We start from the raw sequence: 56,336 nt of genomic DNA on the forward strand, positions 1-56,336 counted from the left end.
GATCCCGCCCTCGGTGTTCTGGATCTGCTCCAGCATCTCCAGTACGGCCTGGTTGGCGCCACCGTGCAGAGGCCCCGAAAGGGCGTTGATGCCGGCCGCCACGCTCGCGAACACGGTCGCGCCGGAGGAACCGACCACCCGCACCGTCGAGGTGGAGCAGTTCAGCTCATGGTCGGCGTGCAGGGTCAGCAGCAGGTCCATCGCCTTGGCCAACAGCGGGTCCGGGCCCTTTTCGCCCTCGGTCTTGCCGAAGGTCATGTTCAGGAAGTTCTCCACGTAGGCCAGAGAACTGTCCGTCGCCACCGGCTCCAAGCCGGCAGAGGTGCGATGGATACGTGCCGCGATCGCCGGGAGCTGGGCGAGCAGGGCGATGGTGGCCCGCTCCACCTGGTCGTCGTCGGTGGGGTCGGCATTCTCCGTGTGGAACGCCGCCAGCGCGTTCACCGCGGCCGCCAGCGTGATCATCGGGTGCGTGCCGGAGGGGAAAGCGTCGATTACCCGCTCGAAGCCCTCGGGGAGCGCGGACTGTGCGGTCAGTTCGGCGGCGAACGCGTCGAGCTGACCGGGTTTGGGAAGCTCTCCCCGGAGAAGAAGGTGACAGACCTCGAGGAAGGTCGCCTGCTGCGCCAACTCCTCGATGGGATAGCCCCGGTAGCGCAGGATCCCCGCAGCACCGTCGATGTAGGTGATGTCGGAGCGGCACGCCGCGGTGTTGCCGAACCCCGGGTCGATGGTCACCAGCCCGGTTCCGGACAGCAGGGTCTTGATCTCGAAGGCGGTCTCACCCTCGGTTCCCGTTGCAGTGGGGAACGAGGCGTCCCGGTCGGCGAACCGGAGGGCGACGCTGTCGCCCTGGGGAGTGTGGGTCATGACGGTTACGGGTCCTTACATCGTCGGTCCTCGTGCTGTGTCTGTCCTACCCCACCGAACCCCTTCGGAGCCTGTGCACACCGCCCCCCGGAAAAGCGTCCGAAAAAACGCGGAAGTTTCTCCTTTTCACGGCTGATCGGGACCGTGGCGGCCCCGGATGCCGCCTCGGAACCGTGTCCGAAACGTGTCGTGGCGCCGACGGGAGAGGTGGGAAACGCGGATAAGCCCTGTCCGTCGCCCTCGCTGGGCGCAGAGCGCGCGCGTCACGCCCAGCGATCTCGCGACCACGTAAAACAAGGGAGATGCTGGTCACATCGCAACCTTGAGGACATCCGTAATTCACAGCACCGACATCAGCGGCCGGGGTCAGTTCGCGCGCACCTTCGGCGGCGACTTGACGCACGTGCCCGAGGCCGCGTGCTCCCGGGCACGGGTCCGGGCCTGATCCCTGCTCGACTCGGTCCCGGCGAACGGGCAGGCACTGCACAGCCACCTCCACTGCCTGATGCCCGAAGCGTCCCTGACCTCGGTGACCTTCAGGTGTCGGGGGAGACGCCGCATCCGGACGAGAACACGGCGCGTCGAGTCGATGAATGTCATCGGGGTTTCCTTCGATGCTTTCGGGGCCGACAGGGGTGCGGTGCCTGGAATCGGGTGGACCCACTCGGCGGACGACGGCACGGCGCTGTGGGGCCGGATCGACCCTCCCTGGGGACGCGGCGGCGCGGGACCGTCGGCGGCGGTAGAGCGCGCGGCCGCGGTGATGACGCCGATGCTACAGCGATCCCACCCCGGATGTACCGCTTTGCAGGCGCTACGGCCCGATCCGGCCGCGTCGCCCGGCTCCCGGGCACCGGAACCGGCCGCGCGGCTGCCCCACGCGAAAGGGGTGAGGGCTTTCAGGCGCGAGCGCCATGGTTCCACAGGCCCGAGCACCGTAGGATTCGGCAGCGCAGGACGACATCGGATCGCCCGGGAGCCTTCGTGGCAGGAGGGGACCTTATCCAATGGACGCCATCACCCGCCAGAGCGCCCGTGCGATCCTCCTGGACGGCGCCGACCTGATCCTGATCAAACGAACACGTCCGGGGAAGCCGCCCTACTGGGTGACGCCCGGAGGCGGTGTCGAGCCGGAGGACGCCGACATCGAGGCTGCGCTGCGCCGGGAGATCCACGAGGAACTCGCCGGCACACTGCGCGCGCCCCAGCAGGTGTTCGTGTCCTTAGCTCCCAACAGTCGGGGCGGGCTCACCCTGCACCGGTTCTTCCTGGCCACACTGGTCGCGATGGACCCTGAGCGCCGCACGGGACCGGAGTTCGGCTTCCCGGAGAACGGCACCTACGAGACGGTGCGCGTACCGTTCACCCGGGAAGGCATCACCGGTGTCGCCCTGCGCCCCCCGGTGCTCGTCGAGTTCCTCACCGCCAACATCACCGCGCTCACCGTCCTCGCGCACTCCGGTGGACGCTGACCCCGTGCGGGTCAGCCGGTGGGTTGGTCGTCGACCTTGATGTCGAAGTTCACGTCGTTGCCCTCGACGGACGTCGTGGTCACCGTCATCCCGTAGGTCTGCCCGCCCGCGGTGAGCTCGCAACGGATCTCGGCACCCACCTCGGCGGGAAGATCCTCGGGGCAGGCCACCTCGTCGGGCGCCTGCCCGACGGTCTCCGTCAACTGCTCGGCGGTCTTGGCCGCCACGGTCTCCTTGTCGACACTCATGCCGCCGACACCGAAGTCGAAACCGCAGGCGCTCGTCAACAGCAGAGCAGCCGCACCCAGTCCGACGGCACCCGCGCGTGCTGTGATGACTCCCATGGTCCGCGTCCTCTCCCATTCCCTGCCCGATCCCCCCACGCTGTCTGAGACGCGGAGGAGGGGGGAAGCGTTCCGGGGGAGTTCCGGGAAAGACGGGGAGAGCGGTTCGACCATCCAAGCGGTCAGTTGTCTGACCTCTTGTGTTGAGAGCCGGGGCGCCACCATCGCCGGTTGCGCAAGAGGCGGCGAGATCGATTCTGCAATACAAAATTTATGTAACATTAAAAACTAAGTCCGTATTGGCCGCTGTATCAGATATATGACTGAGAGGATTTCTCGCGTGGTGTGACGCCTGTGCGGCACGATGGCGGTCGTGGGTGCTGATCTGTCGCAGCGGCTGGTTCCTGATGGTCTGTGGGACCTGGTCGCCCCGTTGCTGCCCTGGTTCCCGTTCCGTCCGCGGGGCGGCGGGACAGCGCCGTTGGACGATCGGGCTGTGTTTACGGCGGTGGTGTACGTCCTGACCAGTGTGTGCCTGGCGGCATCTGCCGGAGACGTTCGGTGTCGCACCCGCTACCGCGCATCGCAGGTTCACCGCGTGGACGGGGCCGCGCCGGCGCCGGCCGGTCAAGCTCCGCGCGGACAAGGCGTATTTCTCCGCCGACTATCTCGTCCGGCCGCGTGAACGCGGAATCATCCCGCGCATCGCCCGCCCAGGCATCGAATCGAGCGAACGGCTCGGCCGGCACCGCTGGAAGATCGAGAGGACGATCGACTGGCTCTTCGGCTACCGCCGCCTCACTGTCCGATACGAGCGAAAGGGCTCGTACCTCCTCGCCTTCCTCGGCCTGGCCGCCGCTCTGACTTGCTGCAGGAAGCTCCCGAAACTCGCCACATCAGACAACCTCTGAGTGTCCGTGACGCGGATCTTCCGCGATGGACATGTAGAAACTCCCCAGGCTATGGCTCACATTGCGGTGGTTGGGGGCCGGCCAGGCCGAGAGCCGACAGGACTTGGTGAGCCAGTTCGAATGGCTGGTTGCGGGGGCCCTGGGGTACGGAGGCAGCGGATTCGAAGCTGCGCTGTGCGGCAAGAGCTCGGGGGCCCACAAGTCCGGTGAGCCGGTAATGCCGCCAGAGGGGAGTCAGCCGGCGGGCATCGACCACGATGAGGTCGGGTCGACGCCAGACAACCAGCGCCCAACCTCCCCCGCCGGACTCCGAGCCCGAGTCGGCCCAGGCCCCGACCAGGGGCGTATCCTCGGCGGCGCCCACTGCTTCGAGTGCCGCCAGCGCGGGGTTGCTGGAGCTGCCGGTGACATGGAGGAGGAGTCGTCCGTGGCGGTGTACGTCACGCCCCTTCTCGGCGAGGGACCATACGGCGTCGGCGAGGGGATCGCCCTGGACGACGTCCGACGCGACATCGAACACGGCGGTCTGGTCGACAGCCGGGCCGAAAGCTGTGTCGAGCAGCGTCGTGTACTCCGTGACGTACGCGGAATCCGCTGCGGGAAGTAGGTGGCCGACTGCCTGGGAGGCTTCGTTGAAGGCGAGTGTCTCAGGGGTGATTTTGTAGCGTGGGGCGTGGCTTCGGAGTACGGCGAGGGCGACTGCTGCGAGGCTGCCGACCTGGGGCTCGATCCGCTCGGGGAGGTCGTTTCGGTCCAGTGCACGGATGGCCTGGGAGAGCAGTGGCACCCAGTCGGTGTGAGCCGGCGGCCAAGCGCCCGCCGCGACGGTCCACAGGGTCAACCGGACGATGAGCATGCGCTCTGGTGGTCCCAGGTGGGGAGCGAGGGCGACGAGGCGCTCCACCCAGCGCCGGTATCTACGGCGGACTTCCTGGTCAGCCTCCCGGAGGTCGGGCAGGGTGGCGGTGCTACTCGCTTCCGCGCCGGCTGCCTCGGGGGCGTGCTCTGCTGCCACGGCCTCCGCGTCGTCATCGTCGAGGGCGGCTTCGATGTCATCGATGAACCGCTCGTCCCAGGAGACGGGCAGCAGGTCCTGAAAGGGCGTGCTGATGTCGGTGGGCAGGGGTAGCCCCAGCGCGAAGTGCGTGAGCGTATGTCCGACGCGTCCGGCGCATTCGTCCAGATAGCGCTCCCAGCCGTCCTCGTCGCCGTCCAGTGGGGCCGTCGTGGCCGCACCGCCATTGCTGCTGCTCGCGGATACGCCCGCTGGGGTGGGGGTCGGTCCCGTACGGAGGCTTCCCAGGTCGCCCAGGAATCGTTCGGCGAGCCGGGGATCCGTGAACAGGTCGGGTGGCCGTGTCGTGGGGGCCTGGGACTGGGTCGGGGTGATTCGGCGCAGGGCGCGGTCAGGGTCGACGACGAACACGATGTTGCCCAAGCTCGGGACGCCGTCGCTGTCGACTGCGACCAGGCGCACACGGCTGCCCGCATCAGCAGGAGCCGTCACCGTCCGCGTGACTTGTCCGGATGGGATTTCGGCGATGCGCTCCCATGACTCCGGTGGTGCTGCCGCCTGAGACAACTCCAGGCGAGCGGTGTCGGGCAGAGGCCGGGCCATGCTGATCTCCAGGCCGTCCGATACGCGTAGAGCACCGAGCAGCAGCGGCCCCCTGCCGGCGACAGGGCGGGGAAGAGGCAGGGCCCCGTGCAGCCGGGCGGCGGGCTCGTCGGTGCCGTCCGGGAGGAGGGTGGCGGTGATGGGGGTGATGACGCCGAGTTCGCAGTTGCCGCCATCGCTCTGGGAAAGCAGCAGGGCCGCGGTGGAGAGGTTCGGGCTGCCGGTCAGGGCCCAACGCTGCCCTGCGGAGACCCACTCGACCAGTTTCCCGTGGCGGTAACGCTGGCCGTTGTCGCTGATGACGCGCCCGTCGTACTTCTTTACCAGAGCGGCGACCGACGGACCGTCGAGATCGCTGAGCCCGGGCTGGTAGGCGAGGGTGAACCGACTCGGACGGAATCGTTCGAGCAGCCGCCGCAGTGCCATCGAGCGCCGGTCGTAGAAGGGCGCGAACACGGCCAGTTCGTCGACGGGCCCCTGCGGCAGCTGATCGATGATCGGCGAACGCAGACTGCTGACGACGCGGACCTGTGGCGCGGTGGGTGTCCTGTCGCGGTGGAGCCGGTCCAGCAGTGCTGCGACCCGACCCAGCGCCTGGGGCACTCCGGCGGAGAACCTCACCTTTTCCGGGAGGGCGCGCAGCCATGCCGACAGTTCCGGAACCGCGGTGGGACTCTGCTCGCCGTCCACCCGCAGAACCGTCCACAGTTCGGCGTTGGCCTGCCACCCGGCCAGCGTGGTGTTGCCGGAGCCGAGAGCGATGGTGGCGTGCTCCGGTCCGACGAGGACTATCAGCTTGGGATGGAACGCGGGACCGTGGGCGTACGCCAGACCTGCCAGGTAGCTGCGGCCAGCCCGCCGGACGGAGCGGGGGTCGTTCCGGGTCATGGAGACGTCCCCCGCCACGGTGACGCGTGCGCCGGTGGCCTGGGTGACGCCGAGGGCGACCTCCTCGAAGAATCCGAGATCGGCGGTGAAGCTGAGGAAGAGTGCTTCCTCCAGGCTCCGCCCGCCCGTGCGCTCCTCGTCGAGGATGAGGGTCAACGGGGAGGCGAAAGCGGTTGGTGGCTCCACCACTCCCGGCGCTGGTGCGGTCTCAGTCAACGAGAGCCCTCCCGCTACTGGTCACCGACCAGTGCTGGTCGTGGTAGTGCAGTACGCCGCAGGTGGCTAGAACGGTCCCGAGCTGGTCCAGCCGTAGCCCGACGTCCCCGCGCCCCTCTTGGCTCGTCCGGTACAGTAGCCCGCCCCGTTCGTGCAGCCGGGTCGGTAACCACAGTGTGCCGTCAGCGCGTCTGCGGGCCTTGGCCAGCGCGATCCGCTGCGACCGCGCCACCAGGTCGTAGGTGAGTCGGCGGGCGACATCGCGCAGTTTCATGGGCCGCGCCTCGTCAAGCCGCCGCTGGACCCATTCCGGGCCGAGCTCGACACCGCGCTGGCCCAGAAACGCGTCCCGGACCCGACCGGTGAGTTCGTCCACCCGACGGGCACTGGTGGCGAGCACCCGCAGTTCGACGAGGGGCAAGGAATCACCCGCCCATCGCAGGTCGTGCTCGGCGGGCAACGGCGCTCCGGTCGTGCTCTTCGTCGCGGGAAGGGAGGACAGGAACGCGTCCACCGTCATGTCGGGAAGCTCCGCGGCGAAGCGGTCGGCCACTTCCTCAATCGGCACCAGCCCGTCGACCTGCTCCACGAGCCAGGACCACAGGCGGCGCCACGCTCCGACGGAGTAGTTGCGCAGCACCACTCCGCGCCAGGCCCCGGCCGCTTCGATGTTGCTGGTCACAGGATCGGTGGTCAGGAAGTCACCGAAAGCGAGCACGTGGCCGATATCGCGGGTGAAATACCGGACGGGATGTGTGGCGACCACACGAGTCAGAAGCTGAATCGTCTGTCGTCGTGTTGCCGAGCGGAGGCCTGCTTCGGCCGGTGCAGCGGGCTCGCACAGAAGATTCGCCAGCCACGCCCCGTCAGGATGCTCACCGCCCACGCACACGCACAGCCGGTCCCCGAAAGGGGCGAGATCATCCACGTTCAGCGTGTCTTCTGCGGCCAGTTCGAGCAACCCGCCCAGTCCGGCTCGTAGTGCTGCGGTCTCAAGCCGCGGTCCGGGAACCGGCATGGGCCCTGCACCGAGGATGCCGAGCGCGACCTCGGATCTGGCGTACGGTGCCCAGAACCCCCACGAGTTGCCCACGTAACCGTTCTTGCCCGGGGCCTCTGCTTCGGACATGGTGACCGACCCGGAGTGCAGCCGCCGGGCAAGGGCATCGACCCCATGAGCACGCGGCAGCCACTCCAGAGCCTGCGGATGATGCGCGAACGACACGGCGGCCAACGCCACTTCCGCGCGGCGCAGCAGAGTCTGGGCGGCCGGGACCGTCAGGTCTTCCGCGTCGGCTTGCGCCGCGACCAGCCCGTGCAGAGCGTAGTAACGCGCATGCGGAGTCAACGTGGTCACCCCTGGCACCAGGTGATCGACCATGCGCCCCACATGCCGCTCCACCGAGAGCGGATAACGGCCCGCGGCGACGTCCAGTCCGGGGCGGCTCCAGCCGGGTCCCTCTACACGCCCCAAGGCGGTTCCGCGCAGTCCTGGGGTGCCTATCTGCTCAGCCATCGGACCGGAAAGAGCCAACCGGAAACCGGTTGGTGACTCTTACTGAGTACGCGAGTCGACTTCCCGGTTCGGGCGGTACCACCATTGTCGTGCGCCGTTCCTTCGCATCTGGCGCACCCGTACGCGTTTCTCCACAACCGGTATTCCCCGACTCGTCAACGTAAGCGAGCAACATGAGTAAATGTTCCCCTGCTGGAGCGGACAGCGCCACCCTAAATGTGTCTTGGTGCACACTTGGTGGCATCAAGGCCGGTCTGAGTGCGCGTGGCCCCCTATTCGGTCCCCCAATGCAAAACGCCGGTTCCAGTGGAACCGGCGTTTTGGCTGGTCGGGGTGGCGGGATTTGAACCCACGACCTCTTCGTCCCGAACGAAGCGCGCTACCAAGCTGCGCTACACCCCGAAGCAACGTTGCTAAGTCTAGCTGACTCCCGGTGCCGTTCGTACATGGATTTCGCGGCGCCGGTGAGAAGGCGGTGTGCCCGCTGTACTGCCCCGGGGCGAAGGGGCACACCACCCGAACCGAGGATCAGGGCGCGGCCACGAGGTCCAGGAGGGAGGCCTCCGGACGGCAGCAGAACCGCACGGGGGCGTAGGGGGAGGTGCCCAACCCTCCCGAGACGTGCAGCCACGAGGCGCCGTTACGGCTCAGCCCCCAGGCGCGGCGGCGGTCGATCCCGCAGTTCGTGACCAGGGTGCCGTAGAACGGCATACAGATCTGACCGCCGTGGGTGTGCCCGGCCAACAGCAGGTCGTAGCCGTCTGCGGTGAAGCGGTCGATGTTGGCGGGCTCCGGGGAGTGCATCACGCCCAGACGCAGGTCCGCGGTGCGGTCGGCCGGCCCGGCGACCTTCTCGTAGCGGTCCAGCTTGATGTGGGAGTCGTGGATCCCGGCGACCGCGATGTTCGCGGTGCCCGCCTTGACGTGCCCCTTGTGGTTGTTCAGGTCCAGCCAGCCCGCGTCCGACATCGCCGCGCCCAAATCCCGCCAGGGCAGGTCGGGGACGGTGCGCTTGTTGTAGTCGGTCTTGCTGCTCCGCCACAGGTAGCGCGCCGGGTTCTTCAACTGGGGCGAGAACAGGTCGTTGGAGCCGTAGACGAACAGTCCGGGCCGGTCCAGCAGGGGGCCGAGGGCATCGATGAACGGTGCGACGGAATCGGCGCTGGCCAACGAATCGCCGGTGTTCACCACGAGGTCGGGTTCGTAGGCGTCCAGGCCGCGGATCCAGTCCATCAGCATCCTGCGTCCCGGTGTCAGGTGTGCGTCCGACAGGTGCAGCACCCGTACCCGGTCGCTTCCCGGGGCGAGGATCGGTATTTCGTAGCGTCGCAACCGAAACCAGTTCCGTTCGATGACGGAAGCGTAGGCGAGCCCCGCCACCCCCACCGCACCGGTGACCGCCGCCGCGCGACCGATCGTCCGCAGCGTCTTTCCCGTCCTGCCCGAAGGCCGCGCACCTGTCATGCCACGATCGTGCCAGACCGGCGGAACCCCCGAGACGGTTGAGCTGAAACCGGTGGAAGAAACTGTCCGGAATTCACGGACGTGCTGTGGCGCAGCGGTTCGGAGGAAATAATCGCTCCGCGCCCACCACCGGGAAACCCTATGATCGCTTGCATGGCCGAATTCAAGTCCCGCCTGAAATCCGACCTCACCACCGCCATGAAGGCGCGTGACGACGTACGGACCCGGACCCTGCGCATGGTGCTCACCGCGATCTCCAACGAGGAGGTCGCCGGTACGTCCGCCCGTGAGCTCAGCGACGACGACGTCGTCAAGGTGATCGCCCGCGAGGCCAAGAAGCGCAAGGAGGCAGCAACGGCGTTCGACCAGGGCGACCGTCCCGAGAAGGCCGCTGCCGAGCGCGCCGAGGGCGAGGTGTTGGCCGGTTACCTTCCCGCGCAGTTGGGCGACGACGAACTGGCCGCGTTCGTGACCGAGGCCATCGCCGAGACGGGGGCCGCGGGCGCCGGTGACATGGGCAAGGTCATGAAGGTCGTCAACCCCAAGATCGCCGGCCGCGCCGAGGGCGGCCGGGTCGCGGCCGAGGTGCGCAGGCAACTGGCCTGAGCCGCCGGAGCATCGCGTCTCCCACGACGAACGCCCGGGGCGGGTCGACCATGTGGTCGACCCGCCCCGGGCGTCGTACAGGCTGTCCGTGTCCTAGAACATGGGCAGCATCACCGGAACGACGTCGGGTTCACGCCCGTGCGTCCACGGGGTACCCGCCCCCGGGAAGCCGGCCGCGGTGTCGCCTCCGCCGCCGTTGCTCAGGAAGACGTTGACGGCAGCGCCTTCCGGCAGCCGGGTGCCGGGGTTGGGGTTCACCGCCGCGACCGTGCCCTGGGCCTGGTCGGAGCGGATCGGGGTCTCGGACACGTTCACCCGGTACCCGGCCGCCTCCAGTGCCGCCACGGCCGAGTCGCGCTGTTGCCCGACCACGTTGGGCACGCCCCCCTGGTCGCTCGTGGGCTGCGCCGCCGCGGGCGAGGGCTCGGGGGCGGGCGGGGCCGGCTCGGAGGTGGAGCCGAACCGCGACGGCGATCGGGAGAAGTTGTCCGCGTCCAGCTTGTCGATGGACCCCTGCATGGTCTCGCGCCAGATCGGTCCCGGAATGGTCGCGCCGTAGACCGTGCCGAAGTAGCGTCCGCCCAGGGTGATGTTGCGCAGGGGGTGCTGGTTGGGGCCGCGGGGGTCGCCCACGAACACCGCGCCCGCGAGGTTGGGGGTGTAGCCGGCGAACCAGGCGCTGGCGGAGCCGTCGGTGGTGCCGGTCTTGCCCGCGACCGGACGGCCGATTCCGAGGCTGGAGGCCGTGCCGCCGTTGAAGGTCTGCTGGAGCAGGTAGTTCACTCCGTCGGCGGTCTCCTTGGAGATCCGACGCTCGCAGTCGCTGTCCAACTCGATGGTCTTGCCGGACTGGCGGTCGTCGATCTTGGTGATGGCCTGCGGCTTGCAGTAGACGCCCCGCGCAGCGAAGGTGGCGTAGGCGTTGGCCACGCTCATCGGCGAGACTTCCTCGCTGCCGAGGGTGAAGGAGTTGTTGCTCTGGGTGTTGTCGTTGTCATAGCTCTGGCCGTCGGCGCGGGTGACCCCGAGCTTCTCCGCCATCTTGATGACGTTGCACAGTCCCACGCGCTTCTGCAAATGGGCGAAGTAGGTGTTGGCCGACGCCTTGGTGCCCGAGACCATGTTGTGGGTCGTCGCCCCCTTGCTCTCGCTGGAGTTGCTGAGGCTCCACGATGCGAGCGGGGCGCCGTTGCAGTTCTTCTGGCCGGTGATGGTGGTGCTGCTGCCGGAGGTGAAGGACGTGCTGTAGGGCATCCCCTGGTCGAGGGCCGCGGCCAGCGTGATCGCCTTGAAGGTCGATCCGGCCTGGAAACCGCTGCTTCCACCGCGGTCGGCGTTGGTGGCGAAGTTGATCGAGGTCTCGCCGATCTTGCTTTCGTCGGGACCGTAGTTGCGGCTTTGGGCCATCACCCGGATCTGGCCGGTGCCGGGCTCCAGGAAGACCTCGGCGGCGACCTTGCGCGACTCGTTCTTGCGCGGCACCCACTTGTCCACGGCCTTCTGCCCGGCGGCCTGCATGTCGGGGTCGAGGGTCGTGTGGATCTGCAGGCCGGCCGTGCGCAGCCAGCGGGCGCGCTCGGTCTCGGTCTCGCCGAACTTGTCGCTCTTCTCGATCTCCTGGATCACGTAGTCGCAGAAGAACGGCTGCTTGCTGGGTACGCAGCCGTTGCTCTGCGTGCTGATGTCCAGTTTCAGCTCGGTGCCCTTGAACTCGTCGGCCTCCTCCTGCGTGATCGACTCGGTGTCGACCATGCGGTCCAGCACGACGTCGCGGCGCTCCGTGGCCTGCTCGGGGTTGAGCCTCGGGTTGTAGAGCTCGGGATAGCGCACGAGTCCGGCCAGTGTGGCGGCCTCACCGAGGTTGAGCTCGCTGGCGGGCTTGCTGAAGAAGTGCTGGGCTGCGGACTCGGCTCCGTAGGCGCCGTCGCCGAAGTAGGCGATGTTGAGGTAGCCCTCGAGGATCTCGTCCTTGGACATCTTCTCTTCGAGGGAGACCGCGTAGCGCAGCTCCCGGACCTTGCGCGACAGCGTGGTCTCGCGGGCCTCGGCCTGTGCGGCCTCGGAGGTGGTGCCCTCGATCAGTACGTTCTTGACGTACTGCTGGGTGAGTGAGGAACCGCCCTGGGTGCTGCCGCTCACCGTGCGCAGTGCGGCGCGGAACGTGCCGGAGATGTCGAGGCCGCCGTGCTCGTAGAACCGGCTGTCCTCGGTGGAGATGATGGCGTCGCGCATGACCGGCGCGACGTCGTCGACCTTGACCAGTTCGCGGTTGCGGTCGTAGATCTCGGCGATCACGCCGCCCTCGACGTCGTAGATGACCGAGCGCTGCGGGGGAGGCGGGGTTTCGAGCTCACTGGGCATGTTCAAGAAGCCTGTCGCGACATTGCGCGCAGTGATGCCCAACCCTCCCATCGCTGGTAGGGCGAGTGCGGCTACGAGTACGCCCGCAACAATGCCCACGCCGAGCAGCTGACCGATTTTCTGCAGCAATGTCCCCTGACCCACCCGTCCAGACTACGTGTCGACCGCAAGGAATCCAGTCCCGAACCGCCGGGGGAGAGCGTGCTTGCTCTCCTTTTCGGCTGTGTCATAAACCATCAACCTGAGGGTCATCTTTTCATGATCGCCGTCTCCTCAGGAGACGGCCTCGTACCGACGACTCGTCACCCTCAGTGGGGTCGGAGCGGTCTGTTGCCCCTAACGGGGATGGCCCAACCGGACTACGCCGGAAATGGGCCGAATGGGGCCTGTTGGCCGCAGGCGGCGGCCCGTAGTTTCTTCACCAGCAAAGACGTAAGGAGCAGTACCTCCGATGAGTGGACCACGCCCTGGTGGTCCACCTGCCGCGACCGTACCTTTCCAAACGGCCGTGGCGTCAGACCCGACGACGCAGTGCCATCGCGCGGTCGTCGGAGGCGCGTGATGATCGTGGGAGTGGGGCAGATGCGGATCACGGACTGGACCACCGAGGCCGTGTGCCGCAAGGCCGACCCCGACGCGCTCTTCGTGCGGGGGGCCGCACAAAAACGTGCCAGTCGCATCTGCCGGGGCTGCCCCGTGCGCACCGAGTGCCTGGCCGACGCGTTGGACAACCGCGTCGAGTTCGGTATCTGGGGAGGCACCACCGAACGCCAGCGGCGCGCGCTGCTGCGCCGTCGTCCTGAGGTTACCTCCTGGTGGAAGCTGCTGGACGGGGCCCGCCGCGAACACCGTGGAGACGAAGCCACCGGTATCGAGACGCTCCTGGCCGGCTGAACGGGTCTCCCCGCTCAAGCCCCCTGGTCGCAGCCGGGGGCCGCGGTGTCCGCCAGCGATTCGCCGATTTGGCGCAAACCGGCCAAATCGTGGATGTCCTCGGGGCGGGCCGGGACTTCGGTAAGCCCGATCGCGGGATGCGCCGCGCTGAAGCGTTGCCGCATCTGCGACTCCCGCGCCTGCAACCGGACGCGCTCGGTGTGCAGTCGCAGCGCAGCTGCCGCCAACGGGTTGTCCCCGGACCGTTCCAGCGATTGGGCCGCGGCCTCGCTTTGTTCCGCCGACAGCAGGGGCACCGACGAACGGTGGGTGCGGTTCAGCACCATTCCGGCGAGCGGCATTCGTTCGGCGGCCAGCCGCTCCACGAAGTAGGACGCCTCCCGCAGCGCGTCGCTCTCGGGGATCGCGACGACGATGAACGCTGTTCCCGGTGCCTGGAGCAGCCGGTAGGTCTGGTCGGCGCGCTCCTGGAACCCGCCGAAGACCGCGTCGAAGGCCGTCACGAAGGTCTGTACGTCCTTGAGCAGTTGCGCGCCGAGAACCTTGCCGATCACTCCGGTGACCATGCCGAGTCCCGCGCCCAGGAGCCGGAAAGCGCGGCCCCCGGTCTTGGCCGGCGCGCCCAGGAACTTGATGAGTCGGCCGTCCAGGAACCGTCCGAGCCTTTTCGGCGCGTCCAGAAAGTCCAACGCGGATCGGCTCGGTGGAGTGTCCACGATGATCAGGTCCCACTCGTCGCGCCTGCGCAACTGCCCGAGCTTCTCCATCGCCATGTACTCCTGCGTCCCCGAGAAACTCGACGACAGCGATTGGTAGAAGGGGTTGGCCAGGATCTGCGCGGCCCGCTCAGGGTCGGCGTGCGCTTCGACGATCTCGTCGAAGGTGCGCTTCATGTCCAGCATCATGGCGTGCAGCGATCCCTTGGCCGTGGCCTCCAGGGGAACCGGTCGAGGGGTGTTGTCCAATTCGGTCAACCCCAGCGACTGGGCGAGGCGGCGTGCAGGGTCCACCGTGATCACCACGGTGTGCCGGCCGCGCTCCGCGGCACGCAGTCCCAGTGCCGCGGCCGTCGTGGTCTTCCCCACGCCGCCGGAGCCGCAGCACACCACGATCCGGGTCGCAGGGTCGTCCAACAGCGCGTCCACGTCGAAGGGCGGTGTCCGGGCGTCCGCCATCACGCGGCCCCCTGCTCCCGCAACACCCCGGCCAGCCGGTGCAGCCCCGGGAGGTCGAGATCGCCGGTGATGAGCGGCAGTTCGTAGCACGGTCGGGCCGCCTCGTTCAGGCGCTCGCGCACCTCGGCTTCCATACGGACCCGGCGTGCGTGCTCGACGAGTTCCCCGGAGAGGGCACCGGCCAACTGTCCTGCGTCCTTCAGCCCGGCCGACTTGAGCCCTTGGGCAAGTGCCTCGGTGTCGACGTGTTGCTCGGCCGCGGCAGCCAGCGCCCCGGGAGGCAGCAGAGGATCGCGAACCATGTTGACCATGATCCCTCCGATCCCCAGTCCCACTTCGCTCACCTGCGCGATCCCGTCCAGACACTCCTGCACCGGCATCTCCTCCAGGATCGTGACGAAGTGCACCCGGGTCTCGGGGGAGCGGATGACCTCCATGACCCGGTCGGCGTGGTTGCGGATCGGCCCCACTCTGGCCAGCCCCGCCACTTCGGCGTTGACGTTCAAGAACTGCGCGATGCGGCCGGTGGGCGGGGCGTCGAGGACCACCGCGTCGTAGACGAACGGTGCCTTGGCGGTGTCGCGTCGTGCGCCGCGGTCCTTCCTTGTCCTGGCCCGGCGGCGTACGGCTTCGGTGGCCTTGCCGGTCAACAGGACGTCGCGCATGCCGGGCGCGATGGTGGTGGCGAAGTCCACCACCCCGAACCTGGTCAGCGCCTGCCCCGCGCGGCGCATCCCGTAGAACATCTCCAGGTAGTCCAGGAGGGCCGCCTCCGCGTCCACCGCCAAAGCGTGCACGTCGCCACCGCCCACGGCGGTGGCGACCCTGCGCTCCTCGTAGGGCAGCGCAGGGCAGCGGAACAGCTGTGCGATGCCTTGGCGTCCCTCCACCTCGACCAGCAGCACCTTCTTGCCGCCCGAGGCCAGCGCCAGGGCCAGTGACGCCGCCAGCGTCGTCTTGCCGGTGCCCCCCTTGCCCGTGACGACGTGGAGGCGTACCCCGTCCCAATCGCGATCACGTGCACTCACGCAACGGATTTTATGCGTGACGGCTGTAGGACCTTCGGCCACACCCTCCTCTTGGCGGGGCGTGCTCCGCAGCGGAGTGGTCGGTCGGTCGGGAAAGCGGCGGGGGCACTCGGTAAGGTTGCGCTCATGACGAAGTGGGAGTACGCGACCGTGCCGCTGTTGTCGCACGCGACCAAGCAGATTCTGGACAACTGGGGAGAGGATGGTTGGGAGCTCGTTTCGGTGATCCCCGGTCCCTCTGTGGACGGTGACCCGCGCAACCAGCAGTTGGTCGCCTACCTCAAGCGGGAGAAGTGACGATGGGGACTCCCGAGGAGCGTCTCGCGGGCCTCGGACACGCGATTCCGGAGGTCGCCAAGCCGGTCGCCGCCTACGTGCCCAGCGTGCGCAGCGGCGACTACGTCTACACCTCGGGGCAACTGCCGATGGTGTCCGGGACGCTCGCCGACACCGGCAAGGTCGGAGCCCAGGTGACGCCGGAGCGCGCCAAGGAGCTGGCCGCGCTGTGCGCGTTGAACGCCATCGCGGCGGTCAAAGCCGAGCTCGGTGAGCTGTCCCGGGTCAAGCGCGTCGTGAAGGTCGTCGGTTTCGTGGCCAGCGATCCGTCCTTCACCGGGCAGCCCCTGGTGATCAACGGCGCCAGCGAGCTCTTGGGCGAGGTCTTCGGGGAAGCCGGGGTGCACGCTCGAAGCGCGGTGGGTGTGGCGGTGCTTCCGCTGGACGCACCCGTCGAGGTCGAGCTCATCGTCGAGGTCGCATAGCCGTTCGGCGGGTGAACCGCTCCATAAGCGCATAAGACCCGGGAGGGCGTCCGTGCCAGCGAATCTTCCGCAAGGCCAGCGAGGGGCGCGCCCCCCGGGCACCGAAGCGCTCACCGTCGACCTCAGCGGGCCGCCCGGTGCGGCGGCCCGCCACCTCGGCGGCGGGGACGCGGTCTCCGCCCGGGTCCGTGATGTCATCGCCGGCCGGGTCGATCCGGTCCCCGCCCGCGACGCGGCCACCGTGATGTTGGTACGCGGGAACGACGAGAACCCACTTGAGGTGTATCTGCTGCGGCGGGCCCCCTCGATGCCTTTCGCCCCCGGTGCCTACGTCTTTCCCGGCGGCTCGGTCGACGAGCGCGACACCGACCACACGATCCGTTGGGCCGGCCCCCCGCCGGGGGAGTGGGCCCGCAGGCTCGACGTGGCCGAACCACTGGCCCGTGCGCTGGTCTGCGCCGCGGTGCGCGAGACCTTCGAGGAATCGGGGGTGTTGCTGGCCGGGCCGTCCGGCGGCGAAGTCGTGGCCGACACCCGCGGTGACGACTGGGAGGTCGATCGCCGCGCCCTCGTCGACCACTCGCTGGCGTTCTCCGAGTTCCTCGACCGCCGCGGTCTGGTCCTGCGCTCCGACCTGCTGCGCGAGTGGTCGCAGTGGATCACCCCCGAGGTCGAGCCGCGCCGTTTCGACACCCGGTTCTTCGCCGCACTGCTGCCGCAGGGCCAACAGACCCGTGACGTCGGCGGGGAGGCCGACCGGGTTGCCTGGATGCGCCCCGAAGAGGCAGTGCGCGCCTGGCGCGCCGGCGGGCTTGCCATGTTGCCGCCTACTGTCGCCGGCCTCAACGATCTCGCCGCCTGTGCCACACCGCAGTCGGTCCTGGCCGCCAAACGCCGGATCGTCCCGATCCTGCCCGAACTCCGTGAGGTGGACGGCCGGATCACGCTGATCGTTCCCGACGGTATCGACTACCCGCTCTGACCCCCAGCAGTTGTGACGTCGCCAAGTGAGGTGCGATGAGGATCGACGGTTCCGGAACCCTGCGCGCGAGCTGTGTCCTGTGTCCCAATCCGGGGCCGATGACACTCGAAGGCACCAATACCTGGGTCCTGCGCGAGCCCGGTGCCAGGGGCGTCATCGTGGTCGATCCGGGCCCGCACCACGAGCGGCACCTGGAGCGGGTGGCCCGCATGGTGCAGGAACAGGGGGCACAGGTGACCACCACGCTGCTCACCCACCAGCACCCCGATCATTCCGAGGGAGCACGCTACTTCTCCGAGCTCACCGGTTCCCCGGTACGCGCCGTCGATCCGGCGCAGCGCATCGGAGGAGCGGAGTTCACCGACGACGAGGTCATCGAGGTCGACGGTCTGGAACTGCGTGCCCTGCTGCTGCCCGGGCACACCCGTGACTCCGTCGGTTTCCACCTGCCGGCCGACGACGTAGTGCTCACCGGGGACACGGTGCTGGGCCGCGGGACGACGGTGATCGCAGACGACGGGGACCTCGGTGAGTACCTGGGCTCGCTGGCGCGGCTGCGCGACCTGGTGGCCGCGGCCGATGTGCGTGCCCTGCTGCCAGGACACGGTCCGATCTGCACGGAGCCGCTCACCAAGCTCAACGCCTACATCAGGCACCGCGAGGAGCGGCTGGGGCAGATCCTCGACGCTGTAGCGGCCGGAGACGGCTCCACAGCGGAGATCGTGGCCCGGGTGTACGCGGAGGTGGACGAGGCGGTCCTGGACGCTGCTGCGTCGTCCGTGCGCGCACAGCTGCGTTATCTGGTCAAGCGTGGCGACGTGCCGGCCGCGGTGTTGGCGCACTAGCACCTCCCGACGACGACGGGCCCGGCCAGAAGGCCGGGCCCGGTCAATCGTGTGCGGTGCTCAACGAGCCCGGCGACGCATCCGCTCGATGTCGAGCAGCACGACGGCCTTGGCCTCGATGCGCAGCCATCCGCGCAGTGCGAACTCGGCCAGGGCCTTGTTCACCGTCTCCCGGGAGGCGCCGACCAGCTGGGCGAGTTCTTCCTGGGTGAGGTCGTGATGGACGTGCAGGCCGTCCTCGCCCTCCTTGCCGAAGCGCTCGGCGAGATCCAGCAGCGCCTTGGCGACGCGGCCGGGAACGTCGGTGAAGACGAGGTCGGCCATCACGTCGTTGGTCCTGCGCAGTCGGGTCGCCAGCGACTTCAGAAGGTGAACGGCCACCTCCGGCTGCTGGGAGATGAAGGGGCGCAGATCGTCATGGCCCAGTCCGGCCAGGATTGCGTCGGTCACCGCCACAGCGCTGGCCGTACGCGGGCGTGGGTCGAACAGTGACAGCTCGCCGAACATCTCGCCCGGGCCGAGAACGCCGAGCAGATTCTCGCGGCCGTCGACCGCCGTCCGGGTGAGTTTCACCTTCCCAGCGAGGATCACGTACAGGCGGTCGCCCTCGTCGCCCTCGGAGAACAGGGTCTGCCCTCGACCCAGCCGCACCTCGCTGATCGTGGCGCGCAGTGCGGCGGAGCCGTCCTCGTCAAGCGCCTCGAACAGGGGTGCCTTGCTCAGCACCTCGTTGGTTTCGTCCACCAGTTCCTCCTTGCAGCCTGACCGTCAACAGTGTGACGCATATCGCACCACCTGTGAAACCGGCTCGTTATCTCGGTTTGCCGTCCGGTGGACGATCACGCCCGTCACAGCCGACGTCAGCCCTCATGATCCTAATTGTTCCAGGGTTCCTATGCCCGCTAGGCCCGCCGTTGGCGCCGGACAACCCAACGATGGGATGTGTCAGCGGGCAGGACCGGCCGCACGGGACCGATTTGCCGACGGGGTCCGTAGGCTGGGCAGCGTGCCCCGTGACGTACCCGAAGCCCCCGCCACGCCCGCTTCCGTGGAGCGCGCCACCCCAACGGGTGAGACGCGTCTCGCACTAGTGCGACGTTCCCGACGAATCAACCGGGAATTGGCCCTGCTCTATCCCGATGCGCACTGTGAGCTTGATTTCACCGACCCGCTGGAACTCCTGGTCGCCACCATTCTCTCTGCCCAATGCACCGACAAACGCGTCAACAAGGTCACTCCGACCTTGTTCGCGCGCTATCGCGACGCAGCCGACTACGCCGGCGCCGACCGCGCGGAGTTGGAGAAGATCATCCACTCCACCGGTTTCTACCGGGCCAAGGCCAACAGCATCATCGGACTGGGGCAGCGGTTGTGCGCCGAACACGACGGCGAGGTGCCCGGACGCCTCGACGACCTCGTGCGCCTGCCCGGGGTCGGACGCAAGACCGCCAACGTGGTGCTGGGCAATGCGTTCGGAGTCCCGGGCATCACTGTGGACACCCACTTCGGCCGGTTGGTCCGGCGGTTCAAGATGACCGACGCGACCGATCCGGTGAAGGTCGAACACGAGATCGCCGCGTTGTTTCCGGCCGGGGACTGGACGATGCTGTCGCACCGACTCGTCTGGCACGGGCGACGCGTCTGCCACGCCCGTCGGCCCGCCTGCGGGGCGTGCGGGGTGGCCAAGCTCTGCCCTTCCTACGGAGAGGGACCGGTGGAGCCCGAGACCGCTGAGGCCCTCGTGCGGCCGGGGCCGTTCTCATGATCCCGCCGGACTGGATCACCTCGTTGTACGAGGCCGCGCGCACGATGCCGGTGCCGAAGGTCCTGCGCCCCCCGGCCGTCGGGGGCCGGGACTCGGCCGTCCTGGTGCTGTTCGGTGAGGGCGAGGAGGGGCCTGACGTCCTGCTCATCCAGCGCAACACCGGGCTGCGGCGCCACTCCGGCCAGCCCGCGTTCCCGGGCGGCGCGATCGACCCGGCCGATTCCGGGGCGCTGGAGTGCGCGCTGCGCGAGGCCGAGGAGGAGACCGGCGCGGTCCGCGCAGGGGTGCACGTCCTCGGGAGCCTCCCCGAGCTCTACATCCACCGCACGGGTTTTCGGGTCACTCCCGTCATGGGCTGGTGGCACACCCCCTCCGAGGTGCGTCCGGTGGACGTGGGGGAAGTCGCCTCGGTGGCACGGGTTCCCATTGCCGAACTCGCCGATCCGGCCAACCGGTTGCGCACGCGCCACCCCGATGGCTCCACCGGTCCCGCGTTCCGGGTCCAAGGAATGCTGGTATGGGGCTTTACCGCAGGAATACTCAGTCAACTGCTTGTATTGGGCGGATGGGAACGGCCATGGCCGGCAGGCGGGGCCGACGAGTTGCTTGACGTGCTTACCCTGGTCGGAGCCGACGGCGACAGAACCACCCCCTGAAAGCATCAACGGGATTGGAGAGGGCGTGCTAGACGCGATCCTCGGCGTACTCGTTGTGGTCTTCGCCGTGTCTGGGTACCGGCAGGGCTTCATCGTCGGGGTGCTGAGCTTCGCCGGCTTCATCGGTGGCGGAGTGCTCGCCGCGCTCGGTGCTCCGGCCTTGATCCAGATGCTCGTGAACGACCCCACACAACAGGCACTACTGGCCATTTCGGTGGTCTTCCTGTCCGCTGCACTGGGCCAGTTCCTGGCCTCCTACCTGGGGGCGTTGATCCGCAACCGGGTCACGTGGGACTCCGCCCGGGTCGTGGACGCGATGGGCGGCGCAGTGGTGAGCGGCCTCTCGGTCCTGCTTGTCACCTGGCTGATCGGTAGCGCGGTCGCCAACTCCGCGATCCCCTTCGTCACCACCCAGGTGCAGAACTCCCGGGTGCTGCACGCGGTGGACTCCGTCATGCCCGACTCCACGCACATGTGGTTCGCCACTTTCCGCAAAATCGTGGACCAGAGTGCGTTCCCCCAGGTCTTCAGTGGTCTGGGGTCCAGCGAACCGGCGGAGGTCGCCGAGCCCGACCCGGCCGCGCTGACCACCAGCGAGCTGCGCTCCGCGAGCCAGAGCGTCGTCAAGGTGCTGGGCACCGCCCCGTCCTGCCAGCGCAGGGTGGAGGGGACCGGTTTCGTCTACGCCGAGGACCGGATCATGACCAACGCCCACGTCGTCGCGGGTGTCCAAGAGGACCTGCGGGTGGTGACCAGGGACGGACGACGTATCCCCGCCACGGTCGTGCTCTACGACCCCCAGCAGGACATCGCGGTTCTGGACGCCCCGGGCCTGGGACTGACCCCCCTGGAGTTCGAGTCCGCCGCCCAGAAGGGCGACGACGCGGTGGTGGCCGGCTTCCCGCGCAACAACGGGTTCACCGTCGTACCGGCCCGCATCCGCGCCCAGCAAACCGCGCAGGGGCCCGACTTCTACCACTCCCAGCAGGTCAGCCGGGAGATCTACCAGGTGCGTGCGGTGGTCCAGCCGGGCAACTCCGGTGGTCCGTTGCTCTCGCCCGAGGGCACCGTCTACGGCGTCGTCTTCGCCGCGGCAACCAACGACCAGGAGACCGGCTACGTCCTCACCGCTGACGAGGTCGCGGCGAACGCGGCGGCCGGCAGCAGCGCGACCGCGCCGGTGTCCACGCAGAAGTGCGACTGATCCTTCCCGTACTCCTGGGCAGGTCGGTCGTGCAGGTGAGCCCGTCCGGCCCGGCCCCGTTCGGGGCAGGGCCGGACACGACAACGGGCGCCTCCGGGGGGAAGCGCCCGCTTGTTGGGATGAAGACCCGTTCTAGACGATGCTGTTGCCGTCCTCGGGGTCGGGACCGCCCAGTGGCCAGCTCATACGGACCACTGTGCCGATGTCGCCCGGCTCGATGGCGACCTCGTCGGCGAGCCCCAGGATGACGGCCAGGCCGACATCCGGAGAGAGGCCGGAGACGCCACCCGCGGGGGTGTGCACACCGAGGTAGGCGTGCGAGTCGCCGGTCAAGCCGTCCAGGAGCGCGGTGTCCGTGGGCTCCTTGGCGGGAGCCCGGTCGGAGACCACTACCTCGAACCGGCCCGAACCGCTGCCGTTCACCCGGTCGGTGACCGAGCCCGGCCGTGACCCACCGGGGGGAGGGCCGGCACTGTCGATCAGTTCCAGCTGGATCGGCTGCTCGGGGCAGTGCGCGCGGTGGGCTTCCACCGCGCGTGAGCATGCTTCCCCGACCGCCAGACGAACCTCATCGAGGGTTGACTCAGCGATGCCCGCGCGCCGCGCGACGGCCGTGGCCATGAGTCGCGCGGTACGGACATGTGCGGGCAGCGCACTGATGGTGAGCTGGACGATTGCCATCGCTCGTGCTTACGTGACTACTTCGACTTACGGTTGTCGATGGCGTCCTGCACCGACTCGTAAATGCCGAAGACTTTGGTGAGACCGGTGATGCGGAAGATCTTGAGAATCCGCTCCTGGGTGCACACCAGGTCAAGGGTGCCGTCGTGCGCGCGGACCCGCTTGAGGCCGCCCACGAGCACACCGAGGCCCGTCGAGTCGAGGAACTCCACCTTCTCCATGTTCACCACGAGGTGGAAGTTGCCCTTGTTGACCAGGTCGATGAGCAGTTCACGCAGCCGCGGCGCGGTGTAGACATCGATTTCACCTTCGACGACAACGATCTCGGTGTCGTTCTCGGTGTAGTGATCAAGCTTCAAATCCACTAGTCCTCCAGCGCCGAACCGCGAAAAAACGCGAGTGATCTCTGCCGGGCGTTACCCCACAGGGCGGCATTCAACCACGCCTGGCCTTGCTGTCTGCGTGCTGTGCACAAGAAAATCACGCCACCGCGCTGGTCTTCCCCCAGGTGCGAGACTGAAACCGTTGTCCATCAGCCGCCGTTTCTGGGAGACGAGTGCGCGCACCGGGTGAAAGGGTGTTCGGGGTGAACCGCTGGGAACCACTCCTCCAACGGTTGTGGCGTGACCATACCCGCCCCTCGCGAGTGACACATGTGCAGCGTCTGCCGCGCCGCCCCGGGGTCAGCGAGGACTGGCCCGATTGGGCGGAGACCTCACTTGTGGAGCGAATGGTCGAGGCAGGGGTGACCGCTCCCTGGACACACCAGGTGGATGCGGCGAACCTCGCCCACGCGGGCGACAACGTGATCATAGCCACCGGCACCGCCTCCGGAAAGTCGGCGGCGTTCCTTCTGCCGTGCGCGACCGCGGTCGCCGATGGGCATACCGTGCTCTATCTCTCACCCACGAAAGCCCTTGCCGCAGACCAGCTCCGGGGTGTGGCAGACCTGGCGCTGCCAGGAATGCGCGCGGCCACGTACGACGGGGACACCGCAGGGGAGGCGCGGTCCTGGGTTCGGGCGCACGCCAACTACGTGCTCACCAATCCCGACATGCTGCACCGGGGCATCCTGGCCCGCCACGGTGCCTGGTCCGGCTTCCTGCGACGATTGCGCTACGTGGTGGTGGACGAGACACACCATTACCGGGGCGTGTTCGGCTCGCACGTGGCACAGATCCTGCGCCGGCTCAGGCGGGTCTGCGCCCGCTACCGCTCCGAGCCGGTATTCATTCTGGCGTCGGCGACCGCGGCGGCTCCCGCCGAAAGCGCCCGACGCCTCACCGGACTGCCGGTCACCGCGGTGACCAGTGATGCTTCACCCCGTCCCGCACTGAGCTTCGCCTTGGTCGAGCCGGAGTTGACCGGGGAAACGGGGGAGAAAGGCGCGCCGGTGCGCCGCACCGCCACCGCGGAGGCCGCCGACCTGCTCGCCTCATTCGCTCGTGAGGGGGTGCGCACGCTGGCGTTCGTGCGCTCCAGGCAGGGCGCGGAACTGGTGGCGATGTCGGCCCAGCGCGCACTGGTGGATGCCAAGGCCCACGACCTGGTCGATCGGGTCGCTGCCTACCGCGGTGGCTATCTCTCCACTGACCGGCGCGCGTTGGAGGCCGCTCTTCGCTCCGGGGAACTGCTGGGGCTGGCCAGCACCAACGCGCTGGAGCTCGGGGTCGACGTCACGGGACTCGACGCCGTGCTGCTGACCGGGTGGCCGGGGACACGGGCTTCCTTGTGGCAGCAGGCCGGACGGGCCGGACGCGGCGGCGCGGACGCCCTCGCGGTCTTCATCGCCCGTGACGATCCGCTGGACACCTATCTGGTGCACCATCCCGATGCCGTCTTCGGGCAGCCGGTCGAGGCGACCGTGCTGGATCCGGACAACCCCTACGTCCTCGGTCCCCACCTGTGCGCGGCGGCGTCCGAGCTTCCGCTCACGTCCGACGACCTGGAAATTTTCGGGCCCGCAACGGAGGGCGTCCTGGCCGACCTGGTCGACCGCGCACTGTTGCGGAGACGCCCCAGGGGATGGTTCTGGACGCGCCGTGACCGTGCGTCCGACCTCGCCGATATTCGGGGATCGGGCGGTCCGCCCGTCCAGATCGTGGAGACCGGGACAGGACAGCTGTTGGGCACCATCGACGAGGCCGCTTCCCACTCCAGTGTTCACGACGGCGCGGTCTACCTGCACCAGGGACTCACCTACGTGGTGGACGGGCTCGATCTGGAGGACGGGGTCGCGCTGGTGCGTGCCGAGAATCCCGAGTACAGCACCTGGGCCCGCGAGGTCACCGAGATCGAGATCCGCGCGACTCTGCGTACGGAGACCTGGGGTGCGGCCAACGTCAGTTTCGGAGAGGTACGGGTGGGTCGAGAAGTGGTGGCCTACCTCAAACGCGACATCCGGACCGGCTCCGTGTTGGGGGAGCAACCGCTGGAACTGCCCGAGCGCATCCTGCACACCCGGGCCGTGTGGTGGACGGTCGGCCGGGAGACGGAGGAGAAGCTCCTGGCCGAGGGGGTGGAATTGCGTGGTGCCGCCCACGCCGCCGAACACGCCGCGATCGGTCTGCTCCCGTTGTTCGCCACCTGTGACCGCTGGGATATCGGCGGTGTGTCCACCGCCCTGCACGCGGACACCGGCCTGCTCACGGTCTTCGTCTACGACGGCCATGAGGGCGGGGCCGGATTCGCGGAACGGGGGTATGCGGCGGCGCGCGCCTGGCTGGGCGCGACGCGCGCCGCCATTGCCGGCTGCGAGTGCTCCGAAGGCTGCCCGTCGTGCATCCAGTCGCCCAAATGCGGCAACGGTAACGAGCCGTTGAGTAAACCGGGTGCGTTGCGTCTGCTGGATGTGCTGCTCGAAGGACAGGGGAAGGCCGGCGGGTAGTTGTCCGGCGGTAGGGGCGGCGTGCGTCGATGTTCTGGCGGTCCTGGTGAAGCCGGCGGATGCTTTTCGTATGCTCGCAGGCGGTGTTGTCGGGCCCGGCTTCCCGGGCCGGCCGCCTGAACCGATCAGTCATCCCCGGGCCCTGCGCCGGCCCCGGTACCGGGGAGGGAAACGCGGTAGCCCGATGCTGAGCCGCAGGGCCAGGAAGAGACAGGCTGCCGCCAGCAGTGCCCATGAGGAGACGGTTCCCGCGATGGTGAGCGCGGTGGCGGCCGGCTCTGCCGGTGGAAGGTACCCGTAGCGCACCCCGGCCATGGATTCTTTAGGGGGTGCTGGAGCGTCTCTTGGAGCGGCTCCGTGGCCGATGCCCGGGGGGTGGGCGGAGGGGGTGCTGAGGGCGGGCGGAGGCGAGGGGGTGATGCGGGCTGCGGGAGAAGCGGAGGAACCGGTTCCGGAGGGGGACGCATCCGCCTGTTGGGAAGGGGGTGGGCCGGCCCGGGATGCGCCGGCCTCGTCGGTCGCACGGGACGGGGTCGTGTGGGGGACAGGAGCCGCGGACGCTGTGCGATGCGGGGGGTCGGCAGTAGCCGCTGTGCTCCGTGACGGAATCGGGGTGGGGCCTTCTACGTCCCGCACGATCGGTGGACGGGGACGTTCCGGTTGGGCGGAGGCGTCTTCGTGACGGGGGTCCCCGCCCCTGAGCGAGGAGCGGGACAGTTCCACCGAACGGCCGTCCTCGGTACTGACCGAGATCCTGTCCTTCCCGACGGTAATGCGGCCGCTTGGGTCGGAGACGGTGAAGGCGCAGCAGCAGAAGAGGACGGTGACTGTGGTGGCGGTTGCCGCCAGTCGGCGGGCGCGGATCGAGAGGGGCATGGTGACTCCGATCGGTGTCCGTGAGGGCGCAGGGCCGGACTGCGCCGGGGGAGCGGTTCGTTGAAGGAGCAGGCGAAGGCTTTAGCGGTGGGTAAACGTGATTGCCCAGCGGCTGTATCCACTGGGCCGGCGCGAGCTGTGGCCGATACCCGGTGGCGGGGCCATAGCCGGACCGCCACTGCCACCTCGACGGTCACCGTGAGCGAGGACAGGGTGCAGTCGGTCAGGCGTGCGTCGTTGGCTTCAGCGGTGCTTTGGGCCCGGGCGCAGGCCGAGGCCGCCCCTCGTGCGGCTGCTCCCGCGCCGGCGATCGCCGCGAGATCGGCCGCGGCGACCGCTCGATGGCGGTCGGTGCGCACACTCAGTAGCGCGACCGAGGACAGCGCGGAGAACCAGAGCAACGCGCACAGCGTCAGGACCCAGACGGTGCCGGAGCCGTTGTCGCACGAGACGCCGCTGAGCCTTCTCACCGTCTTTCCGAGGGACGAGCCGCCCGACGACGCAGCACCCCGATTCCGGTGGCCTGCCGCAGCATTCGGACAGGGTGGCGCAGGAACATCCTCAGGACGACCCGGTACGGGCGTATCCGTATCCGGATGCCTCGTCGCAGAACCTCGCACAACGGGCGCTGGTAGTGCGGATCGTCGAAAGGGGACAGCTGGTTGCGTCGCATTGGGGGATTCCTCAACGGTGCGGTGCGGACAGGGAGGACTGGACGGACAGGCCGGGCGGAACGAGCCGGTGCGTCGTTGCACACGCCGCTTCTCACCGCCCGGGCTCGGTTGGTACGACCGCTGTGCCAACCGCGCTGGCCGGAGCCGGTAGGCCGGGAATGATGTGCACCGGGGCGGTGACCGACACCTCGACGGTTTCTCCGTTCCGGGAGAGGGTGATCTGCGCGTGCTCGGGGGCCAGCGAGGCGACGAGCGTGTGAATCACGGGTTCGGCGTCGCCCCGTGCCAGCGCGCGGGCACCGATCCTGGCGGCGTCGACGCATGTGAGGTGCACGGCCGCGGCATGCACCGCGGCGATCGCGACTCCCAGGACGAAGACCAGGCAGGGCAGGGACACCGCGATCTCTGCGGTGACCGTTCCGCGTTCCCGTCCGGGGCGGTCTCCGGGCGGACGGTGCCCGGAGACCGCCGGTCCGTGTGGGCGGCGGTACACCTCAGCCCCCGACCTGTAGGGCGCCGGTGACCAGGGTGGTCAGGGTGTCACGGACCTCGGAGCTGGTGAGGATGAGGTACAGAACCGCGGCGAACGCACAGGCTGTGACCGTGGCCAGTGCATATTCGGCGGTTGCCATTCCGCGCTCGCGGGTGCGAACGGGGAGGAGTAGCCGGTGCAAAAGAACGGTGACGGCAGACAAGGAATGCCTCCAAGCGGGGGTGGCTGGTAGGGCCTTGACAACCAGGGTGCGCCGGATGCGCGGTGTCGGAGGAAGGAATTTGATTTCTGTGGATAACTCGGTTCAGGAGCAGCAGGGGCGTGTCGGTCGCCTCCGCGCTGCTGGCGGCATGCTCACGGGGGTTCCCCCGCTGTCCGGGCCGGGGTGATGGAGGGGTCACACGTGGCCGTGCAGCCGGGCCTCAGCCCGAGACGAGGTCAACGATCAGGCCGGCAGCCAGTGGCACGACACCGATCAGTACGAATGCCGGAAGAAAGCACAGGCCGAGTGGTCCGACCACGGAAACCCCCACCCGTTGGGACCGCGTCAGCACGTTGACCCGAACGGTGCGGCGGCAGTCGGCCGCGTGCAGTTCGAGGACGTCCGCCAAGGGGGCACCGGTTCGGCTCGCTCGCGCCACGGCGCGGCCAAGCGCAGTCAGTTCCGGCGGGCCGTGCAATTCGTTCCATGCGTCGGCGGGTTCCGCACCGAGCCGGAGCCGGTGCGCCACGCCGCCCAGTACCTCTCCCAGTGAACCGCCGACCGATTCCGCGACGGCTTCCAACGCCTGCGTGGAATCGGAACCGGCACGCAGTGCGGCGACCAGCAGATCCACCACGATGGGCAGACTCGCCGTCCGAGGAGCCGAGGGCGAGGGGGAGGGCGCTCGCCCCAGCTTCCACCACGTCAGCGCCCCCAGGAACAGTCCTGGAAGCAGGCCCGACCCCGCCCCGAGAAGCAGGCACAGCGTGGCGGTGGGAACTGCTGAGACGAGTATGCGTATCGCAGCCCCCGGAATGCGACGTCGCGTCGACCGGATCGGGGGCCCTCCCAGCATGGCAAGTCGGCGCTCGGCGGTTGAGCGGCCCCGATCCGCCAGCAAGAAACCGGCCAGACCGGCACATCCGATGATCACAGCGTCGAAGACGGTCATCAGGGCCCCCTCGTCCAGGCGGGCCGCGCCCCCTGGACGTTTTCTTCCGGCTGCGCGGTCACGGCTCCAGCGCGGACAGCACCCCGCGCACCATGCGCCGGGTCCACCACAGCCCGACGGCGTCCAGACAGAGGCCGCCGGCAAGGCAGGCCAATCCCGCAGGTGTGGTGAACAGGAAGGTCAGCGGTGCCGCGCCCAGGCCGCCGGCCATCAGCAGACCGAGTACCGGAAGGCCGGCCAACAGCGCGGCGGTGGCGCGTGGTCCCGCCAACTGGGCGGACAGTTCCTGGCGCAGCGCTTCCTCGCGGGTGAGGCTCTCGGCCAGCCGCTCCACCACCAGAGCCAGCCCGTTGCCCGAGGTGGCCGCTACCCGCCAGCACGCTGCCAAGTAGGCGAGCCCCCAGGCGCCCGGCTCGGCGGCGGCCCGAAGCAGCGCGTCGCAGGGGTCGTGGCCCTGCCGGGCCAGAGAGACCGCCTCGGTGAGGTCAACGGCCCGGTGGGGCGCGATTTCCGCCGTCCCGGCCTCCAGGGCATGTGCGGGGGAGCGTCCCGCGCGCAGTTCGGCGGTCATCACCCGGCACAGTTCCACCGAGGCCCGCAGCCGTGCAGCCCGCAACCGTTCGGGACTGCTCGCCAGCCGACGGGTCAGCATTGTCCGTAGATCGGGAAGCCGCCATCGGAACAGGCGAGTGTCGATCCGCTGGAGTCGCAGCTCCCCGGGCGAGGGAGACGACCACGCTGCCGCGCACCCGGCACAGCCGATCAGCAGAAGTACCGGACCGTACGGGGCCAGCAGCGCCGACAATGCCGGCCAGTCCACGGTCACCAAGGTGGGGCGGGATCGGGACACCAGGTGTCCAACCGGGCACGGAGTTCGTCGAATCCCTCGTCGTGGGCCTCGCGGCCCTGCGCTGGGTAGGTGACGGCCGGGACCGCGCGGACCAGGCCGTCCCCGCTGCGCCGCAGCACACACACCTGGGCCACCCTCCGTGTTCCGTCGCTCCGGTCGCGGGCAAGGTGCACGACAAGGGCACTGGTGGCGGCCAGTTGGCTGTGCAGGCCCTCGCGGCTAAGGCCGGCGGCGCACCCCAGCGCCTCGACCCGGGCGGGCACGTCGGCGGCGGTGTTGGCATGCAGCGTTCCGCAGCCGCCGTCGTGACCGGTGTTGAGGGCGGCCAGGAGATCGAGGACCTCCGAACCCCGGACCTCGCCCACCACCAGCCGGTCGGGGCGCATCCGCAGCGCCTGGCGTACCAGTTGGCGTAGGTCGACGCCTCCGCTGCCCTCGATGTTGGGCGGACGCGACTGCAGCCGCACCACATGCGGGTGTTCCGGCTGCAGTTCGGTGGAGTCCTCGACGAGTACCAGCCGCTCCCGGTGCCCCACCAGCGAAAGCAGCGCTGACAGCAGCGTGGTCTTGCCCGTTCCGGTACCGCCCGAGACCAGAAAGGCCGACCGGGACTCCACCAGAGCCTTGAGGAGGAGAGCTCCGGATCGGGGGAGCGCGCCCGCGGCGACCAGTTCGGCGAGGGAGAACACCCGGTGGCGGGGGAGCCGCAGCGACAATCGGGTTCCGTCGGGGGACACCGGGGCGAGCACTGCGTGCAGCCGTGCCCCGGACGGCAGCCGGGCGTCCGCCCATGGCGCCGCGGCGTCCAGCCGGCGCCCTGCCTGTGCCGCCAGACGCTGGGCGAGACGCCGTACGGCGTCGTCGTCGGTGAACCCTACCTCCGGCACCCGGCGCAGACCGCTTCCGTCGTCCACCCAGATGTCGTCGGGGCCGTTGACGAGGATGTCGGTGATCTCGGGGTCGGCCAGCAGTGGATCCAGCGGTCCGGCCCCGGCGAGGTCGGCGCGCAGCGTGCGCACGATCGCCAGGACCTCGGAGTCGCCGAGCATTCCGCCTTCGGCGCGGACGGCCGCCGCCACCTTGGCCGGGGTCGGGGACGCGGCTTCCCGGACGAGGCGGCCCCGGACCGCTTCCAGGAGACGGGGGTCGCCGTGGGGGGTGCTCATGTGGAGGGAGAAGGGCTGGAGGGCAACGTGCCGAGGAAGGAGTCGCTGAAGGACGCGAGAGGGGAACGGGGGTGCTGGGCGGGGGTGTCGCCGCGTTCCAGGGCGCGGGCAAGTCCTGGCTCGTGTTCCAGCACCCCTGCCAACGGCAGGCCCAGCGACTGCGAAACGGTGTCGGCGGGGATTGTGGCCGGGGAGGCTCCGCGCACGACCAGCCTGACGTCGGCCGCTTGCTCGCGCAGCCGGGGCACGATTCGGGCAGCGGCCAGCACCGAGTGGACGTCGGCGGTCAGGACCACCAGCGCCACGCGTGCCCTGCCCAGGATCTCGGCTGTACCGGGGTCGGGCGTCCGGGGGAGATCGGCGACCAGGAGCTCGGCACCGCGGACCGCTGAGGTGAGGATCGTGCGCATGGCGGGTGCAGGGACCGGGGCGGCCTCCTGGCGTGCCCAGGTCATCAGGACGATCCCGTGCACGGTCGGCAGGGCGTCGCGCAGTGCGGGCCAGATGATCCGTCCCTGGCGGCCGGTGAAAGAGTCCCAACGGGCACCGGGGGTGTGCTCCGCCCCGATCAGCAGGTCCAGGCCGGCGCCCAAGGGATCGGCGTCGATGAGCATGGTGCGCATCCCGGAGCGCTGTCCGGCAAGGGCCAACGCCACGGCGAGCAGGCTGGCCCCGGCACCGCCGCGGCCTCCGACCACGGCCACGACGGGGGCGTGGCCGGGGCCGCCTCCGGCGGCCTCGGCGAACAGGTCCACCAGGCGGCCCTCGTGGTCGGGCAGGTCGACGACCTCGCGGGCGCCGATGCGCAGTGCGCTGTCCCAGGCGGCGCGATCGTCGTCGATCCGCGATGTTCCACGCCCGGTGACGACCACGTTGGGGTTGTCACCGGGGGAGAGGGCGGCCAGTTGGGTGACGAGATCGCGGCCGACCACGACCAGGGGTGCCCGCGGCCATTCGCGTCCTGCGCGCGAGGCCGCATGGACGACGCTCACCTCGATATCGGCCGCGCTGGCCAGACGCAGCAGGTCGTCGAGGAGTTCGGAGTCGTCGGTGACGATCAAGGGGCGGGCCGGGATGTCTGGGTGCACGGGGACCTCCCTGTGGAAAAGCCGGACTCCTTCACTCTTGTCGACGTCGTGGAGGTGTGCGGAAGTCGATCCACAGCCTGTGGACAATCGGGTCGCGCGGGTATCCACGGGCTGTGGATACCCGTGATGGGGATCGGCGCACGCTGGAGCCCGACAGTGCAGGACGGGACTGGCGGAGGGAGGAACGCGGGGCGGCGCGGAAACAAGGAGACATGGGACGGCCCCCGCTGGGGGGATAGCGGGGGCCGTCCACGGTCCGGCTCCGGGGGGGTAGAGCCGGCTCCGTTATCCAGGTGAGGTCAGGGGCGGCGCTGTTGCGCGCCGGGCAGAACACTGGACGGTCGGAGCGGCTCGGGGAGCCACTGGTGGGGCGTCTCTGTCGGTCATCGGCACGGATCCGGTCGGTCGCATGCCGTTGCGTTGCCGACCGGGGTTGAGGATATAGGGAAATCCTTCGCGACACGCGCCCGATGAGCTCGCGTCCAAGTAACAAAGATAATACGCAACGTTACCACGAGGCTTTGCGGTCGTGGGCGAAAAGATCTCTTCGATGCCCTTTCCAACTGCGCAAATAGAGCGTACAAAGGAAGTAGTCGGCAGGTTTGCACCTGCCGGGCACGCCAGCCGGGTACCCACGCGTCACCAGGCCGCGGGAGGCCCGTCCAGGCCAGGTTTCCCCTGGTCGGACAACATATTTGCACGCTTGTTAGTCCGGTTCGACGTGTTTTCGCGGCGCTCCGCCACTAGCCCTTCGAGGGCGGCGGGGCGCCGTTTGTGTCCGTGATCAGCCCGAATGCGGACAGGGAGTCATCCCTTGTCCGGAAATTCACTGAAACGAGACGGGTGTCGACACCAGACCGTTCCCGTCGGTTTCCGATTTCCCGGCTCGTACCGAGCCGGGGCGATCGCGTGCCCGATATCGATCAATTGTCTTTTCGTATTCCGAGATGCCTGTTCAGGGGCCCGTCAGCCCCGTTTGAGCGCCTCGCACGCGGCCAAGGAGTCGCGTGCCCCGGATGCCACGGCTCGGGCGCAATAGGCCACCCAACCGCCTACGCCCTCGGCCGTGCCCGAGAGGTATCCGTGCAAGGCCGGACCGTACTCCGCTTCCAGTTCCTGATGGCCCAGTTCGGTGGGGACCAGGGATTTGGGGTCCAGCCCGCGCTCGATGAGCGTCATCCGCTCGGCGGAGCGCGCGATGATCCCGTCCCCCCAACCGAAGGGGCGCAACGCCATGAGCTCGCCGTGCACGATCGCGCCGACGACCAGGGCGGGGGTCTGCGAACGAGTCGACACGATCTGGCCCAGGGCGTCCAGCCTGGCCGATGCCTCCGCCGCAGAGGGAGGGGCGCCGATTCCCAACGGATCCTCGGCCGGCTCGCCGTCCATGCGCGGGCGACCGAGAGAGTCGGTGGGAACGGCATCGGCCGCGGCGAGCACATGGAGCCGTGCCAGTACCTGCCGGGGGGCCTTGGGCCAGGTTTCGACGAGGGAGCCCAGCTCCCCCGATACCCGAAGGGAGCCCCTGACCCGGGGGTCCTGCCCCTCGCCGGTGCGCACCTGCTCGATGGGGACGTCCGCACCGGCAAGCGTCGCGGAGGCGTGCGCCCCGCGCAGGGCAGCCTGCATCGAGATGTCGCTGCTGCGCCGACGCAGTACACGGTGGCCGAGAAGTCGGTCGACGATGGACCGCGTCTCTTGGACGGCCTCGTCGACTCCGGGAAGTTCTGCGATCCGCCGAAGCGGATCGGCTGAGACAGCACTCACGCTACGCAGCCTACGTCGACGCGGTGACAGGTCCCGCCCCAGGGCAGGGCGCGCAACCACTGCCCGGCCCGGGCGGCGACACGCCGGTCGGGGCCCGGTACCGCCTGAGTTCTCGCCGGGGTGATCTGTGCGAGGATGCCAAGGACGTTTGTCCGAATGAAGGGAGTCGCCCCGGTGTCCGAAACCAGATCGGGTGGCCAGGAGCCGGTCGACCTCGGCCCGGCCCAGAAGTCGGTGGGCGACCTCGCCTCTGAGGTGACCGGAAGCTTCAGCCAGGTGATGAGCCTGCAGATCGAGCTCGCTCGACTGGAGATCCAGGCAGACGCCCGCAGGGTGGCCAAGGGCACGGGGCTCCTCGTGGCAGCGGGGCTGATCGCCCACCTCATCGTCATCCTGGCGTCGGTCACCCTGGCGTTCGGTTTGGCCGCCCTGGGGCTCCCCGCATGGGGGGCGTTCCTCATCGTCACCTGCTTCTACCTGCTGGTCGCGGTCGTCCTCGGCCTCTTCGGGGTTCGTTCGTACAAGAAGATGGAGGGCATCCCGCGTTCCAGGGAGACCTTCGCCGCCACCAAGTCCGTCCTGCGCCGCGAATCCGACACCGCACGGTAAGCGCGTCCCGGGGACTGTCATGACCGACGAGTCGGCCGTCCTGATCGATGGCCCGTGGACACATCGCACGGTCAGTGCGGCCGGAACCAGATTCCACATCGCCGAGGCCGGCAGCGGGCCGCTGGTCCTTCTCCTGCACGGTTTCCCCCAGTTCTGGTGGGCGTGGAGCGCGCAGTTGACCGCCCTGTCGGCCGCGGGTTACCGGGCGGTCGCGGTGGACCTCCGCGGCTACGGTGCGAGCGACAAGACCCCGCGCGGCTACGATCTCGGCACTGCGGCAGCCGATGCCGCCGGACTGGTCCGCGCTCTGGGGGCTGCCGACGCCGTCGTCGTGGGCCACGGCATCGGCGGGATGGCCGCCTGGACGATGGCTGCCTACTACCCCAAGGCGGTCCGTCGTCTCGCCGTTCTCTCGATGCCGCATCCGACGCGGATGCGCGCCGGGATGTTCCGGCTGTGCCAAGGATGGGCGGGGCGCGATCTCCTGGGTTTCCAAGTACCGATGCTGCCCGAGCGCCGTCTGATCGCCGACGGCGCAGAACCGATAGCCCGGATGCTCCACCGCTGGGCGGGGCCCGGATGGCCGGACAAGGAAGCCGAACTGCGCTACCGCGAGGCATTTCGGATCCCCGGAGTGGCCCATTGCGCGCTGGAGTACTACCGCTGGCTGTTCCGTTCCCAGGTACGTCCTGACGGATTGCGCCATCTGAGGCGGATGCGCCGACCGATCACCGTGCCGACGCTGCAGGTCCACGGCGGCCTCGATCCTTTCGTGCTCCCAAGGACCGCGCGCGGCTCCGGACGCCATGTGGACGCCTCTTACCGGTGGCGGCTGATCGAGGGGACCGGGCATTTTCCCCACCAGGAGCAGCCGGAGCGGTTCAACGCCGTTCTCATCGGCTGGCTCGACGACACGGAGCCCGATACCTGATGAGCGACCACCGCGACCGCGGTCCCAACGGACGCGCGCAGAACCAGCGTCCCCGGGATCGCTACGGTCGTCCGCTGCCCCACGGCGAACCCGGTGTGCCCCGCATACCCGACGAGGCCGTGTTCTCTCCCGTGGAGGGCCTGGACGAGGCACAGCGCCTTCTCGACGAGGGGTACGCCTTCCATGCCCACGAGGTACTGGAAGCCGTGTGGAAGGCGGCTGATGGGGCCGAGAGGGAGTTGTGGCGCGGGCTGGCGCAGGTCGCGGTCGGGTTGACGCACGCCCAGCGCGGCAACACCACCGGCGCGGTCCGGTTGCTGCGCCGTGGGGCCGAGCGCGTGGCCGAGTATGGTCCCGGTGCACCGCACGGGGTGGACGCCATGGGGGTGGCCGAATACGGGAGGGCGGTCGCCCGGCGAATCGAGGCCGGGGACACCGAAGGAATCGATCCACCGCGAGTACGGCTCACGCGGAGCTGACGGCGAGGCGGATGCTGCCGACGGTGCGCGCGACCGAGGGGGTCGGGAGCACCGTCTTCCACTCAATGGGCTTTATGTTCGCTTTATCCTTGTTGTAGTGATTTATAACCCATAAGGATAAAAGTTAGTTAATAGGCTTTATGTAAATAATTGTCGCCATTTATCGGGTTGAAAAAGATCACCGGATGATCACATATTCCGTCCCGTCCCGGAAAACCGATCCCGGTGTCTCTCTTTTTCTGGTGCTGCTGCATAGAATCCCGGCACACCGTGACGCACGACACATTGATGCGGTGGACTGTTCAACGACAAGTGGTGCACCGGCAAGACCCCGCCAGATGTGCCTTCGGGCGAACCGTCCGGCTCCACCCGACGGCAGTGCGCGACCGCGCGGGGCCCTGCCCGTCTGGAGGAGGACGGATTGACCGGGCTCAACCTAGCCGCCGAGAGCGGTACGGGGCTCGTCCTGGAAGGCATGAACTTCACGCTGGTCATCGTGGTCCTGGCGGTGGCGCTCCTGGCGCTGGCCGTCGCAGGGGCACTGGTGCGTGAGGTTCTTGCCGCGGACCAGGGCACAGAGCGAATGCGCAACATCGCACTGGCGGTGCAGGAAGGCGCTGCCGCCTATCTCAAACGCCAGTTCCGCACCCTGATCATTTTCGCCGTCGCCATTCCCCTGTTGCTGCTGTTCCTACCGGCCGAATCCGACGCCGTGCGTTATGGGCGCTCGATCTTCTTTGCGGTGGGTGCCGGATTCTCCGCACTGACCGGCTTCGTCGGAATGTGGCTTGCGGTACGCGGAAACGTCCGGGTCGCCGCGGCCGCCCGGGCGGGGGCCGAGCACAAGGCCATGCGCATCGCCTTTCGTACCGGCGGCGTCGCCGGCATGTTCACGGTCGGTCTGGGACTGCTCGGAGCGGCGGTCGTCGTGCTCCTCTACCAGGGGGAGGCACCCCTGGTCCTGGAAGGCTTCGGCTTCGGTGCGGCCCTGCTGGCGATGTTCATGCGTGTGGGCGGCGGCATCTTCACCAAGGCAGCCGACGTCGGCGCCGACCTCGTCGGAAAGGTCGAGCAGGGCATCCCCGAGGACGATCCCCGCAATGCCGCCACCATCGCCGACAACGTGGGCGACAACGTCGGCGACTGCGCAGGGATGGCCGCTGACCTGTTCGAGTCCTACGCGGTCGTCCTGGTCGCCGCGTTGATCCTGGGCAGGGTCGCGTTCGGGGTGGAAGGGCTGGTCTTCCCCCTGCTGGTTCCGATGATCGGCGTGATCACCGCCATGATCGGCATCTTCGTGGTGGCGCCCCGGTCCCGTGACAAGAACGCCATGGCGGCGATCAACCGCGGCTTCTTCATCTCGGCGCTCATCTCCGCGATCCTGGTCACCGCGACCTCCTTCCTCTACCTTCCCGCGACCTTCGCCGATCTCAGCGGCGTCTCCGACACCATTGCCGCGCTGGACGGCGACCCCCGCGTCATCGCGATCGGTGCGGTACTGATCGGCCTCGTGCTGGCCGCTGCCATCCAACTGCTCACCGGTTACTTCACCGAGACCAATCGCCGTCCGGTGCGTGAGATCGGCGACAGCTCCGAGACCGGCGCGGCTACCGTCATCCTGTCCGGGATCTCGGTCGGTCTCGAGTCGGCCGTCTACTCGGCGCTGCTCATCGCAGGGGCGGTCTATGCGGCCTTCCTGTTGGGCGCCGGAAACATCACCATCAGCCTGTTCGCGGTTGCGCTGGCAGGTACCGGTCTGCTCACCACCGTCGGCGTAATCGTGGCCATGGACACCTTCGGTCCGGTCTCCGACAACGCCCAGGGCATCGCGGAGATGTCGGGTGACGTCGAGGGGCCCGGTGCCGAGGTACTGACCAGCCTCGACGCGGTCGGCAACACCACCAAGGCGATCACCAAGGGCATCGCGATCGCCACGGCCGTGCTGGCCGCCACCGCGCTGTTCGGGGCGTTTCGTACGGCGGTCGAGGGCCAACTCGGCCCCGAGGGCGGCTTCAGCCTCTCCATCGACCAGCCCAACGTCCTGGTGGGCGTCATCATCGGTGCGGCCGTGGTGTTCCTCTTCTCCGGTCTGGCGATCATGGCCGTGGGCCGGGCCGCGGGGCGCGTCGTCCAGGAGGTTCGGGAACAGTTCCGTACCCGTCCAGGGATCATGAACGGCACGGAACTGCCCGAGTACGGACGGGTGGTGGACATCTGTACCCGCGACTCGCTGCGCGAGCTCATCACCCCGGGCCTGCTCGCCGTGCTCACCCCGATCGCGGTCGGTTTCGCGCTGGGCTACGCCCCGCTGGGAGCCTTCCTCGGTGGCGCCATCGCCGCCGGCACGCTCATGGCGGTGTTCCTGTCCAACTCCGGAGGTGCCTGGGACAACGCCAAGAAACTGGTCGAGGACGGTCACCACGGCGGTAAGGGGTCGCTTGCCCACGAGGCCACCGTGATCGGCGACACCGTTGGAGACCCCTTCAAGGACACCGCCGGTCCGGCCATCAACCCGCTGCTCAAGGTGATGAACCTCGTCGCCCTGATCATCGCGCCCAGCGTGGTGCTCTACGCGGACAACATCGCTCTGCGGGTGGGTGTCACCGCGGTCGCCGTGATCGTCATCGTCGGTGCCATCGTATGGTCCAAGCGGCTGTCCGGCGGTACCGCCGCCCCGTCCCCGGTCGGCGCAGGCACGGGCGGAGCCGTCCAGGCCCCGCAGCCCGGTGCGGTTACGAGTCGGGCAGCGGAGCGCCCGAGCGAGAACGCGGCCACCAAGGAGTAGCGGCGTGTTGACGGGCAGGGGGAGCACGAAGCGACACTCTCCCTGCCCGTTGTCGTTCGTTGAGCTCCTGCCCGCCGACACTGTTCAACAGGACCATGGCAGACTTTCCCGCATGACCGGTTTCAAAGGACTCGCCGCCATCGTCGGCACCATGTTCGGGTTCATCGCCCTGCTGGCGATCGTGGCCACGGTGTTCTCGCCGTGAGCCGCCGCCTGATCATCATGCGCCATGCCCAGGCCGAGCAGAACGCGGTGACCACCGACTTCGATCGGGCCCTGACCGCCCAGGGCCGGGCCCAGGCCACTGCTGTGGGAGGTCGACTGGAATCCGCTGGACTCGCCCCTGACCACGTCCTCTGCTCTGCGGCCAACCGGACCAGACAGACCTGGGAGTTGGTGGCGCGCGGGTTGAGCACCGACCCGACCGTGGCCTACGAGACCGACCTCTACTCGGCGGCCCCCGACACCGCTTTTGAACTGGTCAACCAGGTGGACGCCGACGTGCGCACCCTGCTGCTGATCGGACACAACCCGACCATGGCGCAACTGGTGGCAGCCTTCAGCGGCGGTAGCGGCCACCCGCACTTCCCGCCGGCCTCGGTCGCGGTCGTCGACGTCGAGGCGGACTGGCTCTACACCGCACCGGGCACCGGCAGCGCCCGTATCCTCGAACGTCCCTGACCGGCTGGGTCCCCCTCAGCCGTCGAGGTCGGCGGCCTCCACGTCCTCACGAGAGATGCCGAGCAGGAAGACGATGCTGTCCAGGTAGGGAACACTCACGGAGGTGTCGGCCTTGGCGCGCACCACGGGTTTGGCGTTGAACGCCACACCCAGGCCCGCCAACTGGAGCATGTCCAGGTCGTTGGCGCCGTCGCCGATCGCTACCGTCTGGCTCAACGGGACCCCCGCCTCGGCGGCGAAGCGTTCCAGCGCGATCGCCTTGCCCTTGCGGTCGATGATCGGTCCGACCAGGCCGCCGGTGAGTTTGCCGTCGACGATCTCCAAGGTGTTGGCGGCCGAGTAGTCGATTCCCAGCCGCTCCACAAGGGAGTCGGTGAGCTGGGTGAACCCGCCGCTGACGAGGGCGCATTCGTAACCCAGCCGCTTCAGGGTCCGCACCAGGGTACGCGCACCCGGTGTCAGCACCAGTTGCCCGCGCACCTCTTCCAGAGCGCCGGCGTCCAGCCCTTTCAACAGGGCGACGCGGCGGCGCAGCGACTCCTCGAAGTCGAGTTCGCCGCGCATGGCCTCCTCGGTGACCCGGGCGACCTCTTCGGCGCAGCCCGCGTGCTCGGCCAGGAGTTCGATGACCTCGCCCTGGATCAGGGTGGAGTCCACATCCATGACCACCAGGTGCTTGGACCTGCGGTGGAGTCCGCTGGGCTGTACCGCTACGTCGATCGACTGGGTGACGGCCTCCAGCGCCAGGCCTGTGCGCAGCCGTTCGATGTCGGCGCCCGACAGGGTCAGCAGCAGGGCGGTCACGGGGTAGCCGGCCAAGCGTTCGATGCGGTCGATGTTGGCGCCGGCACGCGCGATGCAGGAGGTGATGGCGCTGAGTGCTCCCGGGCGCAACGGGTCGGCGAGGATCGTGACGTCGAGCTTGGTGTTACCACTGGCGGAGCCGACGCGCTCGCCGCCCGTGGCGAAGTCGACCTCCATACCGATGTCGACCACGGTCTTCTCCACAGCGGCGCGGACTTCGTCGAACATTCGACCGGCACGGACACCGGGCGCTGATCGGTCGTCGGCGGAGAGGAGGGCGCCGAGGACGAGTCGGCCGCCGATGACGACCTGTTCGAGGTCGACGAGGGTGACCGGAAAGACGGACAGGGTGCTGAGCAGCCGCGCGCTCACACCGGGACGGTCGCGTCCGGTCACTGTCACCAGGAGCGTTGCGGGGGCGGGATTCGCAAGAGTCATGACGTGCTCTAAGGTACTCGGCCTCACTCAGTGGGTGGGGACCAGGTCGCCCAATGTCCGCCTGTCGTTCACCCTGGCGCCGCTCCGTCCCGTCGGCAGCGCTTCTTGGGCCGTTTCGCCTTGACGTCGATGGCCCCCATCAGGCAGGTGCCGGTGAGCCGGATGACCGGCATGCTGGGATCGGTCCCCGTCTCGACCTTGCGCAGGGTGACCCCGCCGAGGACGGCGTGCACCTCGTTGACGACGCGTACCCCGCGCGGCACGACGATGTCCAGTGCCCCGAAGACGACCGCGCACTGGATGGTGACCTCGTGCCGGGTGAGTACCGCTTCGCGCAGGTCCAGTTCGATCCCGCCGAACATGACCGAGGCACTGGTGTGCGGCTCGACCAGCCAGCGTCCTTTGCGTTCGGCCGCTCCGAACAGCGCTGCGATGGTCTCGCTGCCCTTGCTCCGGGAGGCGAGCCGTCGGGCCTCCTCGGAGGAGACGGTCATGCCGACGGGGTGTTCCGGCGTGCTGTCGGCAAGAGGAAGGTCGGCGATGATCGGAGGCAGTTCGCCCACGGTTCGCGCCCGGTACACCAGGTCCAGGCGGTCGTCGAGCTCGACCTGGTCGATCCGCCCCTCGACCATCGCTTCGCGGAGCCGCGCGGCGATTCGGTCGCGGTCGGCGTCCGAGGCGCGGATGTGATCGGGCTCCACCGTCGGTGTCCTCCTCTGTGTCCCTCGTGCCCTGCCGTCACCGATATCGGTGATCAGCAAGACTTCTTCGACTTCTTCGCACCGGGAGCCTGCGTCCTGACGTCGATTCCGCCGAACACGAGCAGACCCGTCACCCGGACGACAGGGGAGCCGGCGTCACCGCCGGAGTCCTTGTCCTTGATGTCCATTCCACCGAAGATCGCCGACGCCTCGTTCACGACCCGCACCCCCGGGGGCACGATGATCTCCAGGCCGCCGAAGACGACCGCGCACTGGATGGTGACCTCGTGCTGGGCCAGGATCGCTTCGCGCAGGTCCAGTTCGATTCCGCCGAACATCGCGGACACGTTGGTGCGTGGTTCGACCAGCCAGCGTCCTTTGCGCTCAGCGGCCCCGAAGACCGCGGTGATGTTCTCGGAGCCGATGGAGGAGGCGGCCAGCTCGGAGTCCAGGACGGGGGAGGGGGAGGTGGTCGGGGAGGGCCGGACCGCGGACTGGGGGGCAAGATCGCTGGTCAGTGGCCCCAACTCGCCCAGCGTCTTGGCGGAGTAGAGCGTTTCCAGCCGTTCGGCGTGTTCGTCCTGGTTGATGCGGCCGTCGGCGAGGGCGTCGGTGAGGATGCGTGCCACGGTGTCGCGGTCGGAGTCCGAGGCGCGCATCATGCCGGGGTGGGGGGAGAGCGATTGCTCCGGAGTATTTGCCATGTGTTCGAGTATGGTCACGAAACGCTCGCCGCGGATCGGGGACACGACCCTGATGTCTCCCTGAGCCCGACGTGTTCAGGCCCCGGTGAAGGCCCCGGGCCCGGGTCAGGGCTCCGGTGCCTCCAGGGCCGCGCAGTAGGCGGCGACCCGGGCCCGGCGTACCGCCCGGTCCAGCAACCGCAGAGCGGAGCGGCGCGACTCCATCTGCGCGCCGCTCAGCCCGCGTGCCTGGTCGGCATCGGCCAGACGGATCACGACGGCGAGCCGGTCCGCGAGCGCGGCGAGCCGGTGCGCGCGCTGCGGGTGCCCGGGCGCGAGTCCTTCGGTGGGCGCGCGTTCTGCGTCCCGGAGGTCCGACAGCGCACGGGTCACCTCGGGGCCCCACGGGGTTACGTCGTCCACTTGTCCGAACAGGGCGATCGATTCCCGGATGGCGAGGTTGAGCCCGTGTTCGGACTCGGCCAGGTGCACGATCTCGGGGTCGGTGTCGGCCGCCGGGTAGGGCGTCCAGGAGACTCCGCGGTAGGAGGAGCCGCGCAGGTCGGGTTCGGGGACCAGGCCGATCTGGTGGTCGGCCAGGCGGATCAGTACGGCCTCGCGCGCCTCGATGGCGGCGGAGTTGAGCTCGGCGCTGCCCACGAGGCCGAGTGGGTCTCCCGGGACCGGCAGGCTCAGGCGGAAGGAGCTCAACCCCAGGCCGCGCAGTCGGGCCAGTGCCGTGCGCAGAGGAGCGCCCGGCTCGAAAGGCAGTCTGGCGTCGCCGCCGGTACCGATCACGTGCGGGCCGGTACGGCGTTCCACCGCGTCAATGGCGTCGTCCAGGCCCACCCGGCCGGCAAGCCAGGCGTTGCCCCAGGCGACCAGAGGGGCGGAGGACAGTTCTTGCAGCATCACACCTCACTGTAAAACCCGAGTCGGACCAAAACCCGCGTTCCAGATATGTTCGCAACTCCGGGTGCGACAAAGGAGAGCGATGAACGGGCACGTGCTGCGTATGGGCGGCGTCGGGGTACGCCGTGGTCAGGCCGAGCTGCTTGCGGACGTGGACTGGACGGTTGAAGAGGACGAGCGCTGGGTGGTCATCGGTGCCAACGGCGCGGGAAAGACCACCCTGCTGCGGGTGGCCGCGACGCAACTGCATCCGACCACGGGAACGGTGGACGTCCTGGGCGAGCGCCTGGGAAGGACCGACGTGTTCGAGTTGCGCCCGTTGATCGGGTTCGCCAGTTCCGCGGTCGCCGGCCAGGTCTTCGACGATCAGTCGGTCAGCGATCTGGTGGTCAGCGCCGCTTACGGCTATCTGGGGAGCGGAGACGAGGAGTACGGTGCTCCCGACCATTCCCGGGCCCGGGCGCTGCTGGCCCGTTGGGGCGCTGTGCGGTTGGTCGATCGCGAGTTCGGGACTCTCTCGGAGGGGGAGCGCAAACGGGTCCTGATCGCGCGCTCGATGATGGCCGATCCAGAACTCCTGCTGCTGGACGAGCCGGCCGCGGGACTCGACCTCGGAGGCCGGGAGGACCTGGTGCGCAGGCTGGGAGGGCTGGCCGCAGACATCGACGCGCCCGCACTCGTCCTGGTCACCCACCACGTCGAGGAGATCCCACCCGGTTTCACCCATGGACTGCTGCTCAGGGAAGGAAGGGTCGTGGATGCGGGGCCGCTGGAGTCGGTGATGACAGCTGACAACCTCGGTGCGACTTTCGGTCTGGACCTCAAGGTGGAGCGGCACGGCGAGCGGTGGTCGGCCCGCGCTGTCTGATCCGGCACGGGACCGCGAGGGCAGCCTCGGGAGGGATGCCTGGAGTGGATGGAATGCGCGGGATTGGATTCGGCAGAGGGTTATTTCACGATCTGGCCAGCCAGAATCTGGTTCATTGTCCGGTTCCGGTCGCGAGTGCGGCGTTTATCGCAAGCTCATGCTTAACCCCGCTAACGCCATTATCCGCGGGGTTTTATGATCACCCTGCGGACGCCGTGTGCAACGGATGTCCGGACCGCGTGACTTCCTGGTGGGGCCGTCCCGCCAGCCGACCTGAAGGAGCAGGGGCCGCCCCGAATGCTGACCGTCGTAATCATCGTCCTGATCTTCGTGGCGATCCTGGTCGTCATCGGAATCCGTAGTATCCGCATTGTTCCGCAGGCAGAACAGGACGTTGTCGAGCGCTTCGGCCGCTTCCACCGCACCCTCAAATCCGGATTCAACATCGTCATCCCGTTCGTGGACCACATCCGCGAACGCGTCGATATGCGCGACCAGGTGGTCAGCTTTCCGCCCCAGTCCGCGATCACCCAGGACAACCTTGCGGTGAACGTGGAAACGGTCGTCTACTTCCGGGTGACCAACGTCTACGACGCCACCTACAAGGTGGCGAGCTTCATCACCGCTGTGGAACAGCTCGCCTCCGCCACGCTGCGCAACGTCATCGGCGGTATGGACCTGGAGCAGACGCTGACCTCCCGTGACGAGATCAACCGGGAGCTGCGCACCGTGCTCGACGAGGCTACGGCCGAGTGGGGCATCAAGGTGAGCAGGGTCGAACTGAAGGCCATCGACCCCTCGGAGTCCATCCAGGAGGCGATGGAGAAGCAGATGCGCGCCGACCGCGACAAGCGCGCACAGGTGTTGCAGGCCCAGGGCGAGAAGGAGGCCGCGGTGCTGCGCGCCGAAGGCGAGCAGCTCTCGGCCGTGCTCAAGGCCAGGGGTTTCGCCGAAGCGGAGACGGTGCGAGCCAAGGCCGAGGCCGAGGCGATGACGCTGCGCGCTCGTGGTGAGGCGGACGCGATCGCGATGGTCTTCAAGGCGCTGCACTCGGGTGAGTTGAGCAAGGACCTGCTGGCCTACCAGTACTTGCAGAAGCTTCCCGAGATCGCCAAGGGCGACTCCAACAAGCTGTGGATCGTTCCCTCCGAGATGGGTGCGGGGTCCACCTTCTGGCCTTTCCACCAGCAGATGGAGGACATCGCCGACGCGGTCAAGGACGGTGCCCCCCGGCCGCGTCCGGGTGCCCCGACAGCCTGATCCCACGACGCCGACCCGGTCCCGCCACGCGCGGGGCCGGGTCTTTCGCGTCCCCGCTCAGACGTCTCCCGGTCAACTTTGTAGACTGTATGCAATTTTTGGGCGCACGTGCCCGACAGCGGACGAAAAGAGTGCGGGATGAGTGTGTGGGAGGTACTCGCCGTTCTGGCGGCGGGCGTCGGAGCAGGGGCCATCAACGCGGTGGTGGGCTCCGGGACGCTGTTCACCTTCCCTGTCCTCCTGGCCATCGGTATTCCGCCGGTGACCGCGAGCCTGTCCAACAGCATCGGCCTGGCTCCCGGTTCCTTGACCGGTGCATGGGGCTACCGCAAGGAAATGGCCGGGCAACGGACCCGGTTGCTGCGTTTCGGCGCGATGTCCCTCCTGGGCGCGATCACCGGCGGAATCCTGCTGCTCAACCTCCCCGAATCGGTCTTCACGATCGTCGTTCCCGGCCTCATCCTGCTTGCCTGTGTGCTGATCGTGTTCCAGCCCCGGATCAACGCCTGGATGCGTACACGCCGACCCGCCCGCCCCAACGGCGGCCCACTACTGCCGTTCGGGGTCTACGGCGCCGGCGTGTACGGCGGCTACTTCGCCGCGGCGCAGGGCATCATCCTGATCGGCCTGTTGGGAAGCTCCCTCGACGAGGACCTTCAACGCGTCAACGCCCTCAAGAACGCGCTGGCGTCCATCGTGAACACCACCGCAGCCGTTTTCTACATCGTCTTCGCCCAGCCGAACTGGCTGGTGGTGGCGCTCATTGCCGCTGGATCAGTGGTCGGTGGCTACCTGGGTGCGCGTTTTGGCCGCAAACTCAAACCGCTTGCGCTGCGCATCCTGGTCGTGGTCATCGGACTCACCGCTGCCGTGCAACTGCTGCTCACCTGAGCGCCACCACCCGCAGGGACGGTTCAGCTCCGTCCGAGGTAACCGCGCCGCTCGGCGTCGTCGATCAGCGCCACCGCGTAAGCTCCCAACGCCTCCGAGCCCTCGGAGATGATCTTCACCTTTTCCAGGACCTGGTCCTTGGAGACACCGAACTGCACCCAGGTGCCGCCGTCGGTGTGCCAGTTGGCGAGCATCGGGGCGAGCCGGTCGACGGCCTTGGCGAACCGGGCCTCTGCCGTCTCCCGGGCTTCGAACTCGTCCCAGAGCGCCCTGGCGTGCACCGCCTGGTCCGATGGCAGCAGCGCGAAGATGCGGTCCGCGGCCAGACATTCCCGTTCCATCTGCGACCCGGATGCCCCGGTGTCGTAGACGAAGGTGTCGCCGGCGTCGATCTCGACGATGTCGTGGAGCAGCAGCATCTCCACCACGTGTTCGATATTGGTGCCCGCGGGTGCGTACTCGGCGAACACCCGGGCACTTACCGCCAGGTGCCAGGAGTGCTCGGCGTCGTTCTCCCGGCGCGAGCCGTCGATCAGCAGGTTACGACGCAAGATCCGCTTGAGCTTGTCGACTTCCAAGACGAACCGCAGCTGGGCCGTGAGTCGTTCGTGATCAACTCCGCTGGTGAACACCGGTGCCGGCTCAGTCACGTAAGTCGCCCTCCTAGAAAACTGGTCACGCGTGGACCCCGCCGGCGGAAGGCGCCCGCTTTCGGCGCGACGGCCACGCACCCGGGCGTGGAACCGTCAAAGGCGGGGGACACGTGTGATTATTCATCACGTTGGTCGGCACCAGGAGGGATACCCCTCCCGTCGGGGGCAGGATTCCATGCAACGCCGGTATTGCGACCGGTAGGCGTCCATTGGGAGAGGCTGCATGGAGCGACGGGTTAACGACAGACCGCGGTTGGTCGTCATCGGAGGCGACGCCAGCGGCATGAGCGCTGCGTCCCAGGCGCGACGCGCGCTGGGACCGGAAGAGCTGGAGATCCTCGCGCTTGAACGTGGGACCTACACCTCCTACTCGGCGTGTGGAATTCCCTACCTGGTGGGGAAAACCGTATCCAGTCCGGAGGAGTTGGTCGCCCGCACCCCCGAGGAATTCCGCCGTGACTTCGCGATCGGGGTGCGAACCGAGACCGAGGCCACATCGATCGACGTGGCAGAGCGGCTGGTCCGCACGGTCGACGCGAGCGGGACGGTCGCCGAAGAGCCCTACGACCACCTGCTGATCGCCACCGGCGCCGCGCCGCGCCGTCCGCACCTGCCGGGGGCCGACGCCGAAGGCGTCTTCGGGTTGCGCACGCTGCCCGACGGCATCGCGCTCAACGCCTATCTGGACGGTCGGGCCCCCAGTCGCGCCGTCGTGGTCGGCGGAGGCTACGTCGGTCTGGAGATGGCCGAAGCGTTCCTGGAACGCGGCATCGAGGTCACCGTGGTGGACGGTGGGGCGGAGCCGATGGGCACCCTGGACGCGGACATGGGTGCGTTGGTGCGCGAGGCCATGCAGGCCATGGGGGCCTCCTTCCAGCCCCACACGCGGGTCACCGGGTTCGAGACCGAGGACGGTGTGGTCCGCAGAGTCCTGGCACAAGACGCCGCGTACGAGGCCGACGTCGTCGTCATGGCCCTTGGGGTGCGGCCCAACAGCGATCTCGCCCGTGCGGCAGGACTGGAGATCGGTCCCACGGGGGGCATCGTCGTGGACCGAAGGATGCGTACCTCGGCGCAAGGGGTGTGGGCGGCGGGAGACTGTGTGGAGACCTTCCACCGGGTCTCCCGGGCTCCCGTGTCCGTTCCTCTGGGCACGCACGCCAACAAGCAGGGGCGGGTGGCCGGCACCGGAATCGCCGGCGGTTACGCCGCCTTCGAAGGGGTGCTGGGAACCGCCATCACCAAGCTGTGCGGGCTTGAGGTGGCGCGTACCGGCCTCAACGAGACGGAGGCGGCCACGGCGGGGTTCGTCGTCGAGACGGTCGTCAAGGAGTCGACGCTGCGCGCCGGCTACTACCCGGGAGCCGAAGCGGTCACGGTCAAACTGCTCGCCGAACGCGGCAGCGGTCGGCTGCTGGGGGCCCAGATCGTCGGCGGAGCAGGTGCCGGGAAACGGATCGACGTGTTGGCCGTCGCACTGTGGAACGAGATGACGGTGCACGCGCTGGCGGGAATGGATCTCTCCTACGCTCCGCCGTTCTCGCCGGTGTGGGACCCCGTGCAGATCGCCGCCCGGAAGCTCGCCGAGCGGATGGGCTGAGCCCGACCGGGCGGCGGTGGGACGTCCCGCCGCCCGAATACTCATCCCAGCCGAAAGGCGGGCTGGGCATCGGCCGTGAGGTGGAGTTGGAACCATTCGGTCAGGGCTCGGTCGGCCAGGACGTTTCCAGGCGCGGGTGGTCCCGGTTCCAGCCCCGGCTCGGGGCCCATGGTGTGAGCCAGGTCGGGGACCACGATGTGGCGCAGCGTCCGTGCCCGGTAGTGCGGGGCGAGCGCGTCATGCAGCAGTTGGCCGTGGCCGGGGCGGATCACTTCGTCGTGTTGGCCGGTGATGATGAGCAGAGGAGCCTGCGGCCTGCGTGTGGCGAGCTCGTCGGCCCGACCCGCGAAGTCCAGCCATGCGGCGATCTCGCGGGACTTCTCGCTCCAGTGGTAGGTGACGCCCAGCCGTCGTTCCCGGGCGGCGAGCACCTGGGTGGGATCGATGATCGGGTTGACCACACCCATGGCGCCGATGGGCAGGCCGCTCTCTGCCAGCGCGAGAAAGGCAGCGGCCCCGCCGGCACCCACCCCCATGAGGCCCAGCGGCTCGTCGAGTACGGGAAAGGTCTGGTGCAGCTCTGTGACGACCCGACTGAGTTCGGCCGCTGCCTGTTCCACGACCGGCCCGTACAGCTGGATCAGGTAGTCGGTCTGTCCGAGTCTGTTCACCTCGGGGACGCCCCCGTCGGGGAGCCGCTGCCCGAAGAGGGGCAGCCCCAGGTAGAACTTCCATGCTTGGAGACCGGACATCGGCAGTGTGCCGGCGAGTGCCATCTCACTGCGCGGTGGTTCAAAGGCGTGCAGCGCGACGACCATCGGCGCAGGCTGGCTGGTGTCGGGCGGCGGCACCGCGATGTACGGGACTCCCGCGGCGGTCCCGGTCAATGGCGCGGCGAGTGCGCTTTCGGCTACCACTGAGGGTTCCTCCCCTGTTCAGACGCGTTGCCGAGCCCCGGGCACGGATATCGGCCACGCGTAGTGAACCTCGTTGTGCGTAGCGGGCGAGAGATTGTGTGGTTTTTCGGCGGGGCGCCGCCGCGACGGCGACGTTTGACTGCGCGGAGTGCGACGCCATTCCCCCATGGCGGTTCGCTCACCGGTCGCCCCGGATCGGTCGCGCACCGCGATTCATCAGCGGTGGGTCCGACGATGCCGGTTGACGGGGCCCCGAACGCAAAACACTGTATCGCCCTTCGGTGTTGTGTCCTAGTTCGCACCCTTAGTTGGTTTTATGAGCTTTTAGGGCCAAATAGCTGTCCGAGGTAGCCGCGCACGAGGATTTTGCTCTCCGAGATGTAGTGCGGATCACCGTCCGGATCCTTGTGGAACGCCAACTTCAGTACGGCGTCGGCCGCCTCCACCGCCACGATGACAGCACGGTCCAGGGTTTCGCTCTCGGACACTCCGGCGATCGAGATCAACAGGTCGCGCAAACGCACCGCGATCACCCGGTTGTTCTCACTGTCGGCGTCGAGCAACCGGACGTCCACGACGTCGCCGAAATGCAGACTGCGAAAGCCGGGTTCGTTGCGGTGCATGTCGATGTACTCGTCGATCATCGCGTCGACTGCTTCTGTCCAATGCGCGAAGGTCTCCTCGGAAAGCCGGCGGGTCACTCGCAGGCTGAAGAGGTCAAGGTAGCGAAGCCCCAATGCCTGGGTGATGGCTTTCTTGTCCGGAAAGAATTGGTACACCGAACCGATGGCCACACCGGCGCGTTCGGCGATACGGGTCGTGGAAAGCTCCGAGTACCCGCCTTCGTCGAGCAGTTGGGCGCACGCGTCCAACATCCGTTGCACCCGCGCCATGCTCCGCTGCTGGGCGGGAAGTCGCCGCAGCGGCCCCTGGGCGACGGTCTGCTCGGACAAAAGGCCCTGGTTCTTGCGCGCCGACTCCGCGCCGCCGACGGAGTGCCGGTCCGACTCGGACCCGTCGCGCTGTTCTGGGGCGGTGGACTCGGAGGTTCGGGAAGAAGTCGTCACGTCTCTATGATGCCTTTCCGAATTCAAATGGTTCCCGTACTATTCCGGTTTTGAGCCCGAGCCGGTCGGCGCTCTTGGTTTTGGCCACTTCCGGTCCGGGCGCTGGCCGATCGAGCCTTGAGGAGAACCGCGGTGTCCCTCTCAGTCGAATACCCGGATCAGGGCAGCCCGAGTTTCCCCCCGGGGTTCCAATGGGGTGTTGCCACCGCGTCTTTCCAGGTGGAGGGAGCTACGCAGGAGCGCGGCGCATCCATATGGGATTCCTTCTGTCGACTTCCCGGCCGTATCCTCGACGGAAGCTCGGGCCAGGTCGCATGCGATCACTATCATCGTTTCCCCGAAGATGTAGCGATGATGGTAGAACTGGGACTTTCCGCCTATCGCTTCTCAATCGCATGGCCACGAGTTCTTCCGCTCGGTTACGGTCGGGTAAACACGGTAGGGCTCGATTTTTATGATCGTCTGATTGATGCCTTGTGTGCGGCCGGAATTCAGCCCGTGCCCACCCTCTACCACTGGGACCTGCCCCAGGCCCTCTCGGACGCCGGGGGGTGGTTGTCCAGGGACACCGCCGAGCGGTTCGGCGATTACGCCCGCCTGGTGGTCGATCGGTTCGGCGATCGTGTACCGCGCTGGATCACCCTGAACGAGCCCTTCGTCCACATGGCGTTCGGCTATGCGTTCGGAGTCCACGCACCGGGGCAGGCGCTGATGCTGGACGCACTTCCTGTCGCGCATCACCAACTGCTCGCGCACGCGCGTGCCTCCGAGGTGCTGCGTGCCGCAGGGCACGAGGTCCTGCTCACCAACAACTGCACTCCCGTTTCGCCGGTGGACGACGCACCTGACACCGTTGCCGCTGCCGCCGCCTACGACACGCTGCACAATCGGCTCTTCCTCGATCCGCTGCTCTTGGGGGAGTACCCCGACCTCAGCGCATACGCCGATCCGGAGACGGGGCGAACCCCGCTGGACCGGGTCATCCGTGACGGCGACCTCGCGGCACTGCGCGGCTCGGTGGACGCACTCGGCGTCAACTACTACAACCCGACGTTGGCCGCTGCCCCCGCTCCCGGTGACGCCCTGCCCTTCGCGCTGCCCGACTACACCGAGCTCTTCCCCGAAACGCCCTTGACCGGGTTCGGCTGGCCGGTCGTCCCCGATGGCCTGCACGCGCTGCTCACGAGCCTGCGTGATCGGTACGGGCCCGCCCTGCCGCCGGTGCACATCACCGAGAACGGCTGCTCCTACCCGGGTGAGCCCGACGCCAATGGGGTGGTGGCCGATCCCGATCGGGTCGCCTACCTCGACGGGCACCTGCGCGCCCTTGCCGAGGCGATCGCCGACGGGGTCGACGTGCGCGGCTACTACGCCTGGTCCCTGTTGGACAATTTCGAGTGGGCCCAGGGGTACACGCAGCGGTTCGGCCTGGTGCACGTCGACTTCGCGACGCAGGCCCGCACACCCAAGGAGTCGTTCTTCTGGTACCGCGACGCGATCGCCCGTGCTCGTGGGTGAGGCAAAAACCGGTGGCCCTGCCGAGTCCGTTTGGGCATCATCACGGTTATGACCGCACGGCACTGGCCTCTGTTCGCGCTCACCCTCCGCACCGAACGCCTCGAACTGCGTCTGCCGACCCTTGCCGAGCTGGACGAATTGGCCCAGGTCGCTGCCGAGGGCGTTCACGATCCCGAGCAGATGCCTTTCCAGGTCCCCTGGACCGACGCTTTGCCCCAGCAGCGGGCCCGAAGCGTCATGCAGTACCACTGGCTGAAACTCGCGGAGTGGACCCCTGCGGCGTGGTCGCTCCAGCTGGCTGTTTTCGAGGCCGGCCGGGTGGTCGGTGTCCAGGAGGTCGGTGCCAGGGACTTCGCGGTGACCCGCGAGGTCAAAACGGGATCCTGGTTGGGCAGGGCGCACCAGGGGCGCGGGATCGGTACCGAGATGCGTGCGGCGGTCCTGGAGTTGGCGTTCGCCGGGCTCGGCGCGCAGGTGGCGCGCACATCGGTCTTCTCCGACAACGAGCGTTCGATGGCCGTGTCGCGCAGGCTCGGTTACCGCGGTGATGGCGGCTTCCGTATCGGCGTTCAAGGACGCATGGTCAACGGGCATCGCCTGGTACTGGAGCGTTCGGACTGGGAGCACCACCGAAGGGGGCGGACCTGCATCGACGCCCTCGACGCGTGCAAGGAGAGGTTCGGTCTTCGCTAGCATCGTATTTCTGACAATCTGTCGTCAATAAGATGACGGTCGGCTTGGAAAGCGACAGCGGGATTCAGTACCGTCGCCAGATGAAAAGCGCAGAAACCGTCGCCCCCGCAGTCGAGGCGCTCATCCAGGACCTTCCCAAGGTCGAACTTCACGTTCACTTGGAAGGTTCGATGCAGCCGGCCACCTTTCTGGAACTGGTCCGCAAGTACGACGTCCCCGGGCTGCCCCGATCGTTGAAGGAGGTCGGGGACTACTACGAATTCCGTGACTTCCCGCACTTCATCGACGTCTACATCGCCTCGGTGCAGGTGCTGCGGGAGGAAGCCGACTTCGCGCTGCTGACCCGTGACGTCGCCGCGCGCCTGGCCGCCCAGAACGTCCGCTACGCCGAGTTGCACGTCAGCCTGTACAACCACCTGGTCCGCGGAGTCCCCGCCTCCGTGGTCTTCGCCGGGATCGAGCACGGCCGCCGCGATGCCGAGCGCGAGCACGGCATCCGGTTGCGCTGGATCCCCGACTTCCCCGGCGACTTCGGCGTAGAGGCGGGGGAGCAGACCCTGGACGCGGTTCTCGCAGACGGCCCGCCCAGCGTTGTGGGCTTCGGCGTCGGGGGGATCGAGGTGGGTCGGACCCCGTTCAAGGGGATCTATGCACGCGCCCGCGCAGCAGGACTGCACAGCATTCCGCACGCCGGCGAGAACGGCGGGCCCGAGCGGGTGTGGGAGGCGCTCACGACCCTGGGCGCCGAGCGCATCGGGCACGGTATCGACAGCATGCAGGACCCCCGGCTGGTGGAGCACCTGAGCCGGCACCAGATCCCGGTGGACGTCTCACCGACCTCCAACCTGCGGACCCGGGCCATCGCCTCGATCGAGGAGCACCCGTTGCCGCGCATGCTCGACGCGGGCCTGCTGGTCACCCTCAACAGCGACGACCCGCCCATGTTCGGTACCGACCTGGTCAACGAGTACCGCACCGCGCACATCCTCGGCCTGGACGGCGCGGACCTGGCCCGACTGGCGCGCAACGGCGTCGCGGCCGCGTTCTTGGAACCGGCGGACAAGAGGGCGCTCTCCGCCGAGATCGACGCCGTACTGGCCGACTCCCAGCCGGCCTGATCGGGCGGTGTCGTCGCGCGGAAACTCCGCGCGACGACACCGGACAACGACTCAGGGGGCCGGAGCGGTCTCGCTCTGGGCTGCCACGCCGGCATCTCCGCACTGGTCCCGGTATCCCTCGAAGGACGCCAGCCCGCGCTCGGCGGCCGGTCCGTCGCTCAGGATCGGGACGCCGCCCTCGATCTGGCCGGGAAGCCACTCGTCCTCGATGATCCGGTCGCCCTCCAAGGTCAGTCGGAGTACACCGGTCTCGGCGGTGGGGCCGTCGAAGTTGTAGAAGACGAAGTTGCCCAGCCCGTAGTGCACGTAGGAGTCGCCCATATATCCGCCGGGGCTCACCACGTGGGCATGCCCACCGACAACAGCGGTCGCGCCCGCACCGATGAGTTGCCGTGCGAGGTCGGGGGCGTGCGGCAACGGGCAGTGATCGCCCTCGCGTCCCCAGTGCAGGAAGACGATGACGGCGTCGGCCTCGGCCTTGGCGTCCTGGACCGCCTGGATCGCGCGCGGCAGCATCTCGCCCTTGGTGCTGGCCAGGCCGGGCTTGCCCGCACCGGCCGTCCACTCCGTCATCAGGTGGTCGTCGAGGACATCGGTGGCGCCGATGACCGCCAGCGTGTTGCCGTTGACCTCGAAGATCTCGGGAGAGTACGCCCCGTCGGCGTCGAGGCCCGCTCCTACCAGGGGGAATCCCGCAGCCTCGGCGTTGTTCAGGGTGTCGGCGAGACCATCCGGACCGAAGTCCATGCCGTGGTTGTTGGCCAGGGTGGCCACGTTCACCCCGGCCTCCTGCAGCGCGGTGAAAACGGTGTCCGGCGCGCGGAAGGCGAATTCCTTCCCTGGGGCCTGGGTGCCGCCGTCGGTGACCGCCGTCTCCAGGTTGACCATGCTCACGTCGGCTTCCTTGAAGACCTCCGCGACCGGCCCCAGCGCACCGGCGGGGTCGGCGTCGAGTCGCTGACGCAGCATGCCCTCGAACATGACGTCACCGCCGATGGCAACGGTGTAGGGCTGCCGTGCGGCCTCCGATGGGCTCGGGGGCGCGGAGGCTGCTGGTGTCGATGCGGCCGCCGTCTCGATGGGGACCGGTTCGCCGCCGTCTCCACATGCGGTGGCGAGGGCGGTCGTTGCGACGAGCAGTGCTCCGAGGCGCAACGGGCGGCCGTAGGGGGCGAAAGGGCGGGGGGCAGGGGACACAAGGACTCCTGGAAGGAATGGGTCGACCAGCTAGGAGATTGGACGTCCGGGGTGAGGCGTTAGTTGCCGTCCGGCCCCCCATGAGTCCCATTCGTTACTGGTGACAAGGGGTGCCGCGGCGCTGGGAGGAGGGGGTGGTCGTGCGCGATCCTAGCCGCGGACGGGCTTGTCGCGGGAGTAGATGGCACAGGTCGGTCATCGTGCAGGAAAATCAGGTGTCCTCTGCTCGGCGGCATGCAGGGTGCGGCGGCAGGTGTCAGGGTGGGGGTGTCCGACACCCCTTAACTGTAGAAGTTCGTTTTCTTGATCAATTCCAGTTAGTGGCATAGGGTTACGTGCATGGACGACGCCGCCACCCTTCGCGGAGCCGGGCTGCGGGTGACCGCGGCGCGGCTCGCGATCCTGGACGCGGTCCGCACGGGCAACCACCTGGACGCCGAGCACATCGCGCACGCAGTCCGGGGCAGGGTCGGGCATGTGTCCACCCAAGCGGTGTACGACGGCCTGCACGCCCTTACGGACACGGGGTTGGTCCGCCGGATCGAACCAGCTGGTTCTCCCGCGCGGTACGAGACCAGGGTCGGCGACAACCACCACCATCTCGTCTGCCGCCTCTGCAAGGGGGTAACCGACATCGACTGCGTGGCTGGAGCGGCGCCCTGCCTGGAGCCCTCCCAGTCGCACGGTTATCTGATCGACGAGGCCGAGGTGGTGTTCTGGGGCGTTTGCCCCGACTGCCGTTCAGGCACGGGAGAGGCCCCGAATGCATCCGAGCCGTCCGCCGTCCCGCGCGGCTGACGGTTCCTTCGGGTCCTGCCCACAGACGACCGCCGGATTTTCCCGGCGGGCACAGGTTCATACGAGGCCAGCTTCACCAGAAAGGCGCGAGCAATGGTTGCTTACAGCACCGACGACGCCGGTATCCCGGCACCCCACGACGGGCTCTCGCAGTCCGTCGGCCCCAACGGCCCCCTCCTGCTCCAGGACCACTACCTGATCCAGAAGCTGGCGCACTTCGACCGCGAGCGGGTCCCGGAGCGCGTGGTGCACGCCAAGGGCGGCGGTGCTTACGGCGAGCTCGAGATCACCGAGGACGTCAGCCAGTACACCCGCGCGGGCCTCTTCCAGAAGGGGAAGAAGACCCCGCTGCTGCTGCGCTTCTCCAGTGTCGCCGGCGAGCTCGGCAGCCCCGACTCCGCCCGTGACCCCCGCGGGTTCGCGCTGAAGTTCTACACCGAGGAGGGCAACTACGACCTCGTCGGCAACAACACGCCGATCTTCTTCGTGCGTGACCCCTCCAAGTTCCCCGACTTCATCCACTCCCAGAAGCGTCGTGCCGACAACCAGCTGCGCGACAACAACAACCAGTGGGACTTCTGGACGCTCAACCCGGAGTCGGCCCACCAGGTCACGTTCCTGATGACCGACCGCGGTACCCCGAAGAACTGGCGCCACGTACACGGCTTCGGCAGCCACACCTTCCTCTGGTACAACGCCGCCGGTGAGAAGTTCTGGGTCAAGTACCACTTCAAGACCGACCAGGGGATCGAGAACCTGACCGCGGGTGAGGCCAAGGCCCTGGAGGCCGAGGACCCCGACGCGTTCCGCCGCGACCTGTGGAACGCCATCGAGAAGGGCGACCACCCCTCCTGGACCGTCAACATCCAGGTCATGCCGTTCGAAGACGCCGCTGACTACCGGTTCAACCCGTTCGACCTGACCAAGATCTGGCCGCACGCGGACTACCCCGAGATCACCATCGGCAAGTTCACCCTGAACCGGAACCCGCAGAACTACTTCGCTGAGCTGGAGCAGTCCGCCTTCCAGCCCTCGAACCTGGTGCCCGGCATCGGTGCCAGCCCGGACAAGATGCTTCAGGGCCGGCTGTTCTCCTACCCGGACACCCAGCGCTACCGCATCGGGCCGAACTACCTGCACCTGCCGGTGAACCGGCCTCTGTCGCCGGTCAACACCTACAACCGCGACGGTGCCATGACCTATCACGCCACACCGGACCCGGTCTACGCTCCCAACACGGTCGGCGGCCCGGTGGCCGACGAGTCGCTGTTCCAGGGCGCTGACTACCACGTGGCAGGCGAGATCGTGCGCTCCGCGTACGAACTGCACAAGGAAGACGACGACTTCAGCCAGCCCCGCGCACTGTGGGAGAACGTTCTCTCCGAGACCGACCGCGCCAACCTGGTGAGCAATGTCGTGGGCCACGCCTCGGCCCCCGAGGTGACCGCCGACATGAAGAAGCGCGTCGTGGAGTACTGGACGAACATCCACCCGGACCTGGGCGGTGGCGTCGCCAAGGGACTGGGCGTCCAGGGCTAGACACGCCTGCGCCGTTCGGAGCTTCTGACGGCCCCGGGCACG

55 protein-coding genes, 1 tRNA gene and 1 pseudogene (1 of these 57 running past the window's edge) are annotated in these 56,336 nt (G+C 68.3%); 26 read left to right on the forward strand and 31 right to left on the reverse strand.

Annotated elements, in window-relative coordinates:
• Window positions 1-870 carry the 5' portion of a citrate synthase gene (locus QSJ59_RS07580; RefSeq protein ID WP_285758203.1) on the reverse strand. The gene continues 432 nt to the left of window position 1, outside the view, so only the first 870 of its 1,302 coding nucleotides appear in the window; its start codon is at window positions 868-870; the stop codon falls past the left edge of the window.
• A gap of 366 nt (window positions 871-1,236) precedes the next feature.
• A complete protein-coding gene (locus QSJ59_RS07585) occupies window positions 1,237-1,470 on the reverse strand; it encodes a hypothetical protein (protein ID WP_285758204.1) in 234 nt (77 codons plus the stop codon).
• A 407-nt stretch (window positions 1,471-1,877) separates the two neighbouring features.
• Between QSJ59_RS07585 and QSJ59_RS07590 the strand changes: the two genes are divergently transcribed.
• Entirely contained in the window at window positions 1,878-2,342 is a 465-nt protein-coding gene (locus QSJ59_RS07590; RefSeq protein ID WP_285758205.1) for an NUDIX domain-containing protein, read from the forward strand.
• Between the two features lie 11 nt (window positions 2,343-2,353).
• On the opposite strand, the gene QSJ59_RS07595 is transcribed toward QSJ59_RS07590, so the two are convergent.
• Window positions 2,354-2,686 (reverse strand): DUF4333 domain-containing protein, encoded by a 333-nt coding sequence (locus QSJ59_RS07595; RefSeq protein ID WP_285758206.1) that lies wholly within the window; start codon window positions 2,684-2,686, stop codon window positions 2,354-2,356.
• Window positions 2,687-2,990: 304 nt separating this feature from the next.
• On the opposite strand from QSJ59_RS07595, the pseudogene QSJ59_RS24320 reads away from it, so the two are divergent.
• Window positions 2,991-3,537: pseudogene (locus QSJ59_RS24320) on the forward strand (transposase).
• A 49-nt stretch (window positions 3,538-3,586) separates the two neighbouring features.
• Here the strand turns inward: QSJ59_RS24320 and QSJ59_RS07605 are convergent.
• The 4 genes from QSJ59_RS07605 to QSJ59_RS07620 all read right to left on the reverse strand — a co-directional run bounded on the left by QSJ59_RS07605 (window position 3,587) and on the right by QSJ59_RS07620 (window position 9,239).
• On the reverse strand, window positions 3,587-6,259 hold the full coding sequence (locus tag QSJ59_RS07605) for a hypothetical protein (RefSeq protein ID WP_285758208.1): 2,673 nt from the start codon (window positions 6,257-6,259) through the stop codon (window positions 3,587-3,589).
• Window positions 6,252-7,775 carry a hypothetical protein gene (locus QSJ59_RS07610; protein WP_285758209.1) on the reverse strand — a complete coding sequence of 508 codons (1,524 nt, stop codon included), beginning with the start codon at window positions 7,773-7,775 and terminating at the stop codon, window positions 6,252-6,254. The genes QSJ59_RS07605 and QSJ59_RS07610 overlap by 8 nt, the downstream gene beginning before the upstream one ends.
• Window positions 7,776-8,100: 325 nt before the next feature.
• Window positions 8,101-8,177 (reverse strand) — tRNA-Pro (locus QSJ59_RS07615).
• 126 nt (window positions 8,178-8,303) lie between these two features.
• Window positions 8,304-9,239 carry a metallophosphoesterase gene (locus QSJ59_RS07620; protein WP_285758211.1) on the reverse strand — a complete coding sequence of 312 codons (936 nt, stop codon included), beginning with the start codon at window positions 9,237-9,239 and terminating at the stop codon, window positions 8,304-8,306.
• A 153-nt stretch (window positions 9,240-9,392) separates the two neighbouring features.
• Between QSJ59_RS07620 and QSJ59_RS07625 the strand changes: the two genes are divergently transcribed.
• Window positions 9,393-9,845, forward strand: a complete 453-nt coding sequence (locus QSJ59_RS07625) for a GatB/YqeY domain-containing protein (protein ID WP_285758213.1) — start codon at window positions 9,393-9,395, stop codon at window positions 9,843-9,845.
• Between the two features lie 93 nt (window positions 9,846-9,938).
• Here QSJ59_RS07625 and QSJ59_RS07630 read toward each other — a convergent pair whose 3' ends face one another.
• The gene (locus QSJ59_RS07630; RefSeq protein WP_285758215.1) at window positions 9,939-12,206 is read right to left on the reverse strand and encodes a penicillin-binding protein; all 2,268 of its coding nucleotides are present in this window, start codon (window positions 12,204-12,206) and stop codon (window positions 9,939-9,941) included.
• Between the two features lie 582 nt (window positions 12,207-12,788).
• On the opposite strand from QSJ59_RS07630, the gene QSJ59_RS07635 reads away from it, so the two are divergent.
• Entirely contained in the window at window positions 12,789-13,100 is a 312-nt protein-coding gene (locus tag QSJ59_RS07635; protein WP_285758754.1) for a WhiB family transcriptional regulator, read from the forward strand.
• Between the two features lie 14 nt (window positions 13,101-13,114).
• Here the strand turns inward: QSJ59_RS07635 and bagB are convergent, their stop codons facing one another.
• A complete protein-coding gene (gene bagB, locus QSJ59_RS07640; RefSeq protein ID WP_285758217.1) occupies window positions 13,115-14,275 on the reverse strand; it encodes an ATPase BagB in 1,161 nt (386 codons plus the stop codon).
• Window positions 14,275-15,303: an ATPase BagA gene (gene bagA / locus QSJ59_RS07645; RefSeq protein ID WP_285758219.1), complete on the reverse strand. Its 1,029-nt coding sequence runs from the start codon at window positions 15,301-15,303 to the stop codon at window positions 14,275-14,277. The genes bagB and bagA overlap by 1 nt, the downstream gene beginning before the upstream one ends.
• A 126-nt stretch (window positions 15,304-15,429) precedes the next feature.
• Between bagA and sp36 the strand changes: the two genes are divergently transcribed.
• Genes sp36 through QSJ59_RS07665 form a run of 4 tightly spaced genes read left to right on the forward strand, consistent with a single transcriptional unit; the run spans window position 15,430 to window position 17,891 of the window.
• Complete coding sequence (sp36, locus tag QSJ59_RS07650) at window positions 15,430-15,600, forward strand: Sp36 family protein (protein WP_133739902.1); 171 nt, start codon at window positions 15,430-15,432, stop codon at window positions 15,598-15,600.
• Window positions 15,601-15,602: 2 nt separating this feature from the next.
• The gene (locus tag QSJ59_RS07655; protein WP_285758222.1) at window positions 15,603-16,064 is read left to right on the forward strand and encodes a RidA family protein; all 462 of its coding nucleotides are present in this window, start codon (window positions 15,603-15,605) and stop codon (window positions 16,062-16,064) included.
• A gap of 52 nt (window positions 16,065-16,116) precedes the next feature.
• Entirely contained in the window at window positions 16,117-17,046 is a 930-nt protein-coding gene (locus tag QSJ59_RS07660) for an NUDIX hydrolase (protein WP_285758223.1), read from the forward strand.
• A 35-nt stretch (window positions 17,047-17,081) separates the two neighbouring features.
• Window positions 17,082-17,891 carry an MBL fold metallo-hydrolase gene (locus QSJ59_RS07665; RefSeq protein WP_285758224.1) on the forward strand — a complete coding sequence of 270 codons (810 nt, stop codon included), beginning with the start codon at window positions 17,082-17,084 and terminating at the stop codon, window positions 17,889-17,891.
• Between the two features lie 60 nt (window positions 17,892-17,951).
• Here the strand turns inward: QSJ59_RS07665 and QSJ59_RS07670 are convergent, their stop codons facing one another.
• Window positions 17,952-18,638: a Crp/Fnr family transcriptional regulator gene (locus tag QSJ59_RS07670; RefSeq protein ID WP_285758756.1), complete on the reverse strand. Its 687-nt coding sequence runs from the start codon at window positions 18,636-18,638 to the stop codon at window positions 17,952-17,954.
• Window positions 18,639-18,897: 259 nt separating this feature from the next.
• Here QSJ59_RS07670 and nth point away from each other — a divergent pair, with 259 nt between their 5' ends.
• The 3 genes from nth to QSJ59_RS07685 are packed head-to-tail and all read left to right on the forward strand — an operon-like array spanning window position 18,898 to window position 21,516.
• Window positions 18,898-19,656, forward strand: coding sequence for an endonuclease III (gene nth, locus QSJ59_RS07675; RefSeq protein WP_285758226.1), 759 nt, complete (start codon window positions 18,898-18,900; stop codon window positions 19,654-19,656).
• A complete protein-coding gene (locus QSJ59_RS07680) occupies window positions 19,653-20,312 on the forward strand; it encodes an NUDIX hydrolase (protein ID WP_285758227.1) in 660 nt (219 codons plus the stop codon). Before nth ends, QSJ59_RS07680 begins: the two co-directional genes overlap by 4 nt.
• 25 nt (window positions 20,313-20,337) lie before the next feature.
• Window positions 20,338-21,516, forward strand: a complete 1,179-nt coding sequence (locus QSJ59_RS07685; protein ID WP_285758228.1) for a MarP family serine protease — start codon at window positions 20,338-20,340, stop codon at window positions 21,514-21,516.
• A gap of 132 nt (window positions 21,517-21,648) precedes the next feature.
• Here the strand turns inward: QSJ59_RS07685 and QSJ59_RS07690 are convergent, their stop codons facing one another.
• Window positions 21,649-22,197, reverse strand: coding sequence for an ATP-binding protein (locus QSJ59_RS07690; protein WP_285758229.1), 549 nt, complete (start codon window positions 22,195-22,197; stop codon window positions 21,649-21,651).
• Window positions 22,198-22,214: 17 nt separating this feature from the next.
• Window positions 22,215-22,562, reverse strand: coding sequence for an STAS domain-containing protein (locus QSJ59_RS07695; protein WP_285758230.1), 348 nt, complete (start codon window positions 22,560-22,562; stop codon window positions 22,215-22,217).
• A 221-nt stretch (window positions 22,563-22,783) separates the two neighbouring features.
• Here QSJ59_RS07695 and QSJ59_RS07700 point away from each other — a divergent pair, with 221 nt between their 5' ends.
• Entirely contained in the window at window positions 22,784-25,084 is a 2,301-nt protein-coding gene (locus QSJ59_RS07700; RefSeq protein ID WP_285758231.1) for a DEAD/DEAH box helicase, read from the forward strand.
• Between the two features lie 129 nt (window positions 25,085-25,213).
• Here the strand turns inward: QSJ59_RS07700 and QSJ59_RS07705 are convergent, their stop codons facing one another.
• The 10 genes from QSJ59_RS07705 to QSJ59_RS07750 all read right to left on the reverse strand — a co-directional run bounded on the left by QSJ59_RS07705 (window position 25,214) and on the right by QSJ59_RS07750 (window position 33,152).
• Entirely contained in the window at window positions 25,214-25,399 is a 186-nt protein-coding gene (locus tag QSJ59_RS07705; RefSeq protein WP_285758232.1) for a hypothetical protein, read from the reverse strand.
• Between the two features lie 308 nt (window positions 25,400-25,707).
• Window positions 25,708-26,430 (reverse strand): Rv3654c family TadE-like protein, encoded by a 723-nt coding sequence (locus tag QSJ59_RS07710; protein WP_285758233.1) that lies wholly within the window; start codon window positions 26,428-26,430, stop codon window positions 25,708-25,710.
• Window positions 26,427-26,633, reverse strand: coding sequence for a hypothetical protein (locus QSJ59_RS07715; protein WP_285758234.1), 207 nt, complete (start codon window positions 26,631-26,633; stop codon window positions 26,427-26,429). The genes QSJ59_RS07710 and QSJ59_RS07715 overlap by 4 nt, the downstream gene beginning before the upstream one ends.
• Window positions 26,634-26,725: 92 nt before the next feature.
• Window positions 26,726-27,127: a TadE family type IV pilus minor pilin gene (locus QSJ59_RS07720; protein WP_285758235.1), complete on the reverse strand. Its 402-nt coding sequence runs from the start codon at window positions 27,125-27,127 to the stop codon at window positions 26,726-26,728.
• 1 nt (window position 27,128) lies between these two features.
• Entirely contained in the window at window positions 27,129-27,329 is a 201-nt protein-coding gene (locus QSJ59_RS07725; RefSeq protein WP_285758236.1) for a DUF4244 domain-containing protein, read from the reverse strand.
• Window positions 27,330-27,549: 220 nt separating this feature from the next.
• Entirely contained in the window at window positions 27,550-28,281 is a 732-nt protein-coding gene (locus QSJ59_RS07730) for a type II secretion system F family protein (RefSeq protein WP_285758237.1), read from the reverse strand.
• Window positions 28,282-28,339: 58 nt separating this feature from the next.
• Complete coding sequence (locus QSJ59_RS07735) at window positions 28,340-29,131, reverse strand: type II secretion system F family protein (RefSeq protein ID WP_285758238.1); 792 nt, start codon at window positions 29,129-29,131, stop codon at window positions 28,340-28,342.
• Window positions 29,104-30,297: a TadA family conjugal transfer-associated ATPase gene (locus QSJ59_RS07740; protein WP_285758239.1), complete on the reverse strand. Its 1,194-nt coding sequence runs from the start codon at window positions 30,295-30,297 to the stop codon at window positions 29,104-29,106. The genes QSJ59_RS07735 and QSJ59_RS07740 overlap by 28 nt, the downstream gene beginning before the upstream one ends.
• The gene (ssd, locus tag QSJ59_RS07745) at window positions 30,294-31,385 is read right to left on the reverse strand and encodes a septum site-determining protein Ssd (RefSeq protein ID WP_285758241.1); all 1,092 of its coding nucleotides are present in this window, start codon (window positions 31,383-31,385) and stop codon (window positions 30,294-30,296) included. The genes QSJ59_RS07740 and ssd overlap by 4 nt, the downstream gene beginning before the upstream one ends.
• A gap of 966 nt (window positions 31,386-32,351) precedes the next feature.
• Entirely contained in the window at window positions 32,352-33,152 is an 801-nt protein-coding gene (locus QSJ59_RS07750) for a Fic family protein (protein WP_432707445.1), read from the reverse strand.
• A gap of 174 nt (window positions 33,153-33,326) precedes the next feature.
• Here QSJ59_RS07750 and QSJ59_RS07755 point away from each other — a divergent pair, with 174 nt between their 5' ends.
• The 5 genes from QSJ59_RS07755 (at window position 33,327) to QSJ59_RS07775 (ending at window position 38,637) form a co-directional block, all read left to right on the forward strand.
• Window positions 33,327-33,761 (forward strand): phage holin family protein, encoded by a 435-nt coding sequence (locus tag QSJ59_RS07755; RefSeq protein WP_285758243.1) that lies wholly within the window; start codon window positions 33,327-33,329, stop codon window positions 33,759-33,761.
• A gap of 19 nt (window positions 33,762-33,780) precedes the next feature.
• Window positions 33,781-34,692: an alpha/beta fold hydrolase gene (locus QSJ59_RS07760; protein WP_285758244.1), complete on the forward strand. Its 912-nt coding sequence runs from the start codon at window positions 33,781-33,783 to the stop codon at window positions 34,690-34,692.
• Window positions 34,692-35,171 (forward strand): DUF309 domain-containing protein, encoded by a 480-nt coding sequence (locus QSJ59_RS07765; RefSeq protein WP_285758245.1) that lies wholly within the window; start codon window positions 34,692-34,694, stop codon window positions 35,169-35,171. Before QSJ59_RS07760 ends, QSJ59_RS07765 begins: the two co-directional genes overlap by 1 nt.
• 475 nt (window positions 35,172-35,646) lie before the next feature.
• Window positions 35,647-37,956, forward strand: a complete 2,310-nt coding sequence (locus tag QSJ59_RS07770; protein WP_432707456.1) for a sodium-translocating pyrophosphatase — start codon at window positions 35,647-35,649, stop codon at window positions 37,954-37,956.
• Between the two features lie 201 nt (window positions 37,957-38,157).
• Window positions 38,158-38,637 (forward strand): SixA phosphatase family protein, encoded by a 480-nt coding sequence (locus QSJ59_RS07775; RefSeq protein ID WP_285758249.1) that lies wholly within the window; start codon window positions 38,158-38,160, stop codon window positions 38,635-38,637.
• Window positions 38,638-38,652: 15 nt separating this feature from the next.
• Here the strand turns inward: QSJ59_RS07775 and serB are convergent, their stop codons facing one another.
• The 4 genes from serB to QSJ59_RS07795 form a co-directional block, all read right to left on the reverse strand.
• Entirely contained in the window at window positions 38,653-39,879 is a 1,227-nt protein-coding gene (gene serB / locus QSJ59_RS07780; protein ID WP_285758251.1) for a phosphoserine phosphatase SerB, read from the reverse strand.
• Between the two features lie 68 nt (window positions 39,880-39,947).
• Window positions 39,948-40,580, reverse strand: coding sequence for a DUF1707 SHOCT-like domain-containing protein (locus tag QSJ59_RS07785; RefSeq protein ID WP_285758253.1), 633 nt, complete (start codon window positions 40,578-40,580; stop codon window positions 39,948-39,950).
• Window positions 40,581-40,633: 53 nt separating this feature from the next.
• Window positions 40,634-41,284, reverse strand: coding sequence for a DUF1707 SHOCT-like domain-containing protein (locus tag QSJ59_RS07790; protein ID WP_285758254.1), 651 nt, complete (start codon window positions 41,282-41,284; stop codon window positions 40,634-40,636).
• 105 nt (window positions 41,285-41,389) lie between these two features.
• Entirely contained in the window at window positions 41,390-42,175 is a 786-nt protein-coding gene (locus QSJ59_RS07795; RefSeq protein ID WP_285758255.1) for an Rv1486c family protein, read from the reverse strand.
• A gap of 82 nt (window positions 42,176-42,257) precedes the next feature.
• Here QSJ59_RS07795 and QSJ59_RS07800 point away from each other — a divergent pair, with 82 nt between their 5' ends.
• The 3 genes from QSJ59_RS07800 to QSJ59_RS07810 all read left to right on the forward strand — a co-directional run bounded on the left by QSJ59_RS07800 (window position 42,258) and on the right by QSJ59_RS07810 (window position 45,194).
• Window positions 42,258-43,043 (forward strand): ABC transporter ATP-binding protein, encoded by a 786-nt coding sequence (locus QSJ59_RS07800; protein WP_285758256.1) that lies wholly within the window; start codon window positions 42,258-42,260, stop codon window positions 43,041-43,043.
• A gap of 297 nt (window positions 43,044-43,340) precedes the next feature.
• Complete coding sequence (locus QSJ59_RS07805; protein WP_285758257.1) at window positions 43,341-44,303, forward strand: SPFH domain-containing protein; 963 nt, start codon at window positions 43,341-43,343, stop codon at window positions 44,301-44,303.
• Window positions 44,304-44,441: 138 nt separating this feature from the next.
• Window positions 44,442-45,194 (forward strand): sulfite exporter TauE/SafE family protein, encoded by a 753-nt coding sequence (locus QSJ59_RS07810; protein ID WP_285758258.1) that lies wholly within the window; start codon window positions 44,442-44,444, stop codon window positions 45,192-45,194.
• A gap of 23 nt (window positions 45,195-45,217) precedes the next feature.
• Here QSJ59_RS07810 and QSJ59_RS07815 read toward each other — a convergent pair whose 3' ends face one another.
• Window positions 45,218-45,844: an HD domain-containing protein gene (locus QSJ59_RS07815; RefSeq protein ID WP_285758259.1), complete on the reverse strand. Its 627-nt coding sequence runs from the start codon at window positions 45,842-45,844 to the stop codon at window positions 45,218-45,220.
• Window positions 45,845-46,070: 226 nt separating this feature from the next.
• On the opposite strand from QSJ59_RS07815, the gene QSJ59_RS07820 reads away from it, so the two are divergent.
• Complete coding sequence (locus QSJ59_RS07820) at window positions 46,071-47,447, forward strand: FAD-dependent oxidoreductase (RefSeq protein ID WP_285758260.1); 1,377 nt, start codon at window positions 46,071-46,073, stop codon at window positions 47,445-47,447.
• A 41-nt stretch (window positions 47,448-47,488) separates the two neighbouring features.
• On the opposite strand, the gene QSJ59_RS07825 is transcribed toward QSJ59_RS07820, so the two are convergent.
• A complete protein-coding gene (locus QSJ59_RS07825; protein ID WP_285758261.1) occupies window positions 47,489-48,364 on the reverse strand; it encodes a prolyl oligopeptidase family serine peptidase in 876 nt (291 codons plus the stop codon).
• A gap of 314 nt (window positions 48,365-48,678) precedes the next feature.
• Window positions 48,679-49,257: a TetR/AcrR family transcriptional regulator gene (locus QSJ59_RS07830; protein ID WP_285758759.1), complete on the reverse strand. Its 579-nt coding sequence runs from the start codon at window positions 49,255-49,257 to the stop codon at window positions 48,679-48,681.
• Window positions 49,258-49,563: 306 nt separating this feature from the next.
• On the opposite strand from QSJ59_RS07830, the gene QSJ59_RS07835 reads away from it, so the two are divergent.
• From QSJ59_RS07835 to add, 3 genes are all read left to right on the forward strand, one after another.
• A complete protein-coding gene (locus tag QSJ59_RS07835; RefSeq protein WP_285758262.1) occupies window positions 49,564-50,949 on the forward strand; it encodes a GH1 family beta-glucosidase in 1,386 nt (461 codons plus the stop codon).
• Between the two features lie 48 nt (window positions 50,950-50,997).
• Entirely contained in the window at window positions 50,998-51,642 is a 645-nt protein-coding gene (locus tag QSJ59_RS07840; protein WP_285758263.1) for a GNAT family N-acetyltransferase, read from the forward strand.
• A gap of 80 nt (window positions 51,643-51,722) precedes the next feature.
• Window positions 51,723-52,760, forward strand: a complete 1,038-nt coding sequence (gene add / locus QSJ59_RS07845) for an adenosine deaminase (RefSeq protein WP_285758264.1) — start codon at window positions 51,723-51,725, stop codon at window positions 52,758-52,760.
• Between the two features lie 51 nt (window positions 52,761-52,811).
• Here the strand turns inward: add and QSJ59_RS07850 are convergent, their stop codons facing one another.
• Window positions 52,812-53,957: a CapA family protein gene (locus QSJ59_RS07850; protein WP_285758265.1), complete on the reverse strand. Its 1,146-nt coding sequence runs from the start codon at window positions 53,955-53,957 to the stop codon at window positions 52,812-52,814.
• A gap of 339 nt (window positions 53,958-54,296) precedes the next feature.
• On the opposite strand from QSJ59_RS07850, the gene QSJ59_RS07855 reads away from it, so the two are divergent.
• Both QSJ59_RS07855 and QSJ59_RS07860 read left to right on the forward strand, forming a co-directional pair.
• Entirely contained in the window at window positions 54,297-54,755 is a 459-nt protein-coding gene (locus QSJ59_RS07855) for a Fur family transcriptional regulator (protein ID WP_285758266.1), read from the forward strand.
• Between the two features lie 93 nt (window positions 54,756-54,848).
• A complete protein-coding gene (locus QSJ59_RS07860; protein ID WP_285758267.1) occupies window positions 54,849-56,294 on the forward strand; it encodes a catalase in 1,446 nt (481 codons plus the stop codon).
• Window positions 56,295-56,336 lie beyond the last annotated feature (42 nt).

The sequence above is a fragment of the Nocardiopsis ansamitocini genome (genome assembly GCF_030268225.1).
Lineage (GTDB): Bacteria > Actinomycetota > Actinomycetes > Streptosporangiales > Streptosporangiaceae > Nocardiopsis_D > Nocardiopsis_D ansamitocini.

What these genes read in the sequence shown, in the direction of transcription:
- QSJ59_RS07765 (WP_285758245.1), top strand. Translation starts at nt 34,692, where the DNA reads ATGAGCGACCACCGCGACCGCGGTCCCAACGGACGCGCGCAGAACCAG.
- QSJ59_RS07790 (WP_285758254.1), bottom strand. Translation starts at nt 41,284, where the DNA reads ATGGCAAATACTCCGGAGCAATCGCTCTCCCCCCACCCCGGCATGATG.
- QSJ59_RS07820 (WP_285758260.1), top strand. Translation starts at nt 46,071, where the DNA reads ATGGAGCGACGGGTTAACGACAGACCGCGGTTGGTCGTCATCGGAGGC.
- QSJ59_RS07705 (WP_285758232.1), bottom strand. Translation starts at nt 25,399, where the DNA reads ATGGCCGGGGTGCGCTACGGGTACCTTCCACCGGCAGAGCCGGCCGCC.
- QSJ59_RS07595 (WP_285758206.1), bottom strand. Translation starts at nt 2,686, where the DNA reads ATGGGAGTCATCACAGCACGCGCGGGTGCCGTCGGACTGGGTGCGGCT.
- QSJ59_RS07680 (WP_285758227.1), top strand. Translation starts at nt 19,653, where the DNA reads ATGATCCCGCCGGACTGGATCACCTCGTTGTACGAGGCCGCGCGCACG.
- bagB (WP_285758217.1), bottom strand. Translation starts at nt 14,275, where the DNA reads ATGGCGGACGCCCGGACACCGCCCTTCGACGTGGACGCGCTGTTGGAC.
- QSJ59_RS07860 (WP_285758267.1), top strand. Translation starts at nt 54,849, where the DNA reads ATGGTTGCTTACAGCACCGACGACGCCGGTATCCCGGCACCCCACGAC.
- sp36 (WP_133739902.1), top strand. Translation starts at nt 15,430, where the DNA reads ATGACGAAGTGGGAGTACGCGACCGTGCCGCTGTTGTCGCACGCGACC.
- QSJ59_RS07620 (WP_285758211.1), bottom strand. Translation starts at nt 9,239, where the DNA reads ATGACAGGTGCGCGGCCTTCGGGCAGGACGGGAAAGACGCTGCGGACG.
- QSJ59_RS07665 (WP_285758224.1), top strand. Translation starts at nt 17,082, where the DNA reads ATGAGGATCGACGGTTCCGGAACCCTGCGCGCGAGCTGTGTCCTGTGT.
- QSJ59_RS07855 (WP_285758266.1), top strand. Translation starts at nt 54,297, where the DNA reads ATGGACGACGCCGCCACCCTTCGCGGAGCCGGGCTGCGGGTGACCGCG.
- QSJ59_RS07800 (WP_285758256.1), top strand. Translation starts at nt 42,258, where the DNA reads ATGAACGGGCACGTGCTGCGTATGGGCGGCGTCGGGGTACGCCGTGGT.
- serB (WP_285758251.1), bottom strand. Translation starts at nt 39,879, where the DNA reads ATGACTCTTGCGAATCCCGCCCCCGCAACGCTCCTGGTGACAGTGACC.
- QSJ59_RS07795 (WP_285758255.1), bottom strand. Translation starts at nt 42,175, where the DNA reads ATGCTGCAAGAACTGTCCTCCGCCCCTCTGGTCGCCTGGGGCAACGCC.
- QSJ59_RS07805 (WP_285758257.1), top strand. Translation starts at nt 43,341, where the DNA reads ATGCTGACCGTCGTAATCATCGTCCTGATCTTCGTGGCGATCCTGGTC.
- QSJ59_RS07830 (WP_285758759.1), bottom strand. Translation starts at nt 49,257, where the DNA reads ATGGCGCGGGTGCAACGGATGTTGGACGCGTGCGCCCAACTGCTCGAC.
- QSJ59_RS07630 (WP_285758215.1), bottom strand. Translation starts at nt 12,206, where the DNA reads ATGCCCAGTGAGCTCGAAACCCCGCCTCCCCCGCAGCGCTCGGTCATC.
- QSJ59_RS07610 (WP_285758209.1), bottom strand. Translation starts at nt 7,775, where the DNA reads ATGGCTGAGCAGATAGGCACCCCAGGACTGCGCGGAACCGCCTTGGGG.
- QSJ59_RS07625 (WP_285758213.1), top strand. Translation starts at nt 9,393, where the DNA reads ATGGCCGAATTCAAGTCCCGCCTGAAATCCGACCTCACCACCGCCATG.
- QSJ59_RS07730 (WP_285758237.1), bottom strand. Translation starts at nt 28,281, where the DNA reads ATGACCGTCTTCGACGCTGTGATCATCGGATGTGCCGGTCTGGCCGGT.
- QSJ59_RS07760 (WP_285758244.1), top strand. Translation starts at nt 33,781, where the DNA reads ATGACCGACGAGTCGGCCGTCCTGATCGATGGCCCGTGGACACATCGC.
- QSJ59_RS07690 (WP_285758229.1), bottom strand. Translation starts at nt 22,197, where the DNA reads ATGGCAATCGTCCAGCTCACCATCAGTGCGCTGCCCGCACATGTCCGT.
- QSJ59_RS07715 (WP_285758234.1), bottom strand. Translation starts at nt 26,633, where the DNA reads ATGCGACGCAACCAGCTGTCCCCTTTCGACGATCCGCACTACCAGCGC.
- QSJ59_RS07590 (WP_285758205.1), top strand. Translation starts at nt 1,878, where the DNA reads ATGGACGCCATCACCCGCCAGAGCGCCCGTGCGATCCTCCTGGACGGC.
- QSJ59_RS07840 (WP_285758263.1), top strand. Translation starts at nt 50,998, where the DNA reads ATGACCGCACGGCACTGGCCTCTGTTCGCGCTCACCCTCCGCACCGAA.
- QSJ59_RS07810 (WP_285758258.1), top strand. Translation starts at nt 44,442, where the DNA reads ATGAGTGTGTGGGAGGTACTCGCCGTTCTGGCGGCGGGCGTCGGAGCA.
- QSJ59_RS07740 (WP_285758239.1), bottom strand. Translation starts at nt 30,297, where the DNA reads ATGAGCACCCCCCACGGCGACCCCCGTCTCCTGGAAGCGGTCCGGGGC.
- QSJ59_RS07770 (WP_432707456.1), top strand. Translation starts at nt 35,647, where the DNA reads ATGAACTTCACGCTGGTCATCGTGGTCCTGGCGGTGGCGCTCCTGGCG.
- add (WP_285758264.1), top strand. Translation starts at nt 51,723, where the DNA reads ATGAAAAGCGCAGAAACCGTCGCCCCCGCAGTCGAGGCGCTCATCCAG.
- QSJ59_RS07585 (WP_285758204.1), bottom strand. Translation starts at nt 1,470, where the DNA reads ATGACATTCATCGACTCGACGCGCCGTGTTCTCGTCCGGATGCGGCGT.
- QSJ59_RS07655 (WP_285758222.1), top strand. Translation starts at nt 15,603, where the DNA reads ATGGGGACTCCCGAGGAGCGTCTCGCGGGCCTCGGACACGCGATTCCG.
- QSJ59_RS07635 (WP_285758754.1), top strand. Translation starts at nt 12,789, where the DNA reads ATGCGGATCACGGACTGGACCACCGAGGCCGTGTGCCGCAAGGCCGAC.